Origin of the sequence: Cryobacterium sp. BB307 (assembly GCF_012274275.1) — a bacterium.
In the GTDB taxonomy this organism is placed as follows: Bacteria; Actinomycetota; Actinomycetes; order Actinomycetales; family Microbacteriaceae; genus Terrimesophilobacter.
Genome location: NZ_JAANZA010000002.1, coordinates 1 through 57514 on the forward strand (window position 1 = coordinate 1; position 57514 = coordinate 57514).

The following is a 57514-nucleotide window of genomic DNA, read 5'->3' on the forward strand; positions in this document are numbered from 1 at the left end:
GCCCCCCCCCCCCCCCCCACCCCCCGGGGGGGGCGGGTGTGTGCCCCTGGGGGGGGGCCCCCCCCCCCCCCCCCCCCCCCGACTCGATGAGGGTCAGGCGCGGCCGGTGAAGGCCGGCGAGCGCTTCTGCTGGAACGCGGCGAATCCCTCGCGGTAGTCGTCGGTGTCGCACAGTGCCGCCTGCGCACGGTTCTCGTCCGCCATCGACTGCCACAGCCCGAGCCGCTCGTCGCGCAACGCGTGCACGAGCTCCTTGCTCTCCAGGAACGCTCTCGTCGCACCGGTCGACGCCTTCCGAGCGGCCGCGCGGGTCGCATCCGTCACCTCGTCGGCGGGGAACACCTGCGAGAAGAGCCCGGATGCCACCGCCTCCGACCCACTCATCAGCCGGCCTGTGTAGATCAGGTCGAGGGTCTTGTGCGCCCCGAGCCGCTCGAAGAAGAGGGCGTGCCCGCCCGAGTCGAGCGTGGCGCCCAGGTTCGCGAACGGCGAGCCGATCTTCGCGGTGTCCGCGACGTAGACGACATCCGTCGCGATGAGCAGGCCGAGCCCGACGCCGAGGCACGCCCCGTGCGCGACAGCGAACGTCGGCGCCGGGAAGCTACTCATCCGCTCGAGCAGCGGCGTGACCAGCCCACCGAGGTAGCCCAGCACGTCGTCGTCTTGCGGATCGACCTCGGAGATGTCCCGGCCGGCGCAGAACGCTCGCCCCTCACCTCGGAGCAGCAGCGCGCGCACGCCCGCCGATTCTGCCTCGCGGTAGGCGGCGTCGAGTTCGGCGATCGCCTGAGGGTCGAGCGAGTTCAGCTTGTCCGGGGCATTCAGCACCACCTCGGCAACATTGTCGGCGATGGTCAGCTCGATCACGTCATCTGCTCCTTCGGTTGAGCGGGGTCTCGCGACAACCGGCTGTCACACGTCGTAGTCGACCACGACGGCCGGGGTTTTGGGATGCGACTGGCAGGTGAGCACGTATCCGCGCTCGAGCTCGTCCGGCTCGAGCGCGTAGTTCTCGGTCATCTGCACGCTGCCCTCGATGAGACGCGCCCGGCACGTGCCGCACACGCCACCCGCACACGCGAACGGCACATCCGGACGCACCCGCAGCGCGGCGTTCAGGATCGACTCGTTCGCGCTCACGGGGCTCTCGACCGTCGCGGAGTGCCCGTCGAGGATGAACTCGATGCGGAACGTCTCCTCGCCACGCTGCACCACGACGGGTCGTCCGGCGTTCCCGGATGCCTGGTCCGGCTCACCGGTCGTGAACAGCTCGAAGTGCACGTGTGTCGGGTCGACGCCGACCGACTGGAGCGTGTCGCGGCACAGCTGCACGAGTTCGAATGGGCCGCACAGGAACCATTCGTCGACGTGCGCGGGCGGGATGAGCGCGTCCAGCATCCGGCGCAGCTTGTCCTCGTCGATGCGGCCGGACAGCAGCGGGGCGGTGCGCTGCTCACGGGAGAGCACGTGGTGCAGCGCGAGCCGGGCGGGGTAGCGGTCCTTCAGCTCGGCGAGGTCCTCCAGGAACATGACATCCATGGTCGAGCGGTTCGTGTAGACGAGAGTGAACCGCGAGGTGTCCGAGCGAGCCAGCACGGTCTGCGCGAGCGACATCAGCGGGGTGATACCCGACCCGGCGGCGATGCCGACGACGTGTTTGTCGTCGAGGTCGTCCAGTCGGGAGGTGAAAGTGCCCTGTGGGCTCATCACGTCGATGCGGTCGCCCGCGTGCAGCTCAGCGTTCGCCCAGGTCGAGAACCGGCCGCCGAGGTCGCGTTTGATTGCAACGCTGATCGACCCGGCACGCGGCGGGCGGCAGATCGAGTAGCTGCGCCGCAACTCCTGGCCGTCGATGCTCGCGCGCAGTGCAACGTACTGGCCGGCGAGGTAGTCGTATTCACCGTGCAGCTCTTCCGGCACCGCGAAGGTGACCTCGACGCTGTCGGCGGTGAGCGGTCGCACGTCTGCGACCTCGAGCGAGTGGAAGCGCGCGCGTTTGCGCGTAGCCGCGGGCACTCAGAGCACCTTGAAGTAGTCGAACGGTTCGAGGCAGTCGCGGCACTCGTAGAGCGCCTTGCACGATGTCGAGCCGAAGCGTGCCAGCTCGCGCGTGTTGAGCGAGTCGCAACGCGGGCACTTCACCGCCAGCTGCACCCGGATCGGCCCGTCGCCGCGCGCGGGTGCGTTGCCGCTCGGCGGGGTGATGCCGTAGCTGCGCAGCTTTTCGCGGCCGGCTTCGCTCATCCAGTCGGTCGTCCAAGCGGGTGAGAGCACGAGCGAGACGGTGACGTCCCTGTAGCCTTCCCGCAGCAGCGCCTCCCTGACGTCGTCGCTCATCGCCTCCATCGCCGGGCATCCGGAGTAGGTCGGCGTCAGCTCGACCCGCACGCGCTCGCCGTCCAGAGTGACCGAGCGCAGCACCCCCAGGTCTTCGATGGTCAGCACCGGGATCTCGGGGTCGGTCACCGTGGCGGCGACGTCCCAGGCGTGCCGGGCGCGGGCATCCGTCGGCACCGGGCGGGCGATCGTCTCTACCATGTCGCCTCCGGATGCTGCCGGGCGAGCACCTGCATCTCGGCGAGCAGGTACCCCATGGTGGAGAAGTGGCTGCCGCGACGGCCACCACCGGAGGAGATCATGCCCTTGGGCAGTTCGAGCCCGGCCTCGGTGAACACCGCGTCGACCACGGCGTCGAAGTCGGCGCGCAAGGTGGATGGCCGCACCGCGACGCCCTCCAGAGCGTCGATCAGCGGTTCGTCGCGGAACAGCTCCTCGACGTACGGCCAGACATCGTGCAGTGCGACGATCATCCGGCGCCGGGATTCGTCGGTGCCGCCGGCGAGCCGCAGCACCCACTGGGTGGCGTGGTCGCGGTGGTAGGCGACCTCCTTGGCGGCTTTCGCGGCGATCGCGGCGAGGGTTGGGTCGTTCGACGAGGTCAGCCGCGGATAAAGCGCGTCGAGGTAGACGGATGCGACGAACTGCCGGGCGATGGTGTGCGCGAAATCGCCGTTCGGCTGCTGGAACAGCCAGACGGTGCGGAACTCCGGCTCATTGCGGAAGTAGGCGAGGTCGTCTTCGGTGCGACCGGACGCGGTGCCTGCGTAGCGCAGCAGTGAGCGGGCGTGGCCGAGGAGGTCGAGGGCGATGTTGCCCAGTGCGACGTCTTCCTCGAGCTCGGGCGCTCGGGAGATCCACCAGCCGAGCTGCTGGGCGAGGATCAGCGCGTCGTCGCCCAGCCAGAGCGCGTACTCCGCGACATCCGGAGTCGCCACCGCGCCCTGGTCGCCTTCGAGCTCAGCCGACAGCTCGACCTGGTCGACCGAGACGTGCACCTCGGAGTCAGTCACAGGTGCTTCACTCCCTCGGATTTCGTGTAGTACGAGGCGTGACGGTAGTTCTTGCCTGCGGGGCTTTCGAAGAAGGCGCCCTTGAGGTCCGGGTCGCTGGTGGTGATCGCAGCGGCAGGGACAACCCAGATCGAGACGCCCTCGTTGCGGCGCGTGTACAGGTCGCGCGCGTTCCGGATTGCCATCTCCTCGTCCGGGGCGTGCAGCGAGCCGACGTGCACGTGGCTCAGGCCGCGGTTCGCGCGCACGAAGACCTCCCAGAGCGGCCAGGCCTCTGTCTCGATCTCACCCGGTGTCGGCATCAGGCCACCTCCGCTCGTGCTGCCGCCTGCTTGCGGGCGTACTCGGCGGCGGCCTCGCGCACCCATGCGCCCTCTTCGTGTGCTTCGCGCCGCCGCTGCAGCCGCTGCGAGTTGGTCGGACCGCGGCCCGCGAGCACCTCGTGGAACTCGTCCCAGTCGATGTCGCTCATGTCGTACGCGCCCTTCTCCTCGTTCCAGCGCAGCTTCGGGTCGGGGAGCGTGACGCCGAGCACCTCGGCCTGCGGGATGAGCATGCCGATGAACCGCTGCCGAAGCTCGTCGTTGGAGAACCGCTTGATCTTCCACGCCATCGACTGCGCCGAGTTGGGGGACTCGTCATCCGGCGGGCCGAACATCATGAGCGACGGCCAGTACCAGCGGTTGACGGCATCCTGTGCCATCTCCCGCTGTGCGGGCGTGCCCTGCATGAGCTCGAGCAGGATCTCGAAGCCCTGACGCTGGTGGAACGACTCCTCCTTGCAGATGCGCACCATGGCGCGGCCGTAGGGGCCGTAGGAGGCGCGGCACAGCGGGACCTGGTTGCAGATCGCCGCGCCGTCGACGAGCCAACCGATCGCACCCATGTCCGCCCAGGTCGGGGTGGGGTAGTTGAAGATCGACGAGTACTTGGCCTTGCCTGCGATCAGCTGGTCGGTCATCTCCTCACGGGAAATCCCGAGGGTCTGCGCCGCCGAGTAGAGGTACAGGCCGTGGCCGGCCTCGTCTTGCACCTTGGCCATCAGGATCGCCTTGCGCTTGAGGCTCGGAGCCCGGGTGATCCAGTTGGCTTCCGGCTGCATGCCGATGATCTCCGAGTGGGCGTGCTGGGAGATCTGCCGGATGAGCGACTTGCGATAGCTCTCCGGCATCCAGTCCCTGGGCTCGATGCGCGAATCAGCGGCAATCAGGTCGTTGAATTGCTTCTCAGCCTCGGAGAGTTCTGGCTCCACGGGGGCGAGGTCTGCAGGGGTTGTCATCGTCGACTCCTGATGCTCCAACGGCATTTCTAACCGATCGTTCGGTTAGTATATAGTGTCTCGTAGCGCGGCGGCAATGAGGCCGTGCGCGCGTACATCCCGACCGAAGCAGGGGAGCGACAGTGACCGAAGCCGCCGCACCGAACCGGGCGATGATGGAGCGCGATCTGGCTTCTGCCGCGCTCGGCATGGTCGTCGAACGGGACGATCCTGGCCACGCAGTCGTCACCATGAAGGTGCGCGAAGACATGACCAACGGCTTCCACATCACGCACGGCGGGCTCGTGTTCGCGCTCGCGGACACCGCATTCGCCATCGCGTGCAACGAGGATGAGAACATCACGGTGGCGGCGGGGGCCGACATCACCTTCCTGAAGTCGACCCGCGCCGGGCAGACCCTCACCGCGACCGCCGTGCGGAAGGTGCGCAGCGGACGCACTGGCCTCTATGACGTGACCGTCACCGACGACACCGGCGATGTGGTCGCCGAGTACCGGGGACGCAGCGTCTCCACCAACCGCAGCCTGGGCACGCCCGGCTGATCCGTGCCCCGCCCGGGATGGGAGACTGGTGGCCTATGTCAGAACTGATCGAACCGCGCCGTGGCCGACCCGGCTACGACCAGCGCGGCATCCTCGAGGTCGCGGTGACCGCGTTCATCGAGTTCGGCTACGACGCGACCTCGATGGGCGTGCTGGCCGAGCGGCTAGGGCTGTCGAAGTCGGCGATCTACCACCACTTCTCGTCGAAGGACGAGATTCTGCAGCGCGCGCTGAATGAGGCGCTCGACGCGCTGGAGGCCTTGCTGACGGATGAGCAGGCGCGCGCCGGGCGAGCCGCCGACCGGCTCGCGTACGTGCTCCGTGGCGCGGTGCACGTGCTGGTCGACAAGCTCCCATTCGTGACGCTGCTGCTGCGGGTACGCGGCAACACCGAGGTGGAGCGGGAGGCTCTGCGCCGCCGGCGTGAATTCGACCGCGCGGTCACCGCATTGTTCGTCGAGGCGGGCCAGGAGGGCTCGCTGCGCAGCGACATCGACGCTCGCGTCGTCGAGCGGCTGGTGTTCGGCATGATCAACTCGATCGTCGAGTGGTACCGGCCGGAGGGCCGCGAGAGCGCCGATCGCCTGGCGGACGACGTGCTGGCGATCGCCCTCGATGGGCTGCGGATGCCGGCTGTCGCGCCGGCTGCCAAGGCCGACCAGCTGCTCCCGTAGCGCCGTCCTCTCCCCGAGGGGTCGCAAAGGGCCCTTCCCAGCGCGATGAGGGCCTCTTTGTGGCCCCTCGAGTTCTCAGGCGGCGAGTGTCTTTGCCACCAGGGTCAGCACGTCGTACTGCGCCACCAGCTCGTCGTTCTGGTTGCGCAGCACAGCATCCCAGCGCACCTCGCCGTAGTCGTCGGTCTCGCGCGGCGTGATCTGCTTCGCGGTGAGCTCGACCCGGATGGCGTCGCCCGGCGACACCGGCGTGACGAAGCGCAGGTTCTCCAGCCCGTAGTTGGCGAGCACCGGCCCCGGCTCAGGGTCCACGAACAGCCCAGCAGCCCACGAGATGAGCAGGTAGCCGTGCGCCACTCGGCCGGGGAAGAACGGGTTCGCCGCCGCGGCATCCTCGTCCATGTGGGCGTAGAACTTGTCGCCCGTGAAGTTCGCGAAAAGCTCGATGTCATCCAGCGTCACGGTGCGCGGCTCCGACACCACCTGGTCGCCGATCCGCAGCTCGGCCAGGGACTTGCGGAACGGATGCCGACCATCCGGATTCGACTTCGCCCCGGCATGCCAGACACCGGTCAGCGCGGTGAGCATCTCGGGGGAACCCTGCACCGCGGTGCGCTGCATGTGGTGCAGCACCGCGCGGATGCCGCCCAGCTCCTCGCTGCCGCCGGCGCGGCCCGGCCCACCGTGTACAAGGTGCGGCACGGGCGAACCGTGCCCTGTCGAGGTGCCGGCGTTGTCCCGGTCGAGCAGCAGGACGCGCCCGTTGTAGGCGGAGATCCGCTCGGTGATGCCGACCGCGAACTCGGGGTCGTGGGTCGCCACACTCGTGACGAGCGAACCGCCACCGTGCGCGACGAGCTTGACCGCCTCATCGAGCGTGCGATAGCCGACGATCGACGACACAGGGCCGAACGCCTCGACCTGGTGCAGCGCCTCGGTGTTCGGGTCATCGAACCGCAGCATGAGCGGGGCGAAGAAGGCTCCCTCCGGAGCCAGCGCGCGACTGCCGTCGGCTCGGGTCACGTCGGGGTCGGCGGTCGACCCGATGACGATCTCACCGCCGGCCGCTTCGAGCTTGCCGACCTGGCGCAGCACCTCGTCGCGCTGTTCCAGAGACGCGAGCGGTCCCATCGTGACGCCCTCCGCGCGCGGGTCGCCGACCACGATCCGCTCGTCGATGCGGGCCCGAACGGCGTCGATGACGGCGTCAACGGATGCCGCGGGCACGACCGCCCGCCGGATGGCGGTGCACTTCTGCCCTGCCTTCGAGGTCAGCTCGTTCACCAGCTGCTTGACGTAGGCGTCGAACTCCGGGGTCTCGGGCGTCGCATCCGGCCCCAGCACTGACGCGTTGATCGAGTCGGTCTCGCTCGAGAACCGCACCCCGCCGGTCTGCACCGACTCGTGCGAACGCAGGCGCTCGGCGGTCGAAGCGCTGCCGGTGAACGACACCAGGTCGCCGAGTCGCAGGTGCTCGAACAGGTCGGGCACGCTGCCCGAGACCAGCTGCAGCGAGCCAACCGGAAGCATCCCGGTCTCGACGAGGATCCGCACGTACGCCTCGGTGAGGTAACCGGTCGGGGTTGCGGGCTTCACGAGCGTCGGCACCCCGGCCAGGAACGCCGGCGCGAATTTCTCGAGCGACCCCCAGACCGGGAAATTGAAGGCGTTGATCTGCACCGCAACGCCGGGGAGGCGCGTGTAGATGTGGCGGCCCAGGAAAGAACCGTCCTTGGACAGGTTCTCGACCGGCCCATCGACGTAGACCCGCGCGTTCGGCAGTTCGCGCCGCCCCTTCGACGAGTAGGTGAACAGCACTCCGATGCCACCATCGATGTCGACCCAGGAGTCCCGCTTGGTCGCGCCGGTGCGGGAGGACAGCGCGTACAGCTCGTCTTTGCGCTCGGTCAGGGTGAGCGCGAACTGCTTGAGCAGCACCGCCCGCTGGTGGAAGGTCAGCTCGCCGAGGCTCGCCTGCCCGACCGTGCGCGCGTAGTCGAGCGCGCCGGCAAGGTCCAGGCCCGCGGTCGACACCCGGGTCACGACCTCGCCGGTGGACGCGTCGCGCACGGTGGCAGCGCCGTCTGCCGACTCGGGCGTCCACCACTGGCCGTTGACGTAGCTCGGCAGGATCTCGCTCATCGATTGCTCTCCTTTGAGGGGTTCTCGTCCCAGCGGTAGAAGCCCTGGCCGCTCTTGCGGCCCAGCTTTCCCTCGGCGACGAGCCGGCGCAGCAGCGCAGGGGGTTCGAAACGATCGCCGAGTTCGGCGTGCAGGTACTCGGCGATGCCGAGGCGCACGTCGAGGCCGACGATGTCGGTCAGCTTCAACGGGCCGACCGGATGCTTGTAGCCCAGGGTCATGGCCGCGTCGATGTCCTCGGCGCTGGCGACCCCGGATTCGAGCATGCGGATCGCCTCCAGGCCGATGGCGACGCCGAGCCGGGAGGACGCGAACCCGGGAGCATCACGCACCGTGATCGGCGTCTTGCCCAGCGCGGCCACCCAGCCGCGCGCCTCGCCGAGGAGTTCGGGCTGGGTCGCATCCCCGGCGACGATTTCGACGAGCGCCGACGCCGGCACCGGATTAAAGAAATGCAGGCCGAGGAAGCGGCCAGGGCGCAGCAGTTCGGAGGCGAGCGAGTCGATGGAGATCGACGACGTGTTGCTGGCGAGCACCGCGCCGGGCGAGAGCTGCGCCTCGACTCGCCGCAGCGCGTCCAGCTTGAGGTCGCGTTCTTCTGGCACAGCCTCGATCACGAGCGCGCAATCGGCGAAGGCGGCAACATCCGTGCCGGTGTGCAGGGCGCTGGCGAGGTCGTCGCGCGACAGCACTGTCTTGCCTCGGTCGATGCTCTCCTCGACGCTGTCCGTGATTCGCCCGAGCGCCGCGGCAGCGGCTTCCGGATCCCGCTCGACCACGATCACGTCCGCGCCGGCCAGCAGGAAGGCGTGCGCGATGCCGGCGCCCATCCGGCCGCCGCCGAGCACTCCGACGCGCTCTGGAACGGTCACTTCTTCTTCTCCAGGAACTCGGTCATCCGACGGTGCTTCTCCGGGCCCTCGAACAGCACGGCCTGCTCCTCGAGGTCGACACGTGGGTGCTCGGCGCGCGGCGCGGTGAGCACGCGCTTGGTGGCCATGGTCGCGGCGGCGTCGTTGCGCGCGATACGGTCGGCGATCGCGTGCGCGGCAGGCAGCAGTTCCTCGGCAGGGTGCAGCGCGCTCACCAGACCGATCGCCAGGGCCTCGTCGGCGCCGACGCTCCGGCCGGTGAGCAGCAGGTCGGCCGCTCGCGCGGCGCCCACGATCTCCTTGAGCCTCCAGCTCGCGCCGGCCGCCGCGATGATGCCGAGGCCGGTCTCCGGGTTGCCGATCTTCAGGCTCACCGTGCCGATCCGGATGTCCGCGGCGTACGCCAGCTCGGCGCCGCCGCCAAGGGCGTAGCCGTCGATCGCGGCGATCACCGGCATGGGCAGCGCGGCGACCCGGATGAAGGCGTTCGCGTTGATGCCGCGCAGCGCGTCCTTGGCGGTGCGCTCGCGCAGCTGGGCGATGTCGGCACCGGAAGCGAATACGCCGTCGGCGCCAGTGATAATGAGGATGCGGGGGTCCTTCTCCAGCTCGTCGCACAGCTCGTGCAGGGCGTCGATGGTCGCCTGGTCGATGGCGTTGCGCACGTCGGGCCGGTTGAGGGTCGCGACGACCCGGTCGTCCAGGCGTTCGACGAGCAGCGGCGCGCTCACGACACCCGTTCCACGATCATGGCCGTGCCCTGGCCGACGCCGACGCACATGGTTGCGAGTCCGTACCGGGAGTCCTCGCGCTCCATCCGGCCGAGCAACGTGACGATCAGCCGGGAGCCGCTGGAGCCGAGCGGGTGGCCGAGCGCGATCGCGCCGCCGTCAACGTTCACGCGTTCCGGGTCCAGGCCGAGTCGCCGGATGCAGGCGATCGACTGGGTGGCGAACGCCTCGTTGAGCTCGATCGAGCCGAGGTCGTCGATCGTCAGGCCGGTGCGGGCGAGCGCCTTCTGGGTCGCGGGTACCGGCCCGAGGCCCATGATCTCCGGGGCGAGCCCGGCGCTGGTCCCGACGACGACGCGCGCTCGCGGTTCGAGCCCATACTTCTCCACCGCCTCGCCGCTGGCGATCACGATGGCCGACGATCCATCGTTGAGCGAGCTGGAGTTCCCGGCGGTGACAACGGTGCCGCCCTTCACCACCGGCCGCAGAAGGCCAAGAGCTTCAAGAGTGGAGTCGCGGCGCGGCCCCTCGTCGACGAGCACCTCACCGGTGGCGGTCGGCACGCCGATGATCTCGTCGGCGAAGTGTCCGGCGTCGATCGCGGCCGTGGCCCTCTGCTGGCTGCGCAGCGCGAACTCGTCGGCTTCCTCGCGCGTGATCGAGTCGACTCGCGCGACTTCCTCCGCGGTCTCTGGCATCGAGAAGGTGGCCTTGTCGCGCGCAAGCAGTCTCGGGTTGGCGAAGCGCCAGCCGATCGAGGTGTCGTAGGCGTCGCCGGGTTTCGCCCAAGGCTTCTGCGGCTTTGCCTGCACCCATGGTGCGCGCGTCATCGACTCCACGCCGCCCGCGACAATGAGGTCGGCGTCGCCGGCGCGCACAGCCTGCGCCGCCATGGCGATCGCCGACATGCCGGATGCGCACAGCCGGTTCACGGTGATGCCGGGCACGTCATCCGGCAACCCGGCGAGGAGCACGCCCATCCGGCCGATGTTGCGGTTGTCTTCGCCGGCCTGATTGGCCGCGCCGAAGATCACCTCGTCGATGCGCTCGGGGTCGATTCCGGCTCGACGTACCGCCTCGCCGATCACGAGTGCGGCGAGGTCGTCCGGTCTGACCGTTGCGAGGGCCCCTCCGTAGCGTCCGACCGGCGTACGAACCCCACCGACGAGAAAGGCCTCCGCCATGCTCTCTCCTGACCGCGTTGTCGGGCGAACGGGGAATTAGTGACCGACCGTTCAGGAAATAATTATGCCAGATCAGCGCGGCGACGGTATCCGGATCATGCCCTCCTGCGCGACGCTCGCGACGAGCACTCCTTCGCGCGTGTAGAACCGGCCGTGCGACAGGCCGCGGCCGCCGGTGGCGCTGGGCGACTCCTGCACGTAGAGCAGCCACTCGTCGACGCGCGCAAACCGGTGGAACCACATCGCGTGGTCGAGGCTCGCGACCTTGAGGCCGGGCGTCGCCCACGCCAGCGAGTGCCGGCGCAGCACCGACTCGAGGATGGGGTAGTCGCTTGCGTAGGCGAGCGCGGCACGGTGCAGATTCGGGTCATCCGGAAGGTCGCCCGTCGCCCGCAACCAGATGGCCTGCTGGGGCGAGCTGTCTCGGTCGGGCTCGAGGTAGATCGGCTCCTGAACGTGCCGCATGTCGAACGGCCTGCCTTTGGCCCAGTAGCGCGCGATGACGTGGTCGTGGCCATCGAGGACCTCCTCGTCCGTCGGCAGCGATTCCGGTGGAGGGACGTTTCCATCGACGTCAACCTGGTGGTCAAGGCCCTCATCCACGGTCTGGAACGACGCGATCATCGACAGGATCGGAAGACCACTCTGGTACGCCTGGCTGCGGCGGGTGGAGAACGAGCGGCCGTCGTGGATGCGGTCCACCGTGAAGGTGATCGGCAGCTGCACGTCGCCGGGGCGCAGGAAGTAGCCGTGCAGAGAGTGGACGATGCGGTCCTCGGGCACGGTGCGGACGGCGGCGACGAGCGACTGGGCGAGAACCTGGCCGCCGTACACGCGGCCGTGCGGCATCCATTGGCTGGGGCCCGTGAAGATGTCTTTGCCTGCCGGTGCACCGGTGTCGTCGAGGTCGAGAGCGGCGAGCATTCCAAACAGGGGGTCGTTCATGGGTCTCCCGGCTCAGCGGGCGCGAGCGGCGCCAGTTGTTTCCAGCTAGTTTAGTTTGGGTAATGAACCGAACCTTCTCATTGGTCGATTCCCTCTCCCTCAGTGATCTGCAGACCTTCCTCGGTCGCGCCGGCAGGGTGGAGGACGGCTCCGTGCGCCTTATTTCGGGCTCGGGCGTGCTCGCGGTGTACGTGGCGGTGCTCTACCCGGTCGGCCTGCGCGATGAGACACCGACGGTGCTCGGCCTGCGCACGTTCGCGCTGACAGACTCTGAGGCGTTCGACGCGGTCGTGCCGGTGCGCTCGCTGCTGGACCGTCTCGCGCGGGCGCAGTCGAACGTGACCGATCCGGATGCGCCGGTGACGGTCAGCCTGCCGATCGAGGTGAACACGGTGGTGTGGGCCGCGATCTCGCCCCCGCGTGGCGGCTGGACCCAGCACGACCCTGTGGGCCCGGTCGTGCTCTCTCGGGTCGCGGACGAAGGCATCCGGGAGGTGGCAGACACCGTCGGCACCGAAACCGGTGAGCAGCTCGTGCGTTCGGTGCGGGCCGAGGTGTGGGGCCGCCCGATTCCAAGCATCGAGTACGTCCCGGCCGGCGCGGCGTTCGCCGCGCATTCTCTGGGTTTCATCGGTGACGACGACGTGCGGATCTACGAGACCGGCCCCTGGACTCGGCTGACCAGCCAGCGCGGGCACGTTCTCGTGCGCCGCAGGGCGTGGACACTGCAGGTCTGACTCAGGGTCGAGTCCACATTGTGGTTGTCGAGCCAGCCGAGACCTTTCATGTGGATAACTTCCGGCCTCCGATGTCGGAATGTCGGTGGCAGGGTGTGCACTGGATTCATGGAGAACTTCACCGGCACCGGAGGTCAGGTCGACGCTGAGATTCAGCCTCGCGGGCTCGCCGATGCGGGTTGGGAGCTGCCGGCCGATGAGGTCGAGGCGAGGTTCCGTGCGCTGGTGGCCGGGCTGGAGCCGGAGAGTCCGATCGACGCCGGCATCAAGCGGGTGGCCTTGCTGCAGGCGAGGAAGGCGCAGTTGGAGGCCGAGGAGGCCCGGGAGCTGGCCATGCTGGCCCGGCTGTACGTGGCCGAGGAGGGTCCGGATGCCCGGGTGGATCTGGTTTACCGGTCGTTGGCGGCAGAGTTGGCGTTGGCCTGCCGGGTGTCGGATCGGACCATGGAGAGCCGGATCATCTACGCCGAGGAGCTGGTCGACGAGTACCCCGGCACGCTGGAGGCGCTGGCGGCCGGCACGATCGGCATCGGGCACGCCCGCGTCATCGTCGAGTGCGGCGACCCGATCGACGATCCGGAGCTGCGCGGCAAGTACGAGGCCGCGGTGCTCAAGCGGGCGGTGAACATCACCCCCGGCCGGTTACGGCGGCTGGCGCGGCAGGCAGCCGAGAAGCTCGCCGCGGTGACCTTCGAGGAGCGGCACCGGAAGGCTCGGGAGGGCCGCTCGGTGCGCATGTTCGAGGGCGTCGACGGGATGTCGGAGCTGGTTCACATCGTGCCGACCGTGTTCGCGGTGGCGATGTTCGACCGGCTCACCGCGCAGGCTAAGGCGGTCAAGGCCGCCAATCCGGCCGATGCGCGCACTCTGGATCAGGTGCGTGCCGACCTGGCCTGCGAGCTGGTGCTCACCGGGCAGCCCTCGGGCGAACCGGATGCCCCGCACGCCGCCGGGATCGGTATTCGCCCGGAGGTGTCGATCCTCATTCCGGTCCTCACCCTGCTCGGGGAGGGCGACGAGCCGGCGAGCATTGCCGGACGCGGTCCGATCGGCTTGGACGATGCCACCCGGCTGGCCGGGAACGCGCCCAGCCTGATCCGGGTGCTCACCCATCCGGTCAGCCAGCAGGTGCTGGCGGTGGACAGCTACCGGCCGTCAAAGAAGCTGCGTCGCTACCTGCATCGCCGCGACGGGCGATGTCGATGTCCGTCCTGCGCACGGCCGCCCGGCGACTGCGACCTCGACCACACCACCGCCTGGCAGCACGGCGGCAAGACGGAGGTCGGCAACCTCGCAGACCTGTGCCCGAATCATCACACCATCAAGCACCTGCCCGGCTGGAGCGTGAAACAGATCAGTCCCGGCGTGCTGGAATGGACCAGCCCCCACGGCGTCACCGCCGTCGACATCCCGGACACACCCGTCACCTTCCAATAGGGGTGAACGGGGAGGCGAGTCGGGTCAACCGATCTGCAGCGGGTCAGGCCGTCAGCGAAGGCATGAACTCGAACACCACGGCGAAGATGACGCCGATCATCCAGATGGCGGCGACAAGCCCGAACACCAGGATGGCGATCTCCAGCCACATGACTGCGATTCCGCGGCCCGCTCGGCGCCGTGCGACGACCGCTCGACCGATCACGTAGACGGCCGGGGAGAGGATCGACCATGCGGCGTGAAACGGGCGTGGGATCCCTTCGCGCTTCAGCGCGGACCAGTCCAGGAAGGCGCAGCCGATGAGCAGCGCCAGGCCGCCCCAGCCGGAGAGCATCGAGACCAACGACGCCTGGGACGTCAGCGCCGCGAGCTGCCCTTGAATGGAAGCGTCCAGCGAAAGTCGCATGTACTCGGCCCAGTCGATGGTCAGCAGGGCGATGGTCTGCAGCACCTGAACCCCCAGCATCACCCAGATCCACGGGGTGTAGACGCGCGCGCCCTCTGGTGCAGTGAGGTCGACCCGCTCTGTCGTGAACGGGTGCTGGTAGTGCTCGGTCCAGGCCACTCCGTCCCACCAACGTTGACGCTGGCTGCCGTCGTTGGCGGGGTACCAGCCTGCGGGCGCTGCGACGTCGGACATGGGCCTCCTCGAATAGTCGAGGACAGCTTAGGGGTGCTTAGGCGCTCGCCGCGGCAGCGCGCCCGGCGGCGCGCCCGCTGAACAGGCATCCGCCGAGAAACGTTCCCTCGAGCGACCGGTACCCGTGGACGCCGCCGCCGCCGAATCCGCTCGCCTCGCCCGCCGCGTACAGGCCGGGAATCGGTCGCCCGTCGGTGCCGAGGGCTCGTGAGTCAAGGTCGGTTTCGATGCCGCCAAGGCTCTTGCGGGTCAGCAGGTGCAGCTTCACCGCGATGAGTGGACCGGCCTTCGGATCGAGGATGCGATGCGGGCCAGCCACTCGGATGAGCCGGTCGCCGCGGTACTTGCGTGCCTGCCGCAGTGCGTTCACCTGGGCGTCCTTCGCGAACGGGTTGGTGAGTTCGCGGTCACGAGCTTCGACCTCGGCGCGGATGCGGTCCGCGTCGAGTGGCACGTCCGATTTCGCCTGCATGCCGGCGATGAGCTCGTCCAGCGTGTTCGCGACGACGAAGTCCTCTCCGCGCCGCTTGAATGCCTCGACTGGTGCGGGGGCGCCCTTCCTCACCCGCTGCAGCAGCAGCTTGAAGTCCTTGCCGGTGAGGTCGGGGTTCTGCTCGCTGCCCGAGAGCGCGAACTCCTTCTCGATGATCTTCTGGGTCAGCACGAACCACGAGTGCGCGTGGCCGGTCGCGACGATGTGCTCGAGGGTGCCGAGCGTGTCGAAGCCGGGGAACAGCGGCACCGGCAGCCGCTTGCCGGTCGCGTCAAGCCACACGCTGGACGGACCAGGCAGGATCCGGATGCCATGCAGCGGCCACACCGGGCTGTGATTCTTGATGCCCTCGACGTAGTGCCACATTCGGTCCCCGTTGATGAGGCGTGCCCCGGCTCGCTCGCTGATGCCGAGCATCCGCCCGTCGACGTGGGCGGGCACACCTGAGAGCAGGTCGGCCGGCGCGTCGCCCATCCGGCGCGGCCACTGGTCGCGCACCAGGTCGTGGTTGCCGCCGATGCCGCCGCTGGTGACGATCACCTGGCCGCTGGCCTCGAACTCGCCTCCCGGCTCGCGGTTGCTCGCCGCGCCGCGCTCGGCGGCATCCGGCTGCAGGATGGTGCCGCGCACGCCGACCACCGCGCCGCCGTCGACCACGAGTTCGTCGACGCGGTGCCGGAACGCGAGGGTGACGAGGCCTGGCTGCTGTCCGTCGCGCACCGTCTTGATGAACGGCGCGAGCACTCCCGGGCCGGTGCCCCAGACGATGTGGAACCGCGGCACCGAGTTGCCGTGGCCGAGTGCCGTGTACCCGCCCCGCTCGGCCCAACCGACGACCGGGAAGAACCGGATGCCGAGACCGTGCAGCCACGCGCGCTTCTCACCGGCCGCGAAATCCAGGTATGCCTCGGCCCAGCGCTGCGGCCACAGGTCTTCCTCACGGTCGAAGCCGGCCGACCCGAACCAGTCCTGGCGGGCGAGCTCGGGCGAGTCCTTCACTCCCATCCGGCGCTGCTCGGGCGAATCGACGAGGAACAGTCCGCCGAAGGACCACCAGGCCTGGCCGCCGAAACTCGCCTCCGGTTCCTGCTCGAGGATGGTCACGCGCTTGCCCGCGTTCACCAGTTCGGCCGCGGCCACCAGCCCTGCCAGCCCGCCGCCGACAACCAAGACGTCACTGTCCAACTCCGTCGTCATGCCCTCATCTTTCCCTAACCCGTCTCAAGGAGATGTTCGCCGCGGCGACGGATGTTGCGGGCGAGTCGGCAGCGAAGCGGCAGGAAATCCTTGAGACGGGTTAAGAGCGGCCGCGGATGCGGCGGGACAGCGTGTCGGCAGCGTGCGAGACGGCACGGGCGAGCCGGGGCGCGTCGGCGAGCAGGTTGCGGCGGAAGGTGAGGCCGACCGCGGCCGCCGGGTAGTCGTTGTGGTCGAGCACGGCGGAGGCGACGGATGCGTAGGCCGGGTTGATGTCGCCGTCCTCGGTCGCCCAGCCGCGGTCCCGGGTTTGGGCGAGCAGCTCCTCGAGCGCGGCGACGGTGGCTGGCCCCTGCTCGGTGCGCAGCTGGAGGTCGCCGGGGGAGTAGTTGGCCGCGAACTGGGCGGGCGGCAGCGCAGCGAGCATCGCACGCCCGGTCGCGGTCAGGTGGGCGGGCAGGCGCACGCCGACGCTGGTCACCACCGCCGGTGCGCGGGCGGCCGCGACCTTCACCGCGTAGACGACGTCGGTGTGCTGCAGCAGCCCGAGGTGTCCGACAACCGGCAGCTTCGTCTCGGCGACCAGCCGCTCGAGCAACGGTCGGCCGATCCGCGCGAGGGCATCCGACGCCAGCACCGTCGTGCCGATCTCACCGATTAGCGGCCCCAGCGAGTAGCCCTGGTGCTTGGGCGAGTGCACGACGAAGCCCTCATCCTGCAGCACGGCCAGCAGGTGGTAGACGCTCGACCGGGGCAGTTCGAGTTCGCGCGCGATGGTCGCGGCGCGCACAGGGCCGCTCCGTTCGGCGAGGTGCCGGATGATGCGCAGTGCGCTCCTCGCGGCGGGCACGTTCATGCACTTATTGTCTCGTATCCAAGACACATTGTGCGATCAACCGGCGCTCGGGGCACGGTTCGGGAGTTTGATGTGACCATGGCTGTTTCTCTCGGTACCGGGCCGCTGTCGCCCGGTGATGTCGTCGCCGTCGCCCGGGATGACGAACCCGTCGAGCTCGCCCCGGATGCCCTCACCGCGATGGCCGAGTCCCGGGCGGTTGTCGAGCAGCTCGCGAGCGACGACCAGCCGCACTACGGCGTCTCCACCGGCTTCGGCGCGCTCGCGAGCAAGCACATCCCGTTCGAGCGGCGCACCCAGCTGCAGCGCTCGCTCGTCCGCAGTCACGCAGCCTCCAGCGGCGCAGAGGTCGAACGCGAGGTGGTGCGCGCGACCATGCTGCTGCGCCTGTCGACGCTGGCTACAGGGCGCACCGGGGTCCGCCCGGTCGTCGCCGAGACCTACGCGGCACTGTTGAACGCAGGGCTAACCCCGGTCGTCGGCGAGTACGGCAGCCTCGGCTGCTCGGGGGACCTGGCCCCACTCGCCCACATCGCACTCGCGGCGATGGGCGAGGGCACGGTGCGGGATTCCAGCGGCACCCTCGTCGAGGCATCCGACGCGCTCGCCGCGGCCGGCATCGAGCCGATCGAGCTGCACGAGAAGGAGGGCCTCGCCCTCATCAACGGCACCGACGGCATGCTCGGCATGCTCGTCCTCGCGCTGAACGACCTGCGCGCGCTTGTCACCACCGCTGATCTCGCCGCAGCGATGAGCGTCGAGGGTCTCACCGGGACCGGCGCGGTGTTCGCCGCCGACCTGCAGGCGCTGCGGCCGCATCCGGGACAGCGCGACTCCGCGGCGAACATGCGCGCGGTGCTCGCCGACTCCGACATGGTGAGCCACCCGACTGGATTCACCCGGGTGCAGGACGCCTACTCGCTGCGGTGCGCGCCGCAAGTGCACGGCGCGGTGCGCGACACCATCCAGCACGCCGCGATGGTCGCCGAGCGCGAGCTGGCAGCGGCGATCGACAATCCGGTGGTGACTCCGGATGGCCGGCTCGAGTCGAACGGGAACTTCCACGGCGCACCGCTCGGCTACGTGCTCGACTTCCTCGCCATCGCTGTCGCCGACCTGGCCAGCATGAGCGAGCGCCGCACCGACCGCTTCCTCGACGTCGCCCGCAATCACGGGCTGAACGCGTTCCTCGCCGACGACCCCGGCGTCGACTCCGGCCATATGATCGCCCAGTACACCGCCGCGGGGATCGTCAACGAGCTCAAGCGGCTCGCCACGCCGGCGAGCGTCGACTCGATCCCGTCGTCGGCGATGCAGGAGGACCACGTCTCGATGGGCTGGGGCGCCGCCCGCAAGCTGCGGCGCGCGATCGATGGACTCGGCCGCGTCATCGCGATCGAGCTGCTCACCGCCGCTCGCGCGATGGACTTGCGCGCGCCGGTCGAGCCTGGCCCAGTCGCAGCCGCGGTCCGGGCACGGTTGCGGGAGGCGATCGAGGGGCCGGCGACCGACCGCTATCTCGCCCCTGAGATCGAGGACGCCTATTCGATGGTGTTGGACGGCTCGCTGCTGCAGGCCGCGGCAGCCGTCGTCTCGGAGCGAGGAGGAGAACTCGTATGAGCGGACCACGACCGGTGCGCGCCCACCGCGGCAGCACCCTGAACACCCTCGGCTGGCAGCAGGAGGCCGCCCTCCGGATGCTGCAGAACAACCTCGACCCGGAGGTTGCAGAGCATCCGGATGCGCTGGTCGTCTACGGCGGGACAGGCAAGGCCGCGCGCGACTGGGCCAGCTTCGACGCGATCGTGCGCACGCTGACCACTCTCAAGGGCGACGAGACCATGCTCGTGCAGTCCGGCCGGCCGGTCGGCGTCATGCAGACGCACGAGTGGGCGCCGCGCGTGCTCATCGCCAACTCGAACCTCGTCGGCGACTGGGCCAACTGGGACGAGTTCCGCCGCCTCGAGCAGCTCGGCCTGACCATGTACGGGCAGATGACCGCAGGCTCGTGGATCTACATCGGAACGCAGGGCATCCTGCAGGGCACCTATGAAACCTTCGCCGCGGTCGCAGCCAAGCGCAACGGTGGCACCCTGGCTGGCACGATCACACTGACCGGCGGGCTCGGCGGGATGGGCGGCGCCCAACCGCTCGCGGTGACGATGAACGGCGGCGTCGCGATCTGCGTCGACGTCGACCCGAGCCGCATCGCGCGCAGGCTGGAGCACCGCTACCTCGACGTGCAGGCCGACAGCCTGGAGCACGCGCTCCAGCTCGCCTACGACGCCCGCGACGCCCGCCGGCCGCTCAGCATCGGGGTGCTCGGCAATGCGGCGGATGTCGTGCCGCGGCTGCTCGCGATGAGCGCCGAGATTGACATCGTCACCGACCAGACGAGCGCGCACGACCCGCTCGCCTACCTGCCGCTCGAGTTCTCGTTCGACGAGTGGGACGCCGCACGGAGCGCCGACCCGGCCGGTTTCGCGAACGCGGCGCGCCAGTCGATGGCGCGGCACGTCGAGGCGATGGTGGGCTTCCAGAATTCGGGCGCCGAGGTGTTCGACTACGGCAACAACATCCGCACCGAGGCGCTCGCCGCCGGGTACGCCGACGCGTTCGCGTTCCCCGGGTTCGTGCCCGCCTACATCCGGCCGCTGTTCGCCGAGGGGAAGGGCCCGTTCCGCTGGGCAGCGCTCAGCGGCGACCCCGCCGACATCGCGGCGACCGACCGGGCGGTGCTCGAGCTGTTCCCGGAGAACGAATCGCTGGCCCGCTGGATCAAGCTCGCGGGGGAGCGCGTGCACTTCCAGGGACTGCCCGCCCGCATCTGCTGGCTCGGCTACGGCGAACGCGACGTCGCCGGGCTGCGCTTCAACGACATGGTCGCAGCCGGCGAACTCGGCGCACCGATCGTGATCGGCCGCGACCACCTCGACTCGGGCTCGGTCGCCTCGCCCTACCGCGAGACGGAGGCGATGCTCGACGGGTCCGACGCCATCGCCGACTGGCCGCTGCTGAACGCGCTGGTGAACACGGCATCCGGCGCCAGCTGGGTGTCGATCCACCACGGCGGCGGTGTCGGCATCGGCCGGTCGATCCACGCCGGCCAGGTGTCGGTGGCCGACGGGACGCCGCTCGCCGCAGAGAAGCTCGCCCGGGTGCTGCGCAACGATCCCGGGATGGGCGTCGTCCGTCACGTCGATGCCGGGTACGACCACGCCGTCGAGATCGCCGATGAACGCGGTGTGCGCATCCCCATGCGGGAGACTGGCGACTGATGGCTCTGTCGCACGATCCGCTCTGGCCCCGCGCGGGCGACTGGCCCGCGCCCGCCGGTGCCGCCGATGTCGCGCTGGTCGGGGTGCCGACCTGGCGCACCTCGCTGTCGGCGACCGACGCCGGGAAGACCCCGGCGGCCGTGCGGGAGGCTCTCCGCTACTACGGCGAGTTCGCGTATACCGTGCCGTGGGGCGAGCTGTCGATCGTCGACTGCGGTGACCTGGCCGATCCGGATGCCGACGAGCGGGCGGCCGCAGCGGCGATCGCCGCGATCGAGGCCGAGTTGGTGATCGCGCTCGGCGGCGACAACGCCGCGACCGTGCCGACCGCGTTGGGCCGGATGGGCGACGGGTTGGCGGCCGGCGGGCTGGTCACCCTCGACGCCCATCACGACCTGCGGGACGGCGTCAGCAACGGGTCGCCGGTGCGGCGGCTGATCGAGGCCGGCCTCGACGGCGGCCGGGTCGTGCAGGTCGGGATCGCCGACTTCGCGAACTCCGCCGAGTACGCAGCGCGTGCCGCCGACTACGGCATCACGGTTGTGCACCGCGACGCCCTGATGCTGCGACCGATGGCGGACGTGATGGCGGAGGCGCTCGAGTTGGCGGCATCCGGGGGCGGCCCGGTGCACGTCGACCTGGACGTGGATGTGTGCGATCGCTCGGTCGCGCCGGCCTGCCCGGCGTCGGTTCCGGGCGGAATCTCGGCGCACGAGCTGCGGATCGCCGCGCGACTGGCTGGTGCGCATCCGACCGTCCGCTCGGTCGATCTGGTCGAGGTTGACGCGACGAAGGACACACCAGATCAGCGGACCATCCGGCTGGTCGCGCTGTGCGTACTCGAGTCGGTAGCAGGATTTCGAAGTAGAACACTGTAAGTTAAGGCGTCGTTAAATTTTGAAAGGCGCCCAACTTGAGCACTGTGATCGACAACATCGGCCTGCTGGTCACCAACGACCCTGAGCAGGGCGAGTTGACCGCGGAGCGGGCCAACGCCGCTGTCGTCATCGACAACGGCGTCATCAGCTGGGTCGGCGACGCGGGCAGCGCTCCGGATGCCGACGACCGGCTCGACGTCGGCGGGCGCTGCGTCATCCCCGGCTTCGTCGACAGCCACAGCCACGTCGTGTTCGCGGGCGACCGCTCCGACGAGTTCGTGGCGCGGATGGCGGGCGAGGAGTACGCCGCCGGCGGCATCCGCCGCACGGTCGAGGCGACCCGCTCCGCGAGCGACGCCGAATTGGCGCGCAACGCGACGCGCCTGGTCGCCGAGATGCGGGCGCAGGGCACCACCACCGTCGAGATCAAGAGCGGCTACGGGCTGACCTCGATCGACGAGGCGCGAAGCCTCGCCATCGCTGGCCAGTTCACCACCGAGACGACCTTCCTCGGGGCGCACGTCGTCCCCGCCGAATTCGCCGACGACCCGGCCGGCTACGTCGAACTGGTCACCGGCACCATGCTCGACCTGTGCGCGCCCCTTTCGAAGTGGATCGACGTGTTCTGTGACGACGGCGCATTCGACGTCGACCAGGCACGCGCCATCCTCGAGGCGGGAATCGACCGTGGGCTCGGGGCGCGGCTGCACGGCGGCCAGCTGGGAACGTCAGGCGCGGTGCAGCTCGCGGTCGAACTGGACGCGGCGAGCGTCGACCACTGCACCTTCCTCACCGATGAGGATGTCTCGGCGCTCGCTGGCGGCAACACCGTCGCGACGCTGCTGCCGGGCGTCGAGTTCTCCACCCGCCAGCCGTACCCGGATGCGCGCAGGCTGATGGACGCGGGCGTCACCGTGGCGATCGCGAGCGACTGCAACCCGGGGTCGAGCTACACGTCGTCAATGTCGTTCTGCATCGCCCTCGCGGTGCGCGAGCTGGGGATGACGACGGCTGAGGCGCTCTGGGCGGCGACCGCAGGGGGAGCCGCGGCGCTTCGCCGCGAGGACGTCGGCGTGCTGGCAGAGGGCAAGAAGGCCGACCTGGTCGTGCTCGACGCCCCGCACTACAGCTACCTGGCCTACCGGCCGGGCGTGCCGCAGGTGCAGCAGGTCTTCAAGGCGTAGCGGCTACTCCTCGAAGGTGTTGACGAGCGAGTGGGCGGCGCGCTCGAGGTAGCCCCACAGCGTCGCGTCCTGCAACGGCGGCAGCTCGAGCGTGTCCAGGGCGTCGCGCATGTGTCGCAGCCAGCGCTCCCGGGCATCCGGGTTCACCTTGAACGCGACGTGCCGCATCCGGAGTCTGGGATGTCCACGTTCCTCGCTGTAGGTCTTCGGTCCGCCCCAGTACTGCTGCAGGAACATGCTCAGGCGACGGATGGCGCCATCGAGGTCGTGCGCCGGGTACATCGGCCACAACACCGGGTCGTTCTGCACGCCCTCATAGAACGCGGTGACCAGCCGGTCGAAGGTCTCGCTGCCGCCGATCTGGTCGAAGAGTTCGCCGCCGACCGCGGTGCCGCCCTCGCCGGTGCGCAGCGTCACGTGGGTCTCCCCACCGGTTTCACTCACCGGACTCCTCCTTCTCGGTCGTCGGCTGCTGTGTCCGCCTGCCGACTGGTTGCGGGACATCCGGACTGTCGATGACCACCCGGTTCAACGCGGGCAGACCGACGTTGATCTCGTCGAGCGCGTGCTTGAGCCGCAGCCGCAGCTCACGCGCAACCGCCCACTGCTCCGCAGGCCGCGCCTTCATCACCAGGCGGATGACGATGGCCTCGGCCGACACGGATTCGATGCCCCAGATCTCCGGCTTCTCGAGGATCTTCGAGCGCCAGGCCGGGCTGTTCGACATGGCGGTGGCCGTCTCCAGCAGCGTCTCCTGGATAGCGGAGACATCCGCGGTGTACGGGGCGGGGAGGTCGATGATGACGCGGGCCCAATCGTGGGAGAAGTTGCCGACGCGCAGGATCTCGCCATTGCGAACGAACCACAGGGTGCCGTCAACCGAACGCACCTTGGTGATGCGCAGGCCGACCTCTTCGACGGTGCCGGTCGCTTCGCCCACGTCGACGACATCGCCGACCCCGAGCTGGTCCTCGGCGACCATGAAGATCCCGTTCAGCACGTCTTTCACGATGTTCTGCGCGCCGAAACCCAGACCGGCGCCGATCGCGGCGCTGACGATCGCGAACGCTCCGGTGGCGTTGGGGAAGACGATCGAGATCACCAGCAGGAGGATCACGATCGTGATGATCGCCGTCACGGCGCTGTTGAAGACGGTGCCGAGCGCCCTGGTGCGCTGCACAACCCGCGCCGCGGCGAGCGGCGAGGAGATCAGGGCCTGGGTGTCGTCGACACTGTGCTTTTTCTTGGCGCCCGTGACAACGCGGTTGACGACTCGTCGGATGCCTAAGCGCAGCGCCCAGTTGAGCACGAGGGCGAAGACGACGAGAAGAAGGGCTTTGACCAGCGGATGGCTGAAGAACGCGTCGACGTTCGCCCAGAAGGCCGTCCAGTCGAAGGCGGGGGGAGTCTCATCCATATTCTCGCCAGTCTACTTTTCTGCGCCTGCTCACTCACTCCGAGGGGTCGCTAACGCCGAGTTGCCCACTTCGGCCCCTGAAAATGCGGAAACAGGGGCCAAAGTGGGCAACTGGGAGGTGTCAGCGCTGCTTGTCGCGCTCCTGCGCCTTCAGCGCGCGCTCCACACCTGCGAGGTTCTCCACCACGAGGCGGCGCAGCGCCGGGATCTCCTGGTTGGCGTCCAGCCACGCGTTGGTTGCGTCGACGAGCGACTGGGTCGCCAGCGGCGCGGGGTAGAGGCCCACGATGAGCGTCTCGGCGATGTGGTAGCTGCGCGACTCCCAGATGTTCGCAAGGCTCGCGAAGTAGCGCTCCACGAGCGGCTCGAGCACCGCGGGGTCGTTGACGTGCTGGAAGCCGAGCGCGGTGTTCCGTACGATCGCGTTCGGCGCATCCGCCTGATCCACAATGGACGAGAACGCCTTGAGCTTCGCCTCCACCGTCGGGAACGTGGCGCGAGCGCGAGCCGCCGCCTGCTGGCCATTTGCGGTGTTGTCCTTCTCCAGCGCGGCGTCGATGTCCGCCTCGGTCGCAGCGCCGTTCAGCACGAGACCCTCAAGAAGCTCCCAACGCAGGTCGGTGTCGACGGTCAGGCCGTCAAGTGCGACGGTGCCGTCGAGCAGGCCACGCAGCGCGGCGACGTGGTCACCGATCGACGCGACGCTCGCAAAGAACTTCACGAACTGGAACTGCGCATCCGACCCCGCCTCCGCCAGTTCGGCGAGAGTCCACAGCGACGAGCCGATGTATTCGAGCGTCTTGGCGCGCTCGAACGGGTCGACGTAGGTGCGCACCGTGGTGACGAGCTGGTTCAGCGTCGTCCGGATGGTGGTGCTCTCGGTCTCGCTGGCGATGTTGCCGAGCACGAGCTTCACGTAGTCGCGCGGGGCGACCTCCGCGTCGCGGGTCGAGTCCCACACCGAACCCCAGACGAGTGCGCGCGCGAGCGGGTCCTCGATGTCCTTCAGGTGCGCGATCGCCGTCTCGAGCGACTGCTCGTCGAGGCGGATCTTCGCGTAGGCCAGGTCGTCGTCGTTGATGAGCACGAGCGCTGGCTTGCGGCGCCCGACCAGGCCGGGAACCTCGGTGCGCTCGCCATCGACGTCCAGCTCCAGCCGGTCATCCCGCACGAGTTTGCCCGCGACGAGGTCGTAGAAGCCGATCGCGAGACGGTGCGGGCGGATGGTCGGGTAGTCCTCCGGCGCGCTCTGCAGCACCGCGAAGCTCGTGATGGTGCCCGAGGCATCCGTCTCGATCTCCGGTCGCAGCGTGTTCACGCCAGCGGTCTCCAGCCACATCTTGGACCAGCCGCTCAGGTCGCGGCCGCTCGTCACTTCGAGCTCTGCCATCAGGTCCGTCAGCTCGGTGTTGCCGTATGCGTGCTTCTTGAAGTACGCGGCGACCCCGGCGAAGAACGCCTCCTCGCCGACCCAGGCTACGAGCTGCTTGAGCACCGAGCCGCCCTTGGCGTAGGTGATGCCGTCGAAGTTGACCTGCACGTCCTCTAGGTCGTTGATGGTCGCGACCACCGGATGCGTCGACGGCAGCTGGTCCTGTCGGTAGGCCCAGCTCTTCTCCATCGCCTGGAAGGTGGTCCACGCCTCCGACCACTCGGTGGCCTCGGCGGTCGCGATGGTGGATGCCCACTCGGCGAAGGACTCGTTGAGCCACAGGTCGTTCCACCACTTCATGGTGACCAGGTCGCCGAACCACATGTGCGCGAGCTCGTGCAGGATCGTGACGACGCGACGCTCCTTGATCGCATCCGTCACCTTCGACCGGAAGACGTAGGTCTCGGTGAACGTGACTGCACCGGCGTTCTCCATCGCCCCGGCGTTGAACTCCGGCACGAAGAGCTGGTCGTACTTCTCGAACGGGTACGGGTAGTCGAACTTGCTCTCGAAGTAGGCGAAGCCCTGACGGGTCTTCTCGAAGAGGTAGTCAGCGTCGAGGTACTGACTGAGCGACTTGCGCGAGTAGATGCAGAGCGGGATCATCCGCCCGTCGCTGCTCGTCAGTTCGCTGCGCTCGACAGCGTACGGGCCTGCCACGATGGCGGTGATATACGACGAGATCACCGGGGTGGGCGCGAATAGCCAGGTCGCCGAGTCACCGTTGATAACCGGCGCGGGGGTCGGCGAGTTGGACACGACCACCCAGTGCGCGGGGGCGGTGACGGTGAAGGCGAAGGATGCCTTCAAGTCGGGCTGCTCGAACACCGCGAACACGCGGCGGGAGTCCGGCACCTCGAACTGCGAGTAGAGGTACACCTCGTTGTCCACCGGGTCGACGAAGCGGTGCAGCCCCTCGCCGGAGTTGGTGTACTCGGCGTCAGCGTCGACGCGCAGCACGTTCTCCTCGGCGAGGCCCGCGAGCTGGATGCGCACACCGTCGGCCACGGAAGGGTCCAGTTCGACGCCGTTCAGCTGGATCGAGTGCACCGTGCGAGTGAACGCGTCGATGAACGTCGAGGCGCCAGCGGTCGCGGTGAATCTGACGACCGTGGTACTGCGGAACACCTCGGGTCCCGTCGTGAGGTCGAGCTCGACGTCGTAGCTCTGCACATCGATGAGCGCCTTGCGCTCCTGCGCTTCGAGGCGGGTGAGGTTGTCTCCAGGCACTTAGGCTCCCATGTCAGCGAACGAATTGCGCGCGGCAACGGCGGCGGCGCGCACCCCAGACTAGTCGGCGCGGCCACCCCGATGCAGGTCACCCAGCGGGGATGCGCTTGACTGGGATGCATGACCACCGAAGCATCCGCCACCCCTGTTCACTTCTGGTTCGACCCGTCCTGCCCGTGGGCCTGGATGACGAGCCGCTGGGTCGACGAGGTGTCACAGCATCGCGAACTTGACGTCAACTGGCATGTGATGAGCCTCGCGGTGCTGAACGAGGACAAGGATGTCGACGACGCCTACCGGGCGTTCTTCCCACGCGCGCTGCGTTACACCCGGCTCGTCGCCGCGGTGAAGGAACTCGAGGGCGCTGGCGTCGTCAAGCCGCTCTACGACGCGCTCGGCGCCCGCATCCACCTCGACGGTTCGAAGGATCCGGATGCCGTGATCCCGGAGGCGCTCGCCGAACTGGGCCTGCCGGCCGAGTACCTGAAGTACGCCGACAGCGACGAGTTCGACGAGCAGATGCGCGCGTCGCACTTCGACGGCATCAACCGAGTCGGCCAGGACGTCGGCACTCCGGTCATCGCCGTGAACGATGTCGCGTTCTTCGGTCCGGTGATTTCGCCCACACCAAAGGGCGACCAAGCGGTCGCCCTCTGGGATGGCGTTCTAGCTGCGGCTTCCTACGATGGGTTCTTCGAACTGAAGCGGTCGCGCACTCGGGGCCCGGTCTTCGACTGACGTCGGCCGCAGGATCGCGGCCGAGTCCTCGATCGCCGCAGTCAGCAGCGCGCGCAGTCGCGCGTCCGGGTTCTCGATGCACGCGCCGGCGATGCCGAGAACGGAGATCCGGATGACCGACTCGCTCAGGCGGGACGCGGCCTTGTTGCCGGTGGGCAGCCGGTAGCTTCCCACGAAGTCCCGTGCCCAGCTGACGGCCAGCGGGGTCCGCTGCATCGCGCTGTCCACGGCGGCCGCGAGGTCGGGAGCCGGTTCGACGCCCATCCGCTCCAGGATCCGCTGGCAGGAGAGGATGCCGACAGCGAGCGCGCGCTGCCGTTCCTCACTGGCAATGGGAAGGGCGACGCTCGCAGCACGGAGCGCGATGGCGACCTCGACCGAGCGGTCGGAGCCATTCAGTCCGATGACCGACGGGATGAGCACAGCAAGTCGAGAGCGCTCCGTGTCGGAACTGCAGTCGTTGACCATGCGGGCAAGGAATGCCAGAGCCGGATGCGTGCACGACGGATGGTCGCTCCAGCGCTCTCCAGCCAGGTAGGACGCGAACTCCATGAAGCACGCGCCTGTTCGGGGACTGCGGTGCCGTCCTGCAGAAAGGACTGGGACCATCCCGGGCGATACGGTCGTCGGTGACATCTGCGCCTCCCGCGTTTGTCGCGTTTGCAGTTCCCTCCAGTGTGCGCCTGTTGTCGGCCGAAGGCCAGAGGTGCTGCCCCGCGGCATCCTTAGAATGACCTGTATGCGCATCCACATCGCCACCGATCACGCCGGTCTGGACTTCAGCCGCGACCTCCAGGAGCACCTGCGGGGTGCCGGCCACGAGGTGATCGACCATGGCCCGCGCGAATACGACCCGCTGGATGACTACCCGTCGTTCTGCATCAATGCCGCGATCGGTGTTGTGACCGACCAGCAGTCCGGGATCGAGGCTCTCGGTGTCGTCTTCGGCGGTTCGGGAAACGGCGAGCAGATGGCGGCCAACAAGGTACCGGGCGCTCGCGCCGCGCTGGTCTGGAACCGGTCGACCGCCGAGCTCGCGCGCGAGCACAACGATGCCAACGTGATCTCCATCGGCGCGCGCCAGCACACGCTGGAGGAAGCGATCGAGTTCATCGACGCCTTCATCGCCACACCGTTCTCCGGCGAGAAGCGCCACTCGCGCCGGATCGCGCAGCTTGCAGAGTACGAGCGGACGGGGACCATCGCCGGGCACGAGATCGGCGCCTGATGCCAGAGGGTCACTCCGTCCACCGCATCGCGAGGCAGTTCAGGCTGCACTTCGTCGGCAAGCGCGTCGAAACCAGCTCGCCGCAGGGACGGTTCGTGAGCGGCGCCCAGCAGCTCGACGGGCTCACGATGACCGACTCGCGCGCGGTGGGCAAGAATCTGTTCCTCGAGTTCGATCACCGGCTGTGGCTGCGCGTGCATCTCGGCATCTACGGCGCGTGGGATTTCGCGGGCGACATCTCGACGGATGCGCCGCTCGCATCGGCCGATGAGCGCGGCAACGACCTCGCCAACTTCGAGGACTCGCTGCACTCGATCGGCGCGCCCCGGCGCTCGAGGCTGCGCATGTCGGAGAAGGAGACCGTGCAGCCCGAGTTGGACACGTGGCCCCCGGAGCCGGTTGGGCAGGTGCGGGTACGGCTCCTCACCGAGGACACCGTCGCCGACCTGCGCGGACCGACCGCATGCGAGGTGCTGCTGCCGGAGCAAGTCGATGCGGTGGTGGCGAAGCTGGGACCCGACCCGATGGGCGACGACTCGCAGGAGGCGGAGGACCGGTTCACCGCGACGGTGTTGAAGAAGCCGACCCCGATCGGCCTGTTGCTGATGGACCAGTCGATCGTGAGCGGCATCGGCAACGTCTACCGCGCCGAACTGCTGTACCGGGCGCGACTCGACCCGCACACGCCCGGAAAGCGGGTCCCCGAGGAGACCGTGCGCTCGCTCTGGCGCGACTGGGTGCACCTGCTGCACATCGGAGTCGAAACCGGCCACATGCTGACCATGGACTACCCGACCGACGAGGACTACCGCAAAGCGCTCGCTAACAGTGACGACCGGCATTGGGTCTACCAGCGCGCGGGCCTGCCGTGCCGCACCTGCGGCACGCACATCCTGATGGACATGGCGGCCGGCCGGAAACTGTACTGGTGCCCTAACTGCCAGCGGTGAACCGCCATGCCATGCTTGAGTAATGCGCCACAATCCGTCCTTTGTCATCGATGACCCGCAGGAGGTCCGGCGGCTGATACGCGAGAACCCGTGGGCGACCATTGTCGCCAACACGGCCAAGGGTCTCGTCGCCTCGCACTACCCGGTACTGCTCGAGGAGGACCGCGACGAGATCAGCATCGTCACGCACGTCGGCCGCCCCGACGACCGCCTGCTCGAGCTCGGCGGCGGAGAGCTGCTGGTCATCATCCAGGGTCCGCACGGCTACATCTCGCCTGGCTGGTACGGCGACCTGAAGTCGGTTCCGACCTGGAACCACGCCACAGCCCACCTGTACGGAACGCCAGAGATCCTCAGCGACGAGGAGAACTGGCGCGTGCTCGGCACCCTGGTCGAGCATTTCGAAGGCCGGATGCCGCATCCGAAGCTGCTCGAGGACGACCACGAGAACCGGCAGCTTGCGACGGGCACCGTCGGTTTCCGACTCGTAGTCACGCGCTTCGACGCGCGACTGAAGCTCAGCCAGAACAAGCCCGCCGATGTCGTGCACACCGTCATCGACGAGCTCGACCACGGTGCCAACTACTCGCAGCCTCGACTGGCTGACGAGATGCGCAGAGTGCACGGAGAACAATGATCCTCAGAAACGCACGCGTCGGCGACCAACTTGTCGACGTGGAGATCAACGACGGCTTGATAGCAGGCTTCCCGCCAGCGGGCACGAGCACGGGGGAGTCGCTCGACCTTGACGGTCGCTGGCTGCTCCCAGGGATGTGGGACCACCACGTGCACTTCGGCGAGTGGGCGTACACGCTCCGCCGCATCGACCTGTCACGGGTCACCTCGGCCGCTGAGGCCGCCGGCGTAATGAAACTGCACGTTCACGCGCAGGAGGACCCGAACGAGACCGTGGTCGGGGTCGGCATCCGCGACGCGCTCTGGCCGGACAACGCGTCGACCAGGCAGCTGCTCGACGCCGCGGTCGGCGACCGCAGCGTCGTGCTCATCAACTCGGACCTGCACTCCTGCTGGCTGAGCACGGCCGCCGCCCGGGCCTACGGTTACACCGACCACCCGACCGGCCTGCTGCAGGAGGACGACTGCTTCGACTTCGTCGCACGTCTCAAGCAGGCGCCGACCGAGCAGCACGACGAATGGGTGCGCGATGCGGCGCTCGCCGCGGCCGCGCGCGGCATCGTCGGCATCACCGACCTCGACATGGCGCCGAACATCGATAACTGGACGCGCCGATTCGGCAACGGGTTCGATGTGCTGCGCGTCGACGCGGCTATCTACACGCAGTACCTGGATCAGGCCATCGAAGATGGGCGCTTCTCCGGGGAGACGCTGACAGACGACGGCCTGCTCCGGGTCGGCTCGTTCAAGATCCTCACCGACGGGTCGCTCGGCACGCGCACCGCCTTCTGTGTCGACCCGTACCCGGGCACGCACGACCATGGCCTGCTCACCGTCCCGCCGGACCGGCTAATGCCGTTGCTGCGCAAGGCGATGGATGCACGGATCCTGTTGACCGTGCACGCCATCGGCGACGAGGCGAACCGGCTCGCGCTCGACGCGATCGAGGCCGTCGGCGGACGCGGAAACATCGAGCACGCCCAGTTGCTGCGGCGTGAAGACATCCCGCGAATAGCTGCGCTCGGCCTCGCCGCCAGCGTTCAACCAGAGCACGCCATGGACGACCGGGACATCGCCGACCAGTACTGGGCCGGCCGCACCGACCGCTCTTTCATGCTGCGCTCCCTGCTCGACGCAGGCATCGAGTTGCGGTTCGGCTCGGATGCTCCGGTTGCGCCGCTGGACCCGTGGATCACCATCAGCGCCGCGGTCAGCCGCGCTCGCGACGGGCGCGAGCCGTGGCATCCGGAGCAGGCGGTGACGGCCAGCGAGGCCATTACTGCCTCGACTCGCTCACGCGTCGCCGAGGGGGAGCCCGCCGACCTGATCGCGGTCGAACTCGACCCGTACAGCGCCGACGGTGAGCAGTTGCGCAGCATGCCCGTCGCGTTGACGCTGCTGGCCGGCCGGGTCACCCACTCGACGCTGTAACCGCCAGGTCAGTGCGCGGCGGGCACCGGTGCCTCTGCAATCACGTCGGCCGGCTTCTTGATGAAGAAGGACAGCGCGACGCCAGCCAGCGAGATGATCGCCCCGACCAGGAAGGCCGCGCGCGTGCCCGCGGCCTCCGCCTCGACCACGGAGACACCCGTCGCCTCGAGCGCGGCCGCCTGCGTCGACATGACCGTGACGAGCAACGCGATGCCCGCGGCTCCGGCGACCTGCTGAATGGTGCCGACGACGGCGCTCGCGTGCGAGTACAGACTTGGCCGCACAGCGCCAAGCCCGGCCGTGAACAGCGGGGTGAACAACATCCCCAGACCGAGGTTGAGGGTGATCTGCAGCGCAAGCACGAACCAGACCGAGGTCGTGGTCCCCACCGTCGTGAAGCCCCACAGCACGCCGCTGACGATCATCGTGCCGGGGATCACAAGCGGCTTCGGCCCGATGCGGTCGTACAGCCGGCCGATGAACGGCGCGAGCAAACCCATCAGCAGCGCGCCGGGCATGATCATCAGCCCGGACTCGAGTTCGGTGAGGCCCAGCACGCGCTGCAGGTAGAGCGGGAAGACGACGATGGTGCCGAACAGGGCGACCATGCTCACCGTCAGGATGCTCACCGAGGCAGTGAAGATCGGCGCGCGGAAGGTGCGCAGGTCGAGCAGGGCACGATCCTGGCGTTGCAACAGCAGCTGGCGCCAGATGAAGATCGTCAGAGCCAGTGCGCCGACGGCCAGCGAGACCCACATCTGCGTCTCGGAGACGGCGATCGCGTCGCCCTTCTGCTGCGCGCTGGCGCCGACCAGGCTGAGCCCGTAGACCAGCCCGCCGAAGGCGAACGCCGACAGGATGACCGAGACCACGTCGATGGGGACCGGCCGCGGTTCGCTGACATTCTCGACGCGGCGGATGCCGATGACGAGCATCACGAGCGCGATCGGCAGCACCAGCCAGAACAGCCATCGCCAGGTCAGCGTGCTGAGGATGAGGCCGGAGATCGTCGGGCCGAGCGCAGGGGCGACCGACATGACGATCGACACGTTGCCCATGGTCTTTCCGCGGGTCGCAGGCGGCACCAGGCTCATGATGGTCGTCATGAGCAGCGGCATCATGATCGCGGTTCCAGATGCCTGGACAACGCGCGCAACCAGCAACACCTCGAAGCCGGGCGAGACGGCGGCCAGCAGGGTTCCGGCCGAGAACAGCGTCATGGCGGCGATGAAGATCGGCCGCGTGTTGTAACGCTGCAGCAGGAAGCCGGTGATGGGGATGACCACGGCCATGGTCAACATGAACGCCGTGGTGAGCCACTGAGCTGCCCGCGCGTCGATCGACAGATCCGTCATCAGGCGGGGGATGGCCACGCTCATGATGGTTTCGTTCAGGATCACCACAAAAGCGGCTGCGAGCAACAGCCAGATGACGCGCTGGTTGCGGCGCGAGTGGTCGACAATCGGCAGTTCGACCGGTGCTGTGTTAGTCATTTCGTCCTTTTGAGGCAAGGGGTAGCGCGGCAGGCTTTGCGGGGGAGACAGCGAAAGGTATCAGACGCAACCTATGCCTCACCGCAGACATTCCAGCTGGACGATATTCCCCTCAGGTTCGGTGGGGTTAACCCGAACGGGCATCCGTGAGGCAGCCGGATGCCGCCGTCCGCGCCGGATCGCGATGCTGGTTGTTGTTGCCGAATCGACGCCACCAACGGATACGAGGAAAAGATACATGACCACAGAATCTGTCAGGCTTGAGCACGTGAGCGAGAGGACCGGCTACGGCGCACTCTGGCGCGGGGTTCCTCGAGAGCTGGGCTTCCTGCTGCCGACGCTGCCGATCGTCGTTGTCGGCTTTTCGGTGATGGTCTCGCTGTTTTCCGCCGGCGCGGGCATGATCGTCATCTTCGTCGGCCTCTTCCTGATCGTCGCCGCGCTGTTCGTTGCGCGCGGCTTCGGAACGCTCGAGCTGGTGCGCCTGCGCGCCGCGGGCATGCCGGAGATCGCGCGCCCGAATTGGGGCGACTCGGATCGCACCGGGCTCGCGCGCGCGCTCGGTCCCCTCGCAGATGGCCGCTACTGGATCTACCTGCTGCACGGCATGGTCGTGAACTTCGCCATCGGCATCGCAACCTGGTCGATCGCGATCACCTGGGTGGCGGGCACGCTCGGCGGACTGACTTTCTGGTTCTGGGACCGCTTCATCCCACAGGGTGACAACGACTTCTACCTGTCAGAGGTGATCTTCGGGTTCTTTGCCCCTGGCGGAAACTTGCCGGGTGGTCCTGAGGGTGACGCGATTCTGAACTTCTTCTTCGGGATCTTCTTCGCCCTCACCTTGCCGTTCATCACCCGCGGTCTCACCCGACTGCACCACGTCATTGCCCAGGGGATGCTCGGGGCATGGCGTTCCGAGGCGCTTGAGCGTCGCGTGGTCGACCTCAACGAGTCCCGGGGTGCTGCGATCTCCGCCGAGGGTCACTCGCTGCGTCGTCTCGAGCGTGACATCCACGACGGTCCGCAGCAGCGCCTGGTGCGGCTGCAGATGGACCTCGCCTCTGCCGAGCGTGAGCTGGACAGGGATCCGGAGAACGCGCGCAAGCTGATCACCGAGGCGAACGAGCAGTCGAAGGCTGCGCTCGATGAGCTGCGTGCGCTGTCCCGCGGTTTTGCCCCGCCGATCCTGATGGACCGCGGCCTGGCCGCCGCCCTGGAGTCGCTCGCCGCCCGGAACGCCGTGCCGGTCAGCTTCGTCAACGCGATCGACAGCTCGGTGCAGTTGCCGCAGGAGATCGAGCGGAACGCGTACTTCGTCGCCAGCGAACTGGTGACCAACGCAACCAAGCACTCCGGCGCATCCGACATCGGAATGCAGCTCGCGCTCCACCGGGTTCCGGAGGGCGACGACTGGTGGCTCGACGTCACGGTCGCCGACAACGGTTCGGGCGGTGCGGCCTCGAAGGACGGCCACGGCCTCGCTGGAATCGAGGAGCGCATCCGCGGTCTCGGCGGCAGCTTCGAGCTCTCGAGTCCCGAGGGCGGCCCCACGGTGGCCACCGTCCACCTGCCCATCACCTACTGACCGCAGTCTTCAACGCCGCCGTCCCCCTAGAGTGGGGCGGTGGCGTTGAAGGTTGTGGTGGCGGATGATTCGGTGCTGCTTCGCGAGGGACTCGTGCGGGTGCTCGGCGAGGCCGGCGTCGACGTCATCGGGGCGTTCGGTGACGGCGACGAGCTGATCGCGAGCCTGCCCGAGCTGCGGCCCGACCTCGCGGTGCTCGACGTGCGGATGCCCCCGACCTACAGGGATGAGGGAGTGCGCGCGGCGATCAGCGCGCGCGAGCTGCAGCCGAACCTCGGCATCCTGCTGCTGTCGCAGTACGTCGAGGTCGCATACGCGAGCGAACTGCTGTCATCCGGCAGCGGCGGCATCGGCTACCTGCTCAAGGATCGCGTCGCGAGCCTCGACGAGCTGAAGGACGCGATCGAGCGCATCGCGGCCGGCGGCACTGTGCTTGACCCCGAGGTCGTGACACAGCTGCTCGGCCGGCGGCAGAACCCGCTCGAGAGCCTCACCCCGCGCGAGCGCGAGGTCATCACCCTCATGGCCGAGGGGAAGACCAACGCGGCGATTGCATCCGCGTTGTTCATCGGCACCGGTGCTGTGGAGAAGAACGTGACGTCGATCTTCCAGAAGCTGGGCCTCGAGGATTCCGGCACCGACCACCGCCGGGTGCTCGCGGTGCTCGCCTGGCTGCAGCGCTGACCCTCGGTCAGCGGAGGTTGGAAAACTTCAGCGCGATCGCCTTGAAGTTGGCGATGCGCTGCTCATACCGGGCGGCGAGCACGATCAGCAGCACGCCGCCGGCACCCAGCCACAGCCACCACGGGAAGAACTCGTACGCCGCCCGCAACTGAGGCAGGAACGTCGCGATCCCGTGGATCAGCACCACCACAACGCCGATCGTGAACGGCGCCTGCAGCCGCTTGGCCACGCCCACGACAATCACCGCGACACCCACCACCCCGAGGCCGACCAGACGCCACATGGGGCGGTCGTCGACTGTCGCGATCAGCGATGGCAGCAACAGGATGCCGGTTCCCGGGCCGAGCCACGGCCATGACCGCGCGGTTGCCACCTCGTTCAGGTGGTTTGCGCCGGTGACGAGCAGCGCGAGCGCTATTGGCACGAAGAGGATCTCGACGGGCTCGACGGTCTGCAGGGCCAGCAGCGCCCCGATCAACGCGAAGCCGATGGCGCTCCACCCGACAACCGGGGTGAACGGTACCCGGTCGCCCAGGAACGACAGCACGTGCACGGCGGCGAACGTGACCACGATCGCCATCGCGCGCACAGCGCCAAGCCGGGTGTCAGGCAGATTCGTCAGCTCAATGAGGAGAACCGCCGCCATCGCGAATATGACAAGCCCGTTCGCGGCGAGGGTGCGCAGGCGATCGCCGGATGCCCGCAGGCCCAGCCCGATCGCGGCGACGAGCAGCACCAGGAACATTCCGGCCAGCCACACATCTCGCGCGACGTCCAACACCGACGCCTCGGCGGCCCGTCCGATCGCGGTGACAGCCACACCGATCGCACCGGCGGCCGCGGCGGCGTCGAGCCAGGCGGGTGAACCGCCGCGCAGGAAACTGCCCGCGAGCAGCAGCGCGGTCGACACCGCGAACAGCACGATGGCGAGCATCGGATCCCCGGTCGCGTACTGGAACGCGAGCGGCAGGATGGCGACAAGCGCCCCGCCGAGCGCGATCAGCGGCGCGGCGACGGATGCGCCCCGCGCGCGGTGCACCAGAATCCCCACGACGATGAGCGCGCCCGCGAGCGGCAGGAGATAGGGCTCAGGCGAGGAGACCGCGTCGGCGCTGAGGCGCCACCACAGGCCACCGGTGGCGAGGGTGAGAGCGAGCCAGCCGAAGTGTCGGCGCTGGGACTGCGAACCGAACAACCCGTCGGTGTCGATCGCGAGCAGCAGGGCCGTGACACCTCCCAGGGCGAGCACGAGCCAGCCGGCGTCGGCATTGGACCACACCGCCCAGCCCAGGGCAGGCACCGCCACGATCGCGACTCCGACATCCCGCGCCCAGCGCGGCAGCGTCGAACGACCGAGCACCCTGACGACGAGCGACCCGGCTGCCGCGAGCAGCGCGGCGCTGATCGGCGCGACCGCCGCGCTGAATTCGACCAGTCCCAGCGCGAGCGCAAACGACGTGACGGCCAGGTACAGCGCGGGGCCGATGCCGACGGATGCGACGATGCGCTCCACCTTCAGCACCCGGTTCACGCGGCGCAGCCACAGCGCGATCCCGGCGAGCAGCAGCAGGGCGACACCGAGCCCGGTCCAATACTCGGGCAGGAGCAGCAAGCCCCGCTCGGCTGCGCTCAGCCGCTCCAGCCAGGCCGGGGTCGAGCCGACCAGCATCGCGATCAGCGCGCCGCTGACCCAGAACACTGCGCGGCGCTCCAGCGGGCTGACCAGCCGGTTCGGGAACGCGGCGCCGGCGAACACCACGACCGCGGCGAGCCCGGCGAACCGGATGCGGCCCGCCGCGTCGACAGCATCCGGGACTCCGGAGCCGAACGTGATGTGTGCCGCAACCGCTGCCGCGGAGCCGATGACCAACGCCGCTATCACCGCGGCGATCGCCGCGCGAGCGGGCCGCGCAACCAGCATCCGGACCCCGATGAGCAGGGCGAGGGCGACGATCGTGCTCGCCCACCAGGTCTCGATGCTCACCCAGCCGAACAGATAGCCGATGGTGCCGGCGGTGGCCAGTGCTGCCACGAGCGGGCCGCGGATGCGCTCCCCACGATTCAGCAGGAGCAGCCCGAGGGCGACCACGGCGATGGCGAGCCAGCCGGCGAGCACCATCCACACGGTGCTCAGCAGCGGAACCGCGAGCAGCAGCGCGATGACGGCCGCCCAGGCGACCACGACGAGGCGCCGGCCCAGCATTCGGGCGACGCCCCACAGGAGTCCGGCGAGTGCGGTCGCGATCGCAAGCCCAAGCACCGCCCAGCCCAACTCGTCGCCAACGAAGTAGATGGTGTCGATCGCAGCGTTATCCCACGGCTGGAAGATGGCGCTCGCCACCGTGACCAGCACGGTGAACGCGCTGACCCCGACCGGCAACGCGAGAACGAGCAACGCCACCGCGCCGGCGCTTACCGTCGCAAGCAGGAGCGACCTGCGGCCATACCCCTCCGGCAGTTTCGAACGGATGCCGTCCAACCCGACCGCGACAGCGACAGCCGTTACCGGCGGCACAAGGTAGGAGAAGGGGTCCCACCCGGTGTCGAGCGGCACCATGAAACCGGCCGCGACAATCCCGGCGACCAGGCTGAACCCGTAGCCGAAGCCGCGGAACTCAGCGCGAGCGCTGAGCTGCGCGAGCGCGTAAACGTGCGCGCCGGCCACGAGGGCGACGACAGCGAGTGCCACGGCGGGGCCGATCGCCGGATCACCGACGAAGAGGCCGGCGAACGCCGCACCAGCGACAGCGAGGCTGGTCTGGATGAGCACGATGACCCGTTCGACCCGATGTGGGGCGAGGAGCTGGCTGAACCCGGCGATCGCCCCGGCGCTGAAGGCGATGAAGGTGCCGTCTTCGAGCACAAGTTCGTCCGTGATGCCGGCCGCGAGCAGCATGATGCCCGGCACGAACACCGAGTGCCCGACGATGCCGGGGGTGCGCAGGGTGCTCGCGCGGCTCCACAGCGCGAACGCTATCGACGTTGCGACGAACGTGACGCCCCAGTGGATGGCGCCGTGACCGCTCCCGAGCCCGAACAGGTCGTTTTCGCGCACCGCCCACGCATCGAGGTAGACCAGCACGACCGCGAACGCGGCGATGCCCTCGGCGGTTGCTCGCAACCCCTTGACACGCAGCAGGTGGGCAGCGACCAGGGCGGCGACGGTGATGCCGCCGATGATCACGCTGCGCCAGATCAGCCCGAAATTGATGAAGGCGTACACCAGGAAAAAGATGGCGGCCACCGACAGCAGGGTCACGCCGACCAGCAGCAGGGTGACTTGGACGCTCGAGCGGCGCGGCTCGATCGTGAAGTTGCCGCCCGGTGTTCCGGATGCCGGTGGCGGGGGAGTGACAGGCGGCTGCGGTGGGGTGAAGGCCGGCTCCTCGGCCGCCGGTTCGGCGATTGCCGTCGACGAGGTGGCGCCGGCGGGCGATGCGGCTGTCTCGGTCGAGGCCACAGGCACGGCGATTGGCTGCGCCACCGCCTGCGCCCCCTGCAGTGTCAATTCGGCGCCTCGCTGTGCAGTTTCAAATCGCATCCGCCCCACAATTGAAGCGCGGAGTTCGAGCGCGTTCGCAGCCGCGAGTGACACGTCGTGCAACCTGGATGCAGCGGGGTGGTTCAGGTCGAGTCGGCATGAGTCGCAGACCTCACCTGTCAGCCGCGCGAAGCACGCAGGGCAGTTGCCGGTGCCGGTGAGGTCCTCGAGGCGACGAGGGAAGTACATCGGCGCGGCGTAGCCGCGGAACTCGCTGTCGTCTTCGGCCATCGGCGCTGCCCCCTGCTTGTCCCGTCGCGTGTGCAGCTATCACGGTAGCGGTCGTTCGACTCTCGGCGTGGGACGTGCGTGCCAGAGGTGGAAGACTGTGCGAGTGCGGATGGTCGGGAAGGGCCGGGAGGGCCAGGGCGTGCGAAGCCTCGTGCTGCTGGCCGTGATGGTCACCATCGTGGTGACCGGATGCTCGGCTACGCCGCCGTCCGAGACGCGCAAGCCCACGTCGCTGCCGTCCACGTCGCCAACGCCCACTCCGACGCCGATTCCGCTGTGCGAACAGCCTGCCGTGCTCGAAGCGCTCGCAGGCACCGACGCCGAGCTGATCGCCGCGGTCGGTGGAGCAGACGCGTTCCGTGAGGCGGTGGCATCCGGTGCGCAATGCCTGGACCTGAGCGACCCGAACCGGCACTGGGTACTCGTGAACAAGCAGCGCGCGTTGGTGCCGCTCGACTTCGAGCCCGGCGACCTGGCCTGGCCGAGCATCCGGAACATCAATGGGACCCCGCTTCGCGCGGGGGCGGTGGCGGCGCTCGAGCAACTTGTGGCGGCGGCGCTCGCCGAGGGCGTTGGGGAAATCGGCATGCTGAGCGGCTACCGCTCCTATGCGACGCAGGACTCGCTTTACGCCTGGCACGTGTGGGACAAGGGGCAGGAGCGGGCGGATCTCGTGTCGGCGCGGCCAGGGCACAGCGAGCATCAGACCGGGCTGACCGCTGATCTGGTGCCGTGCTTCGCATCCGGATGCTTGACGATCGACGACTTCGGAGCGAGCGCGCAGGGCAAGTGGGCGGCCGCGAACGCGTGGCGGTTCGGCTTCATCACACGGTACGAGGCGGGTCGCACCGAGGTCACCGGGTACACGCCCGAGCCGTGGCACATGCGCTTCGTCGGGGTCGAACTAGCGGCGGCGTACCACGACGGCGCGTTCACGACGCTGGAGGAGTTCCTCGGCCAACCACCCGCGCGGACCTACTGATCTGCGCATCACGATACCTAGGACTGCTAGGTACCTAGCACCGCAAGGTATAGGCTGATCCGCATGGTGTCGAACATCGACAAGGACCTGGTCGCCGCGATGGCGACGCCGCTCGTGCTGGCGATCCTGCTGGAGGGCTCGAGCTACGGGTACGCCATCCTGAAGCGCGTGCGGGAGCTTTCGGGTGGGGACCTGAAGTGGACCGACGGGATGCTGTATCCACTGCTGCACCGGCTCGAGCGCCTCGGCTACGTGCGGGCGGAGTGGGGGTCGTCGCCTGAGGGTAGGCGCCGTAAGTACTACGAGATCACCGAGAAGGGGAGCGGTCAGCTGGTCGAGCACCGCAAGCAGTGGGAGACAGCGAACCGGACCCTCGGCGGTATCTGGGGACCGACACCTTCGGTGGCGACGGCATGAGCGACACGCTGGAGAAGCAGATCGGCGAATGGCGCTCTGCGGTGCTGCAGGGGAGGGCGGTCGCCGATTCGGATGCCGATGAACTCGAAGGGCACCTGCGGGAGCAGATCGCCGACCTCGAGGCGGCCGGGCTGACCGCGGACGAAGCGTTCCTGATCGCGGTCAGGCGTCTGGGCGAGGTCAACCAGCTCACTGCGGAGTTCGCACGCGAGCACGGCGAGCGCCTGTGGAAGCAGCTGGCGATCTCACGCCCGGATGAGGAGCGACGGCAGCCGATTGTGACCATGCTCGCCATTGCTGCGGTCGCAGCCGTGCTCGTGCAGGTTGCGAGGCTTCTGTCGGAGCCGACTGTCATCTCCGACCTGTCTTTCGCCCGCAATGTCAGTTTGTTCGTGCTGCCGGTGCTCGCAGCGTATTTCGCGGTGGTGCGGCGGATGTCGTGGCAGCGGGTGATGGGCCTCGGCGCTGCCGTCGCTCTGCTCGCCGTCGCCGTGAACCTGTTCCCGTTTGTTCCTGGGGCGAGCACCGAGCTGCTGGTGGCCATCCACTTGCCCGTCGCGTTGTGGTTCGTGGTGGGCACGGCCTATCTCGGCGGTGACCTGCGATCGTCGGCGCGGCGGATGGACTTCATTCGGTTCACCGGTGAGTGGGTGATCTACTACGCGCTGATCGCGCTCGGTGGCGCGGTGCTGGTCGGGCTGACGGTTGCGGTGCTTAGCCCGATCGCTCCCGAGGCGATCGAGTCGGTTCTCACCTGGGTTATCCCGTCCGGAGCGGCCAGCGCAATCATCGTGGCGGCGTGGCTGGTCGAGGCGAAGAAGAGCGTCATCGAGAACATCGCTCCGGTGCTCACGGCCATCTTCACGCCGCTGTTCGCGATCATGCTGACGGTTTCAGTGTTCGCGTACGCGATCTTCGGACTCGGCCGCGAGTTCGACCGCGACCTGTTGATGGTCTTCGATCTGCTTCTACTCGTCGTGCTGGGGCTGGTCGTCTACGGAATTTCGGCGCGGGATCTGACGCGTCGGGAGCGGCTGACGGATGCGATCAGGCTGGTCGCAGTCATCGCGGCGGTCGTGCTCGACCTGCTGGTGCTCGTGTCGATGTTCGCGCGGATCGGCGAGTTCGGGTTCACAGCCAACCGTGTGGCGGCGCTCGGGCTCAACATCATCCTGCTGGTGAATCTCGTCGTGACTGCGTGGCTCATCGCGCGGTTGCTGGCAGACAGAGACCCGGCGGCGCGTGTCGAGCGTTGGCAGACCGGGTACCTCCCGGTGTTCGCCGGCTGGGTGCTGTTCGTCGTACTTCTCCTGCCACCGCTTTTCGGCTTCGCGTAATACGTGCGGCCTTTTGCTGGGTGGCCGCTGTCTCTAGCACAGCGCCTACACGTGCCGAGTCGGGAGGCCGCGCGCACCTGCTTGCCGTCGATTACCCGTGTGAAACGGTCCAGCGGTATGGTCGCGAATCATGAGCTCCAACACACCCCAATCACTGCCTCAACTTCAGTCAGTCGCGGTTACAGCACTCAGGAACTACGCCATGGCAACCGACGCGGAGAAGACAGAATTGCTTCGCACGACGGCGGGCGCCTTCGTGTCCGCAAGGGAGCATTTCTTCACAAAGGAGGGGACTCCGGATTGGGGAGGGCGGACTCACGCGTACCGTAGTTGGGTACGCGAGAACATGATCCTTGCGGAGGTGCCCGCGGCCGACGCGTCTGCACTGCAAGCGGCGATCAGGTACCACAGTGGGAACATACTCCGGGGCCGATTGGACTCGGAGACGCTTATGAGTTTGGGCATGCGTTCAGCTAGTCCGCGCGAACGTTCCGCAGAGAAACAGCAGCGCAACTCCGAGATCCTCTCCGTCTTTGGTGGCGGGGGACAGGCGCTCACGGGAGCGGATGAAATTGTTGCGGCAAGTCGCACAATCGAGGCTGTCCTTCGCCGGATAAGGCTTGATGCCGTCGTGGCGCTCACTCCGGAGGCTCGAAATGAAGTCGCTGCGCTCGCGGAAGCCATTAACACGCGCTCGAAGGCCATCGCTGCGGCGGCAGCCGTCACCTGACCGCCGCGCGGTTGTGTGTTAATCGGGACGTGAGGACTTCGCTGGGGATGCCGGCGGTCCATGGGGGTGCGCGAAGCTGTCGTCGTTCAATTGGTGTCGATTGCCAACCTAGTTGCGACTGTTTGCCACAATTGAGACTGGGATACTCGGCACGTCAGAAGGTCTCTCTTGTGAACTGGTGCCACGCGAATTGAGACACGTTGATCGTGCTGGGGCAGCGGGCATCGTCCTTTGGTGCTCCCGGTTCTCGGCGCTCCGGACACGCACTGCCGTACCTCTGCCCGAGCCCCTATGCACGCACTCGTCGAACTCTGCTGGTCTGGCAAGCGGTGCGCCGCGGTCAGGCGGACTCCACAGTTGCGCCGTCGAGCCACCGTGCGAGGACGCTCAATGCTGCCAACTGCTCCATCGCGATCTGTTCTTGGAGGTCGCCTTCGTCGTGGCTGGCAGGGTTTCGAATCGCCGAGTAGCAACCTTCGGCGAAGGCCACGATCCCACGACGCAAGCTCAGTGATGTCTTTCCACCGTCGTCGTTTTCAGGGCGAAGACGCGGCTTTCCAGGAGCGGGCAGGTCATCGCTGAACGACTGTTGGAAAAGGGCAACTTCCGACGCATCCCTGCGGCCAACCTTGTTTTGGAGTTCAGCGTTAACCTTTACCGACGCCGCGCGCACCGCCTCACGGAAGTGGCCGCTCTGCCAGAGCGACCGCGCGGCGTCCCAGATCCAGGGATGCATCGCTGCCGCATTCATATCTGGAGCATCATCGCCAAGCTTTTCGGCCAGTTCACCGCGCGACTCCAGTTCGGCGATCGCACGAATTGCAGCCTCCCGATGTTGTTTCCACAGACCCGTGGTGTCGATCGGAATGTCCGTCCGCCATCTAGGTAGGACACGGTCAATAATCTTCTCCGCGATCTGCGCGGCCGCCATAATCGCGGCGGGCTCGCTGGAGTTCTCATCCCAGACGTTGTATTCGTAGGACCGCTCTACGACCGCGGTCATGTTTACGAATTCGCCAAGCTTCGCGATCGCCCAATTCTCGTCCACTTGCCCATCTTCCACTGCTGTTCACGATTCGAAGCGAGGGCGCCAGCTTGGCGTGTCACGCGCGGCCGGAATCATTGTGATTTGCCGACTTGTCCACCTTTTGAGGTTCTATTCTCCATGGATGCATCGGAGTCATGTCGCTGAGGTGCTTTGAGGTGGGATCCATGGGTAGCCGCCGTCATAGAGCGGCCTAGCCGATGAGCGGTCAGATCAAGAACGAGTCGGCGACTACAATGCTGGACCACGGCAGCCGCGGCGACTAGATCATCGTCCGGGTCATTCGAACATCCGGGACTCGGTATAAGTCAGATCCCGTCGGTGCCCGCTGGGGCAAGCCCATTCGTCGAAGGCGAAAGGGACCATTGTCGGACGCTCGTTCGGTGGAAGAGGCGTCCATCGGTCTTTCGGCTTCACGGTAAGTGTCATCTGCTCGCCGCAGATGTGGCACTGCGCAGTAGGCACGGGCTCTCCTTGTTCACGTTTCTCAGGCACAGCGACTGGCGCGTGCGTCTAGGACGGAAGTCAACCGTCGGTCACGATGCCCTCGACCTTGCTGTCAAGGTCGACTCGCATGGGCACGAAGCGGCCATGGAAGAACAATCCCGATGGGCGGGCCTCCGTGATTCCATCTGGAGGCGACGTCACAGGTGTGCGATACCCGAGCGGACTCCCTCCAATAACGTGCTCAGGCAGCCGACCTACGACCAAGGTCGGGAACGACGCGACTCCATCGGGAAGTGGATGGCCGTAGTGTTTGCGCGCCGCCACGTGGAAGAGGGCGGCGTATACGTTTGCCATCATCCAGGTTTCTGCCAGCACCACGGGAACCTCGACACGAAGTGACACAGCTTCGAGGCCCTGTTTTGGCTTGGCATTTTTCGAGCGGCTGAGGTATGTCAGCATTGGCCGATCGAAGATCGGGATTGATTTTCCTTCTCCGAACGAGCTAAGCGGAATCTGCCCAAGTTCGTCGGGTGCTCGCGTGATGAGCTCAATGCGCACATCCCCGCGGGTGCGAATCGCTAGTCCGTGCTTCACCTTGTTGTAGGCCGCGTTGATGGAGAGTTCGTCGCTGGTTAGGAGCAATGCCGCGTGATTCACCCATGCAATCGCCGTCTGTGCCGCAGCAAGGGCGGTGTCATCGATTGTCGCGCCGTACGGGAAGAGCAGTTCGAGGAATTTCGACGGATCGGCCTCGATGGCGTTCTTGTTGGCAGCGACCACATCGTCGAGTCGCATTGGGCTATCTGCAAGGGCGAGCCACGTGCACGGGGCGTCCCCGGAGCGTGGCGTGGCGGCCGCAACGGTATACAGGAACCGCGTCAGCGCCTCCGCAGCCTGATGGCGGAGGGCCAGAGCGTCGACGGCAACGTCTAGTTGTCGTTCCTCTTCTCTGAAAGCCAGGACAGTCTCCGAGGAGGAGAGTCCCAATGCCCGAAAGAAATCGGGCTGATCCGCAGGAGACGGCGCTGCTGTGTCGCCCGCAGCGTTCATGAGCATCACGATTCGTGATGAGAAGTGCGAGAGCGGCTTGGAGAGGAAAAACTCGTCGTCTAGTGCTTTTGCTTGGTCCGGTGTCAAGGCGACACCCTCCATGCGAACATCGAGGAACATGAAGTTCAGTGTGCCGCTCGTGCGACGGAATCTCACCTAACGACACCCCTCGAGTCGTTGCCTTACTTGGGGCTTGGGCAGCTACCCGACCCGCCCCCTGATGATCTCGAAGATGTTCTCGCGGTAGCGGGGCTTGACCCGGTGCTTCGTCCCGGCTTTTATTTCCGTCACGAGCTTCGCGATCGATTGGGCGTGCCGGAAGGTACCGCCTGCCGCGAAGTACGCCCGCAGCCAGGCATCGACATCGACCGGGTAGCCTTCGACTGCGAAGGCGCGGACGAGTTGTACCACTGCTTCCTTGCCGGCGCCCGAGCCGAGGCCGTTGTATTCGTGGTCGATCATCATTGCTGACGCGGCGATCATGAGAGGGTCGGGCGCAGTCATCGCTTCGCCGGTGTGCAAGTTGATCGCTCCACGTCCGTCAAGCCATGTCCGCACCACATCTCTCGGCCACCAGACCAAGACGAAGATTCGAGTCACGGAATCGCCGTTGACAACTCGGCGGATTACTTCCAGCTCGTCCTGTTTGTAGGGATGTAGCACGACGATTCCATGGTCAATGACCTTGTCGTCTCTATCGAGCCGCGACAGTTCCCCGATGTTGAAGACCTGGCGCGACTCCACATCGGGCGCGATGAAGTTCGCGGCCTCAACGTCCGCGCCTCGATCATTACGAGTGAACTTCCTGACGTCGGTAACGGCGAAGAGGCATGGCGCGCCGCCCACCCACTGGCGGATAACCGCACTTTGGTCGACCATTGCGGTGCCGTGCTGCCCCCAGTCTTCACGGGTCATGTACGCCAGTTCCGTCATAGCAAGCTCCTCTCGGCCACTTCCGACAATGAATGAATTCGCGGTTGACGTGGTTCGCGAATATCAACCACAGCATCCGTCGCAGCCGTGCGTAGTGACGTCTCGCCCGCAGAGCGCGTGGTGGGCGACATCGTCCGGGTGACGGGCCAGCCGAGCATGTGGTGACTTGACGGATTGTGCATCCAGCAGTTTTTAGCAACACACGTTCTGGCGGCGTGCACGTTGACAAGCACGCCGTTCGATACCCACGTCATTCCTGGCGGCTCCGCCGGCTGGTTCTTGTCTGCGCTCATGGCGTCACCTTAAGGAGCGCCACCGACACGCTCAGCGAGCCAAGACCAGCGGCGCTTGGATCTGAGGCGAGAATGCGTTCGCCCGGAGCACACATCGGACAGCCTCGCGACTTGCGTCGGTGGTCGACTGTTTGTCGGTAGTCGTGATTGTTGGCCAGGCATCGCCACCAGTGGAGTTCGGTGATTGCAAAGCACTCCTGTGGCGTCTTCCAGTTGAGGTAGGAGTGCCACTCCTTGATGAGGATTGAGTCGGTGGTTGCGAGGTCGTTGATTCCGGTTATACGCGTGCGTTTGGAGCATCGGCCGCATCCGATCCCGGCGACCCGGCGGTCGATGCGCTGGCGGTAGCTGTGCCCGTTTCGGCAGAGCCATGCCATGTTCGCGTTTGATCCGTGGGTGAAGTCTTCGGGGCGAAGGTCTCCGTTCCATTCCGGGTGCCATTCTGCGGCTAGAGCGGGGTGGGTAGTTGCGAGGTCGGTCTTCACCTCCAGACGTTCGGTTTGTGAGCATTCGCGGCACCCGCCGTTGGCGACTCGCTCGAACACTCGAGTGATTTCGTGGTGTCCTTCTTCGCACCGCCAGTGGATTGATCGGTTGCTGCCGGCGGCCACGTCCGTGGGTCCAACTCGGTTGGATGTGCGGCACCAGTCCGCGGCGATGTCGGGGTGAGTTGTCGCGACGTCGTTGTGTCCGGCGATGATCAGCCGTTTGCTGCACACTGAGCAGTCCTTCGACCTGGTCCGGTTGGCCACTGATTGCGGGTACTCGTGCCCGTGCTTCTTGCACCGCCAGGTGTAGATCTGTTGAGTTCCGGCCGGGATCTGTGACGCGGTGAGACCGCCGTTCAGTTCGGGTAGGAACTCCTCGGCTGCTTCCGGGAAGAGGGTCGCGAGGTCGTTTTGTCCGGTAAGGACGCGACGGTGTCTGCAGGCGGGGCAGGTCTTCGGGCTCTGCAAACCGTCGTTGAGGACGGTGGCGACGTAGCGGTGTCCATTGGCGCAGATCACGTTGACTCTCCCGCGGCGAGGGTTGTCCATGTCGTGGGCACCGTGGATGAAGTCGAGGTACTTCATCGCGGTCTGGTACTCGTCAGCAGTCGCGGCGAAGTATCCGGCGAACCGCTCCAGGTTCCTTGCCGCGGTGCTGTATCCGGTGGCGATCTGCCGGGGGAGCGGGAAGTCGTGGCTGGCGGGTGTCTGGTAGGAGTCGTTGCGCGTGATGGCGTCGCGTACTGCGGCGGAGGTCGGATGCAGGTAGAGCCAGATCCCCCTAGTGACTTGCGGTCTCTTCTCGCCAAGGGTCTCGTTCACCATCTCCCGCAGCTGTCCTACCGCGTCGATGTATGACCGGGAGGGGTCGAAGAGGCGGCGCATGAAGGCGCGCTCGGTGAGCGCGTCTGCCAGGGCGACGATGGAGGGGAAGCGCTCCGCTGCGGTGGTGAGGTCGGGCGTGCCGGGGGCGGTGAGGATGCGCTCGAGCACGTCATACATGCGTGGGTTGATCCGGCCGTGGCGTCTCAGATTCCGGAACGTCCGGGCCGCAGCCAGGATCTCGTGACCGACTGGGTGTTGGCGGTCGATGGTGGACAGTCCCACCCATCGCCGGTGCTTCTGGCAGACGAGGTCGTCGAAGTGGGGGTGCTGCTTGATGTGATGTCCTTTCGCGCACAGGAGGCACCTCCACCGGTCACGCAGAAGCGGTTTGCACTGCTCGCAGGTTTCGCCGGCCGTCCCGCAGAGCCGTGCGCGCCGAGGTGACAGGTCGAGGTTCGGGTTGCGGGTCTTTGCCCGCAGCACCCTTGTCCACGCGGTCTCTGGGTCGTCCGGGTGACGGGTGCCGGTGGCTTCCTTTAGGAGTTCGCGGGGAAGGGTGTCCAATTCGAAGTTGGCGGAGAGTAGCCGGCGGGTGTAGCTGTCGATGGTTTCGTGGTGCTGGGGTCGCACGGCGAAGACGAATGGGCGGCGCAGGGTGGACATTAGGCGACCCTTCGGGTGGTGCTGTTTTGGCGGGCTTGGCTACGGGCGTGAGCGGTTTCGGCGGTGTGGTCGAGTTTTCGGCTATCCAGCAGCGCCTTGTCGATGCGTTCGGGCAGGTTCGGGTTGGTGATCGCTTCGATGGCGCTGCCGGTGATGAGCCGGCCGAGGCTTCCGATGGAGCCACCGGTTCGTGCGAACAGGTAGTCGCTGAGTTCGGCTAGTGTGCCGGTTTCGTGTTCGTGCAGGAGCAGCTCTCGTTCGAAGGCGGGGATCAGGCCGCGCCAGCTGCGCCGATCAGCGGCATCGGAGAGCGAGAAAGGAGTCATCTCGAGGATGCTGAACCGGCTGGCGATTTGCTGGCCGCGGGCGCCGGAGAGCAGGGCGCCGGTGGTCAGGTCGATCCCGGCGTAGAGGAAAGTGGCGGCCAGGTCGTTATGGAGGTTCTTCAGCAGATCGACCGATTCGCCGTTGCCGGTGCCCCGTCCGGCGAGGTTTTGCAGTTCGTCGACGACGATGAGTTGGGTGCCGGCGGCGTTGACGAAGTCGACTATGCGGGCGCGGATGCTGCCCATTGACTCGCCACTCTTGACGTGGAGTCCGAAGAAGTCCGCAAAGGTCTTCATCAGGAGTTTCCCGGTGGAGGCGGCGGGCACCTCAACATAGACGACGGGCACGCGGCCGTGCTCGTGAAAGTCGGGGAACTGGCGACGGTACTGGTTGAAGACATATTTCATCAGGGCCTTGGCGATCGTGGTCTTGCCCAGTGTGGAGGCGCCGGAGAGGACGAGCCCGGCGTGGCCGGAGTTGCGGCCGATGTTCTCGGCGAACGCTTGGGCTAACAGCCGCTTGGCCTCGTCGAGATAGTGGGTCTTGAGCACGATTCCGCCGGAGAGGTAGACAATCCGCTGGCGGTCGTAGTCCGCCCGCTGGGCCGGACTCATCGCGGTCAGCTCGGCGGCTTCAGCCATCACTGGTTTCGCGATGGCGGTGTTCAGGTACTGGGTCAGCCCCTCGTGCTGGTAGAGAGAGGAGGGGCGGTCGGTGTTATGGAAGTGCAGCATGCTTAGTCCTCATCTGGGTTGAACGTGTCGGTGTCGGTGATGTCGTCGTCGGGGAAGTCGCTTGGGCGCAGGATCGGCGGCACGGGCGGGGCGCGGTGTATCGGTGTGCCGGTTATTTCGGCGTTGGTTCGAGCGGTCATCGCACGATTCTGCTTTTTCAGTTCTCGGACTGTGGTTTCAACGAACGGGTCGTGGATGGCATCGGCGTCGCGGCGCGTGCATTCGATCAGTTGGCCGTCTCGTCCCCGCACCCACACGGTTGTGTGGTTGTACGGGTCGAACTTGACCTCCCATTTGCCGCCGTGATCGACCCTCCCGGAGTGGGTGCGGCGAAGCGGGTGCAACTCGGGGGAGTCGTACTCGCGCCTATGGAGACTCACTCCCGTGCTGGTGATAGTCCGGAATTCGGTCGACAGCAGTTCGATCCACGTCTCGGGTGGCATGGGAAGTCGTAGCTGCCCGGTGACCTCGGATAGCGCGGCGAGCATTTGATTCGGCGAGTACTTGATGCTGGGTGTCATGCGGTCCCGCAAACCTTCGTGCGGGCGGTTCTGCCACACGGTCAGCACCCAGTCGTCGAACAATTCATAGAGCGCTTCGGGGGTGAGTAGGTCGTCGAGTTCCGGGTCAATGCCTCTGTTGGTGACATCGGGGCCGACATAGCCGGGTAGGTACTGGGTGAAGAGCGTGTTGATTGCGTCGAATTGTCGCTCGACGAAGGGTTTGCCGGTTGGTGTGACAGGGGCGGACAAGCTGATGTCGATGCCGTATCTCTCCGCCGCGGCGCGGAAGTCTCTGCCGGCGTAGTCCATTCCGTTGTCCATCATGACTCGCCGCGGGAATACGAACGGCCTGGCGTTTCTGGCGAGGGCGAGCTCGGCGGCGCTGCGCAGGTTCGCCTGAGGGTTATCGGCTGCAACGACGGCTCGGTGGTCCGACTTGTCGGGGCGGTTCTCTGGCGGCACCAGCGCCTGGGCGAGGAGACTCACCTGGTCGATGCCGTTAGTTGCCTCGAGTCGGATGGTTGATGCCAGGATGCTGCGAGTGGCGACATCCACCAAAATCGACAGCCGCGGCCGCTCATACGCTTTCTTGCCGGAACCCGTCCGGACATAGACATCCAAGGTTGTGGTGTCGACTTGCACTTCGGCTCCGGCAACCGCCTGCCAGAGCTTCTTGAAGGTGCGGTCGGGACGCCCGGCGATGGATTGGCGAGTCTTGGCCCTTCCGAACGTGTGGCGGCCGCGGTCCAGCTCGTTGATGTAGCGGTAGAGCGACCGACGGGATGGGATGTTGACAACCTGCCCAGTGGAGGTTGCCCGGTAGATCGCGTCGTCGATGAGCTTGGCCTTGGTGACCGTGGCCTTTGTGGCCTGGTTGCTCATCTCCTGCGCTAGGGCGGTCAGCACATCGGCGTCTGACTGTTCCAGCGGTCCATGCAGCTGGAGGCTCCGGCGGTCCACCAGAGCATCGGCGCCACCTTCCCGGTACGCCTTGATCTTGCGCATGATGGTGGCACGCGAGGTGCTTGTGCCCATCCGGGACATCTCCGTGATCTTGGTTTGAACTCGCCGTTCCAAGCTGTGCGCTGACGGGTCGTACTCGGCCCTGACTTCAACGCTGTCGTCGACGCGTCCGAAGAGAACCTCACGGACGTGGCGAGCCCAAGAATCGACCCGAGTTGAAGGTGCCGCAGTCAGCGTCTCGGTGATGCGTGCTGGCGGAAGCGAGCTAACCGCGAGCGGGACAATTCTGGCGAGTTCAGCGATGTGAATGTCTCGGTGATCTCCGTTGGCGGTGTCGCGTAGTCGCACGATATTCGCACGGCGCTCGAGGAACTGGTAACTGCCGTCGTCGAGTTCGATGATCTCGTCGGTATCAAGCGTGTGCACGGTTGCTCCGTTCTACTAGCGAGGTGCTGCTAAGTCGGGTACTGAGGTCGACTGCGACGACGCGGCGCCACACGAGGTGAAGCAGCGCCGCCCTGGAGTCCGCAAGGGTTCCAAGAGCGAGCGTCCGAGCTGCGTCGTCGAAAGGCATCGGCTCGCTGAGGGATGCTAGGAGCCGATCAACCGCTTGCGGTGCAGGGTGAAACCCGCGGTGCTTGAAATGGCGAAGGTAGGCAACGTTGCGATGCTCGACCGGTGGCAGTTCCGTGAGGATCTCGTAGCCCCAACCAACCCGCTCACAGAGCGCCATGGTGCGAGCGAACTGGGTCAGCGCCCTCGCATCGATGCGCGCAGTGGGCTTGACGTCGTAGAGAACCTGTCGGTGGTTGCTGTGCAGGGCGAACAGGTCCGGGAAGTGACGGGTCCCGTCGGCGAAATCGATTCGCATCGGCTGGCTCGCGATCGCCACGATGTCGCAGGTCAGGTCAAGCCAAGCAAGGCAGCTAGCCTCCAGCAACGACTCCGTTCGAACGTGAGTGCCCGTACCGGTGAAGTAGTAGAAGCCGTGATAGTTCCGCTGCTTGGCGTATCGATTGCCTTCCCTGCTCGCGCTCGCCAGGTAAAGCTCACGGTCGAGCAGTTGCGGGGTGGCCGGCTCACGCCTCCACGATCCGCTGGGCTCGAGCCAACAAACTTCGGCAAAGCCGTTGAATGACGTCGACCTCGCCCTGATTTCCATTTCTAGTTCCACACCCAGAGAGAGATGGCAGCGAGCGCTGTCATTCGAAACTTCTGACAGACTGGGTCTGTTTCGCATGAAAATTGCGAAAACAGTCCTTTAGGAGCCATTGGATGAGCGAACCGCGTTACCGGCCGCGTGACTATTGCCTCGACTGGCACGGGTTCGGGAAGGCGCTTCATGTGCGATGGCGACCACTCACCGGTGCCGAGGCCTCCCGCATCGCCGCGGCGCGTATGCAGCACTTGTGGGCTGTTCGAATCCGAGAGCGAGCTCGCGCCGAACGGATTCCGCTGAAGATGTATGCCGAACGCGTCGGAACGAGCTACGACCGGCTCCTGAAGCTCTTGCGGGGAGACCTGATCATGCGACTTGAGGATGTCGGCATGGCAGAGCTGGTCCTTGGCGATGTCGTCGACGCGGTGAGCCCATTCAGACCGATGCGCGATGGCGTACCGGCGGGTCGCGGGTGATCGCAAAGTGGGCATGGGAACCTCGTCGACTCCTTGGAGTCGACGAGGTTAGCGCTTCTCAAACTTGCGAAGATCCCGCGCATCTGTACGGTCTTGGGGTCATCGTTCCATTCCCGGTGACCCCACGTCTGCGTGCTCGTACATCTGCTGGCGCAACGCCCGATCGTGCTCGGTCGGTGCTGGAGCGCTTTTGAGAGGCGGGCGCACCGCCGTCTAGTTGTTCGGCGTGAAGCCTTTGACCCGCGTTAGACCACGCACAACACGGTCCTTACTAAGGTGCCGCAAATCTTCTTTGGCCGCCTCTATGTCCCGACGCAGGTCATCATCTGGGGCGAGGGATTCAAGAATCTCGAAATACGCTTGCTGCTGGGGGCTAAGTTCGTTTGCCAAGGTCTCGCCCTTTCTAAACCGAGTCATCGCTCGAGATCAGGTTACGTGCAACGACTGACGCCGTCGCCGCGGCCGACTCTCCCGATTTTGCAAGCATCGGTACAAAAACATCGTCGCTTTGTTTATAGGCCCTGTCAATTGTCAACACACCCAGCATTTTTCCGTCCTTTTGCGGATGCCATATCGGGACCGCCAGAATCTCGGAGTATTTGCCAACTATGGATTGGAACTCTTCGCGCGTGAATCCCTGCCGCGTGTCTTTACGGATATTCAAGAACTCCTCTTCGCTGAACGAAGTTCCTGCGTGTCTCTTTGCAAGATTGTGACCAGTCCAGTGAACTTCCCGCCGTTCCGACCAGCACTGCCCTACCGTACCGGTGCGGGGCGTCCATCGAATACCGGATTGTTGGGGATAGCCGGGGCGAAAGCGCTTGATTCGCTTGAGGCGACGCGCCTCGTCCGAACGCTGCAGCGTCTTGTCCAGCCATGACACGGTGTACACGTTGGCGCCTAACTCTTCGAATCGAAGCTCTTTCTTCCCTTTGACGAGGCCGATAAGCAATGCCATCAGTGCAGTCTCAATCTTCCGGCTCAAGATGGCTCTGTTGTCTTCCCAGCGGCGGACAACCAGGCTGCCTGCATTGTCGACGCCGATCACGACGAGGCTGAAGGCCCAGGCAAAGGGTTCGAGTCTTGGCAAGTTCGGGACAAGGCCATTGGCTTGCAGGGCTGCGGTGACGCCAACAACGGTCACCCATAGCAAGGCGCCGATGCGCATCCAAATAACGACTTTTCCCCACACGATGGAACATCGTATACGCCTGTCCGCGCTGTCGATGGCCGCCCTGAACCTATTGAAATCGCCAGGTCGCGTGTTGGCCGGTTGCCAATCCCTCGTGCGCTGAGCGCGCCCGACAATTCAAAACGGTCTCCATTCACCTGAGACACCGCGCATAGGTGACGTAGTAGCCCGCATTGGGTTGCTGCGAAGGAGTGATCAATGTCGGATACACCGCGAACAGAGCCTGAGGAACGGGGAACTGTTGGAAGCAACCGAGAACGTAACTGGCATGGGCGGCTACAGGCACTCGCGGACTTCGTGGAAACTTACGGTCGGCTGCCTCGCTCCAATGCAAGGCGTCGGCGGCAGCCCGACGCGGCGGGGGAGCGTGCACTTGCGGAGTGGCTGAGACATCAACGCCGCCCTCAGGCGCGGGAACGGCTCTCGGATTCTCAGCGCCAGCTCTTGGAAGCGCTTCCTCAATTCAGTTGGGAACCGCTCGATGACGCCTGGGATGACCGTCTGGACGAGTATCGCGAATTCTTAAACATGGAACGCCGACATCCCAGGTACCGCAGCCGTGACGCGCACGAGCGAGCATTGGCGGCATGGGCTGTTCACCAACGCCAGCAAGACCGAGCTAACAAGTTGCCCTACTGGCGTCGAAGCGAGTTCTTCGCGCTCTTCGAAACCGCCGAGTGTGCTTCCGCTCCCGTGAAGAGGCCCAGCCCTCAGATCATCTCGATTGACCGGAACTCTCACGGATTGCGACTGGCTAGGTACGTCGGATTGCCCTCATCAATCGAGTACCTGACGTCTGCGGCGTCGGTGGTGCGTGAGACGCTTCGGACATGATGGAGACTTCCGACACCGAGTCGAACCCGACTCCCTCGACCCACGTCCAAGTCGCGGCTGCCCAGGCAAGAGTGGCCATCGACCAGATCTTGGAGTGCGAAACCCCGGCGTCGATTGCGCAGCTTGCTTCGTCGACGCACGAACTGAATCCCACTAAGTACTCCCGGCGTGAGCAGATAATCGCGGCACAGACGCGAATCGCTCTTGAGGCAGTAGTGGGGCAGCCCACTCCCGACTGGGTGCGAGAGCTGGCGAGTCAACCGCTGACCGACGACGAACCCTAGATGCAAACTCTGGTGCCCCCGGCCGCATTCGGCCGCACGACCGCGGTTTGATGCCCGCCATTGAATTAGGAGAAACCCATGGCGAACTTCCTTTACTTCGCCGAGAGTCGCGCTATTCGTCTCGACGCGATACTTGGCGTGTACGCAGAGAAAGTGGGCCAGCACAAGACCTGCGTTTACGTCCAGTTGCCATCGGGCGCCGTTCAGGTCGCCCAACTAGTGACACTTGAAGAGGCCGAAGCGTTCGCTAGTGAACTGCTCCGCCGGCTCGAGAAGCAAGAGACCAGCTTCTGGGCGCAAGAGGTCTTTGACGCCACGATCGAGGAGGACGACTGACTCCGCACGTTGCTATCGCGATTGGGGAAACGTGGCAACAGCGCAAGCCTCATGACCCGCGTCGCGCTTGTACGGAGGGGGATTGTCGTCCGATGTCCAGTCACCGCTACGTTGAGTTCAAGCTGAAGAAGAGCGGGGGCAGCACGTGGCTGTGAGCATTCACGACATCCTTGATGAGTTGCGTTCTATCGCGTACGACGAGCGGGACAAGGGTGACCGATTCGAACGCTTGATGCAGTCGTATCTGTCTACTGAGCCGCAGTACCAGCAGCTCTATAGCGACGTCTGGATGTGGCGGGACTACCCGCAACGCAACGGCCGCAAGGACACCGGCATCGACCTCGTGGCCAGGGCTCGAGATACCGGTGAACTAACAGCGATCCAGTGCAAGTTCTACGACCCAGCAACCCAGGTCACCAAGCCGATGCTGGATTCATTCCTTGCAGCTTCCAGCAAGACATATGAGGGGCAGGCCGAATTCACTGCACGCCTCGTCATCTCCACGAGCGATAACTGGGGGGTTAACGCTGAGGACGCGGTCGAGAACCAGAACCCGCCCGTCTCTCGATTGCGTGTCCAGGATCTTGATGACTCATCGATTGACTGGTCACAATTCTCGCTCGCATCACCGGCTGAGTTGACGAAGAAGGCGCACAAGACGCCGTTCCCGCATCAGGAGAAGGCGATAGCCAAGGTCGTTGCGGGATTTGAGTCGGCCGACCGGGGCAAGTTGATCATGGCCTGCGGTACAGGCAAGACGTTCACTTCACTGAAGCTGGTTGAGCAGATGGTCCCGCGCGGCGGCACGGTGTTGTTCCTCGTGCCATCGATCTCGCTGCTCTCACAGACGCTCAAGGAATGGACGATCGAGGCGTCCGTTCCGTTGCGATCATTCGCGGTCTGCTCCGACGTGTCGGTGGGCAAGCGGAAGAACGACGAGGACATCCCTGTCACCGACCTGGCGTACCCGGCCACGACCAACACCACCAAGCTCGTGGCAAAGTTCGCCGAGGTCCCGGTGGACTTTGACGGCATCACGGTCGTCTTCTCCACCTACCAATCGATCGACGTCGTCGCCAAAGCGCAGGACGACGGCATACCCGAGTTCGATCTCATTGTGTGCGATGAAGCACACCGCACCACCGGAGTCACCCTGGCAAACGACGACGAGTCCGCCTTCGTCCGGGTACACAATCAGAGCTACATCCGAGGCAAGAAGCGCCTCTACATGACCGCAACACCCCGCATCTACGCTGACGTGAGCAAGTCAAAAGCCGAAGAAGCCGGCGCCACCCTGGCCGACATGAACGACACCGGGCTGTACGGCGAGGAATTCCACCGCCTCAGCTTCGGAGAAGCCGTCTCAATGGGCCGACTCACCGACTACAAGGTTCTGATTCTCGCAGTAGACGAAACGTACGTCTCTAAACGGTTCCAGCGACTGCTCGCCGATGCGGACAACGAGCTCCAGCTCGAAGACGCAGCGAAGATCGTCGGATGTTGGAACGGGTTGTCCAAGCGGTCTCTTACCCAGGATGAGTTTGCCCTCGATCCTGAGCCAATGAAGCGCGCAGTGGCCTTCGCCCGCAACATCAAAGAGTCAAAGAAGATCGCGGAGCTGTTCGAGCGCGTTGTTGACGCGGAGATCGACGCTCAGGATGAGGACGCCGACCGGCTTCTTCGTTGTGAGGTGCACCACGTCGATGGCACGTTCAACGTGCTCGACCGTAACAAGGAACTCGACTGGCTAAAGCAAGAGCCCGGCGACGGCAATGCACGCATCCTCACCAACGCTAAGTGCCTCTCCGAAGGAGTCGACGTACCCGCACTAGATGCGGTCATGTTCCTCAACCCGCGTGACTCCGTCGTAGACGTCGTGCAATCAGTGGGTCGTGTCATGCGGAAGTTGGAGGGTAAGAAATACGGCTACGTGATCCTCCCTATCGCAGTGCCATCGGATGTAGACCCTGCATCGGCTCTGAATGACAACAAGAAATACAAGGTCGTCTGGCAGGTGCTGCAAGCTCTGCGAGCCCACGACGAGCGATTCGACGCAGAGGTCAATAAGATCGACCTCACCGGGAACACCGACCGACTTCAGGTCGGCGTCATCGGTAAGGGCGGCGCGCGGACCGACCGCGAGTCGGAAGCCGACTATGGCAGCGTCACTCTCGACATGCCCGACATCGACCAGTGGCGCGACGCGATCCTGGCCAAGATCGTGCAGAAGGTGGGGGAGCGCCGCTACTGGGAGACCTGGGCCAATGACGTAGCAGGCATCGCCTCCGACCACATCACCCGCATTACGACCCTCGTCGACGGTTCAGACACCGCGTTACGCGACGAATTCGCCCGGTTCTTGAAGGGGTTGCAGGACAACCTCAACCCGTTCATCACTGAACGGGACGCGATCGAAATGCTTTCCCAGCACCTCATCACCAAGCCGGTCTTCGACGCCCTGTTCGAGGGCTACGCATT

51 protein-coding genes (1 of these 51 cut by a window edge) are annotated in these 57514 nt (G+C 66.5%); 23 read left to right on the plus strand and 28 right to left on the minus strand.

Annotation, left to right across the window (positions count from 1 at the left end; translation table 11 throughout):
- Positions 1-93: 93 nt before the first annotated feature.
- From HGK58_RS07285 to paaA, 6 genes are read right to left on the minus strand one after another with little or no spacing between them, the layout of a single operon-like run.
- Positions 94-867 carry an enoyl-CoA hydratase/isomerase family protein gene (locus HGK58_RS07285; RefSeq protein WP_168626945.1) on the minus strand — a complete coding sequence of 258 codons (774 nt, stop codon included), beginning with the start codon at positions 865-867 and terminating at the stop codon, positions 94-96.
- Positions 868-912: 45 nt separating this feature from the next.
- Positions 913-2016 (minus strand): 1,2-phenylacetyl-CoA epoxidase subunit PaaE, encoded by a 1104-nt coding sequence (gene paaE, locus HGK58_RS07290; protein WP_168626946.1) that lies wholly within the window; start codon positions 2014-2016, stop codon positions 913-915.
- Complete coding sequence (gene paaD / locus HGK58_RS07295; protein ID WP_168626947.1) at positions 2017-2538, minus strand: 1,2-phenylacetyl-CoA epoxidase subunit PaaD; 522 nt, start codon at positions 2536-2538, stop codon at positions 2017-2019.
- Positions 2532-3350, minus strand: coding sequence for a 1,2-phenylacetyl-CoA epoxidase subunit PaaC (gene paaC / locus HGK58_RS07300; protein ID WP_349236166.1), 819 nt, complete (start codon positions 3348-3350; stop codon positions 2532-2534). The genes paaD and paaC overlap by 7 nt, the downstream gene beginning before the upstream one ends.
- Entirely contained in the window at positions 3347-3652 is a 306-nt protein-coding gene (gene paaB, locus HGK58_RS07305) for a 1,2-phenylacetyl-CoA epoxidase subunit PaaB (RefSeq protein ID WP_168626948.1), read from the minus strand. Before paaB ends, paaC begins: the two co-directional genes overlap by 4 nt.
- The gene (gene paaA, locus HGK58_RS07310) at positions 3652-4629 is read right to left on the minus strand and encodes a 1,2-phenylacetyl-CoA epoxidase subunit PaaA (protein ID WP_168626949.1); all 978 of its coding nucleotides are present in this window, start codon (positions 4627-4629) and stop codon (positions 3652-3654) included. The genes paaB and paaA overlap by 1 nt, the downstream gene beginning before the upstream one ends.
- Before the next feature lie 122 nt (positions 4630-4751).
- Here paaA and paaI point away from each other — a divergent pair, with 122 nt between their 5' ends.
- Positions 4752-5171 carry a hydroxyphenylacetyl-CoA thioesterase PaaI gene (gene paaI, locus HGK58_RS07315; RefSeq protein ID WP_349236167.1) on the plus strand — a complete coding sequence of 140 codons (420 nt, stop codon included), beginning with the start codon at positions 4752-4754 and terminating at the stop codon, positions 5169-5171.
- Positions 5172-5206: 35 nt separating this feature from the next.
- Positions 5207-5845 carry a TetR/AcrR family transcriptional regulator gene (locus tag HGK58_RS07320; protein WP_168626950.1) on the plus strand — a complete coding sequence of 213 codons (639 nt, stop codon included), beginning with the start codon at positions 5207-5209 and terminating at the stop codon, positions 5843-5845.
- A 75-nt stretch (positions 5846-5920) separates the two neighbouring features.
- Here the strand turns inward: HGK58_RS07320 and paaZ are convergent, their stop codons facing one another.
- The 5 genes from paaZ to HGK58_RS07345 form a co-directional block, all read right to left on the minus strand.
- A complete protein-coding gene (paaZ, locus tag HGK58_RS07325) occupies positions 5921-7987 on the minus strand; it encodes a phenylacetic acid degradation bifunctional protein PaaZ (RefSeq protein WP_168626951.1) in 2067 nt (688 codons plus the stop codon).
- Positions 7984-8859, minus strand: coding sequence for a 3-hydroxyacyl-CoA dehydrogenase family protein (locus HGK58_RS07330; RefSeq protein WP_349236168.1), 876 nt, complete (start codon positions 8857-8859; stop codon positions 7984-7986). Before HGK58_RS07330 ends, paaZ begins: the two co-directional genes overlap by 4 nt.
- The gene (locus HGK58_RS07335; RefSeq protein WP_168626952.1) at positions 8856-9590 is read right to left on the minus strand and encodes an enoyl-CoA hydratase/isomerase family protein; all 735 of its coding nucleotides are present in this window, start codon (positions 9588-9590) and stop codon (positions 8856-8858) included. Before HGK58_RS07335 ends, HGK58_RS07330 begins: the two co-directional genes overlap by 4 nt.
- Positions 9587-10774: an acetyl-CoA C-acyltransferase gene (locus HGK58_RS07340; protein ID WP_168626953.1), complete on the minus strand. Its 1188-nt coding sequence runs from the start codon at positions 10772-10774 to the stop codon at positions 9587-9589. Before HGK58_RS07340 ends, HGK58_RS07335 begins: the two co-directional genes overlap by 4 nt.
- Before the next feature lie 72 nt (positions 10775-10846).
- Positions 10847-11719: an acyl-CoA thioesterase II gene (locus HGK58_RS07345; protein ID WP_168626954.1), complete on the minus strand. Its 873-nt coding sequence runs from the start codon at positions 11717-11719 to the stop codon at positions 10847-10849.
- 62 nt (positions 11720-11781) lie between these two features.
- Between HGK58_RS07345 and HGK58_RS07350 the strand changes: the two genes are divergently transcribed.
- Positions 11782-12456, plus strand: coding sequence for a hypothetical protein (locus HGK58_RS07350; RefSeq protein ID WP_168626955.1), 675 nt, complete (start codon positions 11782-11784; stop codon positions 12454-12456).
- A 108-nt stretch (positions 12457-12564) separates the two neighbouring features.
- Positions 12565-13893: an HNH endonuclease signature motif containing protein gene (locus tag HGK58_RS07355; RefSeq protein WP_168626956.1), complete on the plus strand. Its 1329-nt coding sequence runs from the start codon at positions 12565-12567 to the stop codon at positions 13891-13893.
- Between the two features lie 43 nt (positions 13894-13936).
- On the opposite strand, the gene HGK58_RS07360 is transcribed toward HGK58_RS07355, so the two are convergent.
- The 3 genes from HGK58_RS07360 to HGK58_RS07370 all read right to left on the minus strand — a co-directional run bounded on the left by HGK58_RS07360 (position 13937) and on the right by HGK58_RS07370 (position 17079).
- Entirely contained in the window at positions 13937-14533 is a 597-nt protein-coding gene (locus HGK58_RS07360; RefSeq protein WP_168626957.1) for a DUF2510 domain-containing protein, read from the minus strand.
- 37 nt (positions 14534-14570) lie between these two features.
- Positions 14571-16223, minus strand: a complete 1653-nt coding sequence (locus HGK58_RS07365; RefSeq protein ID WP_168626958.1) for an FAD-binding dehydrogenase — start codon at positions 16221-16223, stop codon at positions 14571-14573.
- A 100-nt stretch (positions 16224-16323) separates the two neighbouring features.
- Complete coding sequence (locus tag HGK58_RS07370; protein WP_168626959.1) at positions 16324-17079, minus strand: IclR family transcriptional regulator; 756 nt, start codon at positions 17077-17079, stop codon at positions 16324-16326.
- Between the two features lie 78 nt (positions 17080-17157).
- Between HGK58_RS07370 and hutH the strand changes: the two genes are divergently transcribed.
- Genes hutH through hutI form a run of 4 tightly spaced genes read left to right on the plus strand, consistent with a single transcriptional unit; the run spans position 17158 to position 22419 of the window.
- Positions 17158-18699: a histidine ammonia-lyase gene (hutH, locus tag HGK58_RS07375; RefSeq protein WP_168626960.1), complete on the plus strand. Its 1542-nt coding sequence runs from the start codon at positions 17158-17160 to the stop codon at positions 18697-18699.
- A complete protein-coding gene (hutU, locus tag HGK58_RS07380; protein WP_168626961.1) occupies positions 18696-20357 on the plus strand; it encodes a urocanate hydratase in 1662 nt (553 codons plus the stop codon). The genes hutH and hutU overlap by 4 nt, the downstream gene beginning before the upstream one ends.
- Positions 20357-21235 carry an arginase family protein gene (locus tag HGK58_RS07385; protein ID WP_168626962.1) on the plus strand — a complete coding sequence of 293 codons (879 nt, stop codon included), beginning with the start codon at positions 20357-20359 and terminating at the stop codon, positions 21233-21235. The genes hutU and HGK58_RS07385 overlap by 1 nt, the downstream gene beginning before the upstream one ends.
- A 35-nt stretch (positions 21236-21270) precedes the next feature.
- Positions 21271-22419 carry an imidazolonepropionase gene (gene hutI, locus HGK58_RS07390; protein WP_168626963.1) on the plus strand — a complete coding sequence of 383 codons (1149 nt, stop codon included), beginning with the start codon at positions 21271-21273 and terminating at the stop codon, positions 22417-22419.
- A 3-nt stretch (positions 22420-22422) separates the two neighbouring features.
- Here hutI and HGK58_RS07395 read toward each other — a convergent pair whose 3' ends face one another.
- The 3 genes from HGK58_RS07395 to pepN all read right to left on the minus strand — a co-directional run bounded on the left by HGK58_RS07395 (position 22423) and on the right by pepN (position 26498).
- Positions 22423-22836: a globin gene (locus HGK58_RS07395; RefSeq protein ID WP_349236207.1), complete on the minus strand. Its 414-nt coding sequence runs from the start codon at positions 22834-22836 to the stop codon at positions 22423-22425.
- A gap of 19 nt (positions 22837-22855) precedes the next feature.
- The gene (locus tag HGK58_RS07400; protein WP_168626965.1) at positions 22856-23836 is read right to left on the minus strand and encodes a mechanosensitive ion channel family protein; all 981 of its coding nucleotides are present in this window, start codon (positions 23834-23836) and stop codon (positions 22856-22858) included.
- Positions 23837-23957: 121 nt separating this feature from the next.
- Positions 23958-26498 (minus strand): aminopeptidase N, encoded by a 2541-nt coding sequence (pepN, locus tag HGK58_RS07405; RefSeq protein ID WP_168626966.1) that lies wholly within the window; start codon positions 26496-26498, stop codon positions 23958-23960.
- Between the two features lie 120 nt (positions 26499-26618).
- Between pepN and HGK58_RS07410 the strand changes: the two genes are divergently transcribed.
- Positions 26619-27236 (plus strand): disulfide bond formation protein DsbA, encoded by a 618-nt coding sequence (locus HGK58_RS07410; RefSeq protein ID WP_168626967.1) that lies wholly within the window; start codon positions 26619-26621, stop codon positions 27234-27236.
- On the opposite strand, the gene HGK58_RS07415 is transcribed toward HGK58_RS07410, so the two are convergent.
- Positions 27165-27788: a hypothetical protein gene (locus HGK58_RS07415; protein ID WP_168626968.1), complete on the minus strand. Its 624-nt coding sequence runs from the start codon at positions 27786-27788 to the stop codon at positions 27165-27167. The genes HGK58_RS07410 and HGK58_RS07415 overlap by 72 nt on opposite strands.
- Positions 27789-27975: 187 nt before the next feature.
- Between HGK58_RS07415 and HGK58_RS07420 the strand changes: the two genes are divergently transcribed.
- From HGK58_RS07420 to HGK58_RS07435, 4 genes are read left to right on the plus strand one after another with little or no spacing between them, the layout of a single operon-like run.
- Positions 27976-28464 carry a ribose-5-phosphate isomerase gene (locus tag HGK58_RS07420; protein ID WP_168626969.1) on the plus strand — a complete coding sequence of 163 codons (489 nt, stop codon included), beginning with the start codon at positions 27976-27978 and terminating at the stop codon, positions 28462-28464.
- Positions 28464-29414 carry a DNA-formamidopyrimidine glycosylase family protein gene (locus HGK58_RS07425; protein ID WP_168626970.1) on the plus strand — a complete coding sequence of 317 codons (951 nt, stop codon included), beginning with the start codon at positions 28464-28466 and terminating at the stop codon, positions 29412-29414. Before HGK58_RS07420 ends, HGK58_RS07425 begins: the two co-directional genes overlap by 1 nt.
- 22 nt (positions 29415-29436) lie before the next feature.
- The gene (locus HGK58_RS07430) at positions 29437-30051 is read left to right on the plus strand and encodes an FMN-binding negative transcriptional regulator (RefSeq protein WP_168626971.1); all 615 of its coding nucleotides are present in this window, start codon (positions 29437-29439) and stop codon (positions 30049-30051) included.
- Positions 30048-31481, plus strand: coding sequence for an amidohydrolase (locus tag HGK58_RS07435; protein WP_168626972.1), 1434 nt, complete (start codon positions 30048-30050; stop codon positions 31479-31481). The genes HGK58_RS07430 and HGK58_RS07435 overlap by 4 nt, the downstream gene beginning before the upstream one ends.
- 8 nt (positions 31482-31489) lie before the next feature.
- On the opposite strand, the gene HGK58_RS07440 is transcribed toward HGK58_RS07435, so the two are convergent.
- The gene (locus HGK58_RS07440) at positions 31490-32974 is read right to left on the minus strand and encodes an MDR family MFS transporter (RefSeq protein ID WP_168626973.1); all 1485 of its coding nucleotides are present in this window, start codon (positions 32972-32974) and stop codon (positions 31490-31492) included.
- A 238-nt stretch (positions 32975-33212) separates the two neighbouring features.
- Here HGK58_RS07440 and HGK58_RS07445 point away from each other — a divergent pair, with 238 nt between their 5' ends.
- Together HGK58_RS07445 and HGK58_RS07450 are read left to right on the plus strand one after the other, a co-directional pair.
- Positions 33213-34562: a sensor domain-containing protein gene (locus tag HGK58_RS07445; protein ID WP_168626974.1), complete on the plus strand. Its 1350-nt coding sequence runs from the start codon at positions 33213-33215 to the stop codon at positions 34560-34562.
- 45 nt (positions 34563-34607) lie between these two features.
- Positions 34608-35246, plus strand: coding sequence for a response regulator transcription factor (locus tag HGK58_RS07450; RefSeq protein ID WP_193509813.1), 639 nt, complete (start codon positions 34608-34610; stop codon positions 35244-35246).
- Between the two features lie 7 nt (positions 35247-35253).
- Here the strand turns inward: HGK58_RS07450 and HGK58_RS07455 are convergent, their stop codons facing one another.
- Positions 35254-39018, minus strand: a complete 3765-nt coding sequence (locus HGK58_RS07455) for a hypothetical protein (RefSeq protein ID WP_168626976.1) — start codon at positions 39016-39018, stop codon at positions 35254-35256.
- A gap of 109 nt (positions 39019-39127) precedes the next feature.
- On the opposite strand from HGK58_RS07455, the gene HGK58_RS07460 reads away from it, so the two are divergent.
- From HGK58_RS07460 to HGK58_RS07475, 4 genes are all read left to right on the plus strand, one after another.
- Entirely contained in the window at positions 39128-40000 is an 873-nt protein-coding gene (locus HGK58_RS07460) for a M15 family metallopeptidase (RefSeq protein ID WP_168627706.1), read from the plus strand.
- 63 nt (positions 40001-40063) lie between these two features.
- Positions 40064-40417: a helix-turn-helix transcriptional regulator gene (locus HGK58_RS07465; RefSeq protein WP_168626977.1), complete on the plus strand. Its 354-nt coding sequence runs from the start codon at positions 40064-40066 to the stop codon at positions 40415-40417.
- Complete coding sequence (locus HGK58_RS07470; RefSeq protein WP_168626978.1) at positions 40414-41754, plus strand: permease prefix domain 1-containing protein; 1341 nt, start codon at positions 40414-40416, stop codon at positions 41752-41754. The genes HGK58_RS07465 and HGK58_RS07470 overlap by 4 nt, the downstream gene beginning before the upstream one ends.
- Positions 41755-41956: 202 nt before the next feature.
- Complete coding sequence (locus HGK58_RS07475) at positions 41957-42484, plus strand: hypothetical protein (RefSeq protein ID WP_168626979.1); 528 nt, start codon at positions 41957-41959, stop codon at positions 42482-42484.
- 340 nt (positions 42485-42824) lie between these two features.
- Here the strand turns inward: HGK58_RS07475 and HGK58_RS14060 are convergent, their stop codons facing one another.
- The 7 genes from HGK58_RS14060 to HGK58_RS07510 all read right to left on the minus strand — a co-directional run bounded on the left by HGK58_RS14060 (position 42825) and on the right by HGK58_RS07510 (position 51917).
- On the minus strand, positions 42825-43532 hold the full coding sequence (locus tag HGK58_RS14060; protein WP_210422793.1) for a TIGR02391 family protein: 708 nt from the start codon (positions 43530-43532) through the stop codon (positions 42825-42827).
- Between the two features lie 522 nt (positions 43533-44054).
- On the minus strand, positions 44055-45146 hold the full coding sequence (locus HGK58_RS07485) for a hypothetical protein (RefSeq protein WP_168626980.1): 1092 nt from the start codon (positions 45144-45146) through the stop codon (positions 44055-44057).
- A gap of 81 nt (positions 45147-45227) precedes the next feature.
- The gene (locus HGK58_RS07490) at positions 45228-45959 is read right to left on the minus strand and encodes a hypothetical protein (protein WP_168626981.1); all 732 of its coding nucleotides are present in this window, start codon (positions 45957-45959) and stop codon (positions 45228-45230) included.
- Between the two features lie 289 nt (positions 45960-46248).
- A complete protein-coding gene (locus HGK58_RS07495; protein ID WP_168626982.1) occupies positions 46249-48228 on the minus strand; it encodes a zinc-ribbon domain-containing protein in 1980 nt (659 codons plus the stop codon).
- Positions 48228-49289 (minus strand): TniB family NTP-binding protein, encoded by a 1062-nt coding sequence (locus HGK58_RS07500; protein ID WP_168626983.1) that lies wholly within the window; start codon positions 49287-49289, stop codon positions 48228-48230. The genes HGK58_RS07495 and HGK58_RS07500 overlap by 1 nt, the downstream gene beginning before the upstream one ends.
- Positions 49290-49291: 2 nt before the next feature.
- Positions 49292-50797 (minus strand): Mu transposase C-terminal domain-containing protein, encoded by a 1506-nt coding sequence (locus HGK58_RS07505; protein ID WP_168626984.1) that lies wholly within the window; start codon positions 50795-50797, stop codon positions 49292-49294.
- 370 nt (positions 50798-51167) lie between these two features.
- Positions 51168-51917: a TnsA-like heteromeric transposase endonuclease subunit gene (locus HGK58_RS07510; protein WP_168626985.1), complete on the minus strand. Its 750-nt coding sequence runs from the start codon at positions 51915-51917 to the stop codon at positions 51168-51170.
- Between the two features lie 113 nt (positions 51918-52030).
- Between HGK58_RS07510 and HGK58_RS07515 the strand changes: the two genes are divergently transcribed.
- Positions 52031-52390, plus strand: coding sequence for a hypothetical protein (locus HGK58_RS07515; protein ID WP_168626986.1), 360 nt, complete (start codon positions 52031-52033; stop codon positions 52388-52390).
- 403 nt (positions 52391-52793) lie between these two features.
- Here HGK58_RS07515 and HGK58_RS07520 read toward each other — a convergent pair whose 3' ends face one another.
- Complete coding sequence (locus HGK58_RS07520; protein WP_168626987.1) at positions 52794-53558, minus strand: hypothetical protein; 765 nt, start codon at positions 53556-53558, stop codon at positions 52794-52796.
- A gap of 854 nt (positions 53559-54412) precedes the next feature.
- Here HGK58_RS07520 and HGK58_RS07530 point away from each other — a divergent pair.
- From HGK58_RS07530 to HGK58_RS07540, 3 genes are all read left to right on the plus strand, one after another.
- Positions 54413-54700 (plus strand): hypothetical protein, encoded by a 288-nt coding sequence (locus HGK58_RS07530; RefSeq protein ID WP_168626989.1) that lies wholly within the window; start codon positions 54413-54415, stop codon positions 54698-54700.
- A 78-nt stretch (positions 54701-54778) separates the two neighbouring features.
- A complete protein-coding gene (locus HGK58_RS07535; protein WP_168626990.1) occupies positions 54779-55036 on the plus strand; it encodes a hypothetical protein in 258 nt (85 codons plus the stop codon).
- Between the two features lie 151 nt (positions 55037-55187).
- Positions 55188-57514 carry the 5' portion of a type ISP restriction/modification enzyme gene (locus HGK58_RS07540; RefSeq protein ID WP_349236169.1) on the plus strand. Its footprint extends 2461 nt past the window's final position, so the window shows 2327 of its 4788 coding nt (coding positions 1-2327); its start codon is at positions 55188-55190; its stop codon lies beyond the right edge, outside the window.

Bases quoted from the DNA above. Each gene is read 5' to 3' on its own strand.
- HGK58_RS07355 (WP_168626956.1), top strand. From the start codon at position 12,565: ATGGAGAACTTCACCGGCACCGGAGGTCAGGTCGACGCTGAGATTCAG.
- HGK58_RS07475 (WP_168626979.1), top strand. From the start codon at position 41,957: ATGGCAACCGACGCGGAGAAGACAGAATTGCTTCGCACGACGGCGGGC.
- paaB (WP_168626948.1), bottom strand. From the start codon at position 3,652: ATGCCGACACCGGGTGAGATCGAGACAGAGGCCTGGCCGCTCTGGGAG.
- paaD (WP_168626947.1), bottom strand. From the start codon at position 2,538: ATGGTAGAGACGATCGCCCGCCCGGTGCCGACGGATGCCCGCGCCCGG.
- HGK58_RS07425 (WP_168626970.1), top strand. From the start codon at position 28,464: ATGCCAGAGGGTCACTCCGTCCACCGCATCGCGAGGCAGTTCAGGCTG.
- hutH (WP_168626960.1), top strand. From the start codon at position 17,158: ATGGCTGTTTCTCTCGGTACCGGGCCGCTGTCGCCCGGTGATGTCGTC.
- HGK58_RS07365 (WP_168626958.1), bottom strand. From the start codon at position 16,223: ATGACGACGGAGTTGGACAGTGACGTCTTGGTTGTCGGCGGCGGGCTG.
- HGK58_RS07485 (WP_168626980.1), bottom strand. From the start codon at position 45,146: ATGTTCCTCGATGTTCGCATGGAGGGTGTCGCCTTGACACCGGACCAA.
- HGK58_RS07515 (WP_168626986.1), top strand. From the start codon at position 52,031: ATGAGCGAACCGCGTTACCGGCCGCGTGACTATTGCCTCGACTGGCAC.
- HGK58_RS07500 (WP_168626983.1), bottom strand. From the start codon at position 49,289: ATGCTGCACTTCCATAACACCGACCGCCCCTCCTCTCTCTACCAGCAC.
- paaZ (WP_168626951.1), bottom strand. From the start codon at position 7,987: ATGAGCGAGATCCTGCCGAGCTACGTCAACGGCCAGTGGTGGACGCCC.
- HGK58_RS07530 (WP_168626989.1), top strand. From the start codon at position 54,413: ATGATGGAGACTTCCGACACCGAGTCGAACCCGACTCCCTCGACCCAC.
- HGK58_RS07490 (WP_168626981.1), bottom strand. From the start codon at position 45,959: ATGACGGAACTGGCGTACATGACCCGTGAAGACTGGGGGCAGCACGGC.
- HGK58_RS07415 (WP_168626968.1), bottom strand. From the start codon at position 27,788: ATGGAGTTCGCGTCCTACCTGGCTGGAGAGCGCTGGAGCGACCATCCG.
- HGK58_RS07505 (WP_168626984.1), bottom strand. From the start codon at position 50,797: ATGCGCAAGATCAAGGCGTACCGGGAAGGTGGCGCCGATGCTCTGGTG.
- HGK58_RS07465 (WP_168626977.1), top strand. From the start codon at position 40,064: ATGGTGTCGAACATCGACAAGGACCTGGTCGCCGCGATGGCGACGCCG.
- HGK58_RS07345 (WP_168626954.1), bottom strand. From the start codon at position 11,719: ATGAACGACCCCCTGTTTGGAATGCTCGCCGCTCTCGACCTCGACGAC.
- HGK58_RS07520 (WP_168626987.1), bottom strand. From the start codon at position 53,558: ATGCGCATCGGCGCCTTGCTATGGGTGACCGTTGTTGGCGTCACCGCA.
- HGK58_RS07360 (WP_168626957.1), bottom strand. From the start codon at position 14,533: ATGTCCGACGTCGCAGCGCCCGCAGGCTGGTACCCCGCCAACGACGGC.
- HGK58_RS07445 (WP_168626974.1), top strand. From the start codon at position 33,213: ATGACCACAGAATCTGTCAGGCTTGAGCACGTGAGCGAGAGGACCGGC.
- HGK58_RS07400 (WP_168626965.1), bottom strand. From the start codon at position 23,836: ATGGATGAGACTCCCCCCGCCTTCGACTGGACGGCCTTCTGGGCGAAC.
- HGK58_RS07440 (WP_168626973.1), bottom strand. From the start codon at position 32,974: ATGACTAACACAGCACCGGTCGAACTGCCGATTGTCGACCACTCGCGC.
- HGK58_RS07510 (WP_168626985.1), bottom strand. From the start codon at position 51,917: ATGGAAATCAGGGCGAGGTCGACGTCATTCAACGGCTTTGCCGAAGTT.
- HGK58_RS07340 (WP_168626953.1), bottom strand. From the start codon at position 10,774: ATGGCGGAGGCCTTTCTCGTCGGTGGGGTTCGTACGCCGGTCGGACGC.
- HGK58_RS07435 (WP_168626972.1), top strand. From the start codon at position 30,048: ATGATCCTCAGAAACGCACGCGTCGGCGACCAACTTGTCGACGTGGAG.
- HGK58_RS07430 (WP_168626971.1), top strand. From the start codon at position 29,437: ATGCGCCACAATCCGTCCTTTGTCATCGATGACCCGCAGGAGGTCCGG.
- HGK58_RS07350 (WP_168626955.1), top strand. From the start codon at position 11,782: ATGAACCGAACCTTCTCATTGGTCGATTCCCTCTCCCTCAGTGATCTG.
- hutU (WP_168626961.1), top strand. From the start codon at position 18,696: ATGAGCGGACCACGACCGGTGCGCGCCCACCGCGGCAGCACCCTGAAC.
- HGK58_RS07535 (WP_168626990.1), top strand. From the start codon at position 54,779: ATGGCGAACTTCCTTTACTTCGCCGAGAGTCGCGCTATTCGTCTCGAC.
- HGK58_RS07495 (WP_168626982.1), bottom strand. From the start codon at position 48,228: ATGTCCACCCTGCGCCGCCCATTCGTCTTCGCCGTGCGACCCCAGCAC.
- HGK58_RS07460 (WP_168627706.1), top strand. From the start codon at position 39,128: ATGGTCGGGAAGGGCCGGGAGGGCCAGGGCGTGCGAAGCCTCGTGCTG.
- HGK58_RS07410 (WP_168626967.1), top strand. From the start codon at position 26,619: ATGACCACCGAAGCATCCGCCACCCCTGTTCACTTCTGGTTCGACCCG.
- HGK58_RS07370 (WP_168626959.1), bottom strand. From the start codon at position 17,079: ATGAACGTGCCCGCCGCGAGGAGCGCACTGCGCATCATCCGGCACCTC.
- HGK58_RS07470 (WP_168626978.1), top strand. From the start codon at position 40,414: ATGAGCGACACGCTGGAGAAGCAGATCGGCGAATGGCGCTCTGCGGTG.
- HGK58_RS07420 (WP_168626969.1), top strand. From the start codon at position 27,976: ATGCGCATCCACATCGCCACCGATCACGCCGGTCTGGACTTCAGCCGC.
- HGK58_RS07320 (WP_168626950.1), top strand. From the start codon at position 5,207: ATGTCAGAACTGATCGAACCGCGCCGTGGCCGACCCGGCTACGACCAG.
- HGK58_RS07385 (WP_168626962.1), top strand. From the start codon at position 20,357: ATGGCTCTGTCGCACGATCCGCTCTGGCCCCGCGCGGGCGACTGGCCC.
- paaA (WP_168626949.1), bottom strand. From the start codon at position 4,629: ATGACAACCCCTGCAGACCTCGCCCCCGTGGAGCCAGAACTCTCCGAG.
- HGK58_RS07455 (WP_168626976.1), bottom strand. From the start codon at position 39,018: ATGGCCGAAGACGACAGCGAGTTCCGCGGCTACGCCGCGCCGATGTAC.